Raw genomic sequence first — 43916 nt, forward strand, 5'->3', positions numbered from 1 at the left:
CGCTCGACGGAAAATTTGTTTCGACCTCCGGCACGTACGAGCGCGGCTTCACAGAAAACGGCGTTTACTATGACCACGTGCTCGACCCGTCCACTGGTTATCCCGTCAACAACGGTCTCGTGGCGGCGACAGTGCTTTGCGACAGCGGAATCCTTTCGGATATTTACTCCACCGCGCTGCTTGTAATGGGCGCGGAAAAGGGCGTTGCCTTCGCGGATGAGCACGGGGTGGATGTGCTTTTCCTGACCGGGGATAAGCAGATCATTACCACGGACGGCTTTGCGGAAAAATACGGGCTGGAAATCAAGAACCGGGAATACGCCATGGGATAAAAATCCAGGTTGTATGTCCGCGTTTAACACGCATTCCCGGCAAACGGATAAACGTTATGCAGAAAAAATTAATTACCAAAAGCGATATTGTTTTCACGGTCGTAATTGCGGCGGCCATCCTTTTGGTATGGTTTTTTACCCTGCCGCATGCGGAGGGCAAAACGGTGGTCATTCGGCAAAACGGCGAAATCGTAGCCACGCTTCCGCTTGCGGAGGACGCCATCTATGAGGTAGATGGAACTTACCGTAACGTTTTTGAAATCCGGGGCGGTTCCGTACACATTGCGGAAACGGATTGTCCCAACCGCCAGTGCGAAAAAACGGGGAGCATTTCCCGTGCGGGCGAGGCCATCGTGTGCGCGCCCAACGGTGTAACCGCGACCATCGCGGGAGGGGAGGCGGATGTCGATGGCATTACAGGATAACAGGACCTCCCGCTTTGTACTCTCGGCCGTGCTGTGTGGTATTGCGCTGTCGCTGTCGCTTCTCGACGGCGCGGTGTCGTCGCTCCTGCCCCTGCCCGGCTTCAAGCTCGGCCTCGCAAACGTGGTTTCCCTGTTTGCACTTTGCTGCCTCGGCCTGCCGTGGGCGCTGCTCATCTGCGTGGTGCGCAGCCTGCTTACCGCAATGCTTTCGGGCAATATGACCATGCTGTTTTTCTCCCTCGCGGGGGGCGTCGTTTCCATCCTGGTTATGTATCTCGCTTTAAAATATTTGTCCGTCATCAAGACAAGCGTCCTCGGCGGGATTTCCCATAACCTGATGCAGCTTGCGGCGGCGGCAGTCGTCACCGCCACTCCGCAGGTATCTTACTATTTTCCGGTGCTCGTCCTTACGGGCACGGTATGCGGCTTTTTCGTGGGAGCGCTGTGTACGCTCGTCTTTCGGCGAATACGGCTCCCGTTTCCGGGCAATGCTATTAAAACTGACTAAATTTTCCGAAATATAACCCCAAACTGTACCTTTGTGTTGTATAATAAGGTCATCAAATTAAATTCTTTGGTGTGGGTGGGCCTGTCATGAAAAAAATTTTTTGTACGCTTCTTGCCGTCATTTTACTGCTGGTGTCTTCCGTTGCCCTCGCGGCGTCAATCCCCCAGCCTGCGCTCGACGCGCGGGGATCGACCGTGTATATCGAGGTGGATATCAGCGATGACTATTATTCCAGCGGATCGGGCTTTGCAATCGGTGCGGGCGCGCCCGTCGAATATGTGGTAACGAATCACCATGTGGTAGCTGAAATGGCCGGGGCGTGCACCGTATTTTTCGGGGATTATACGCCGGTGACCGCGACGGTCGTTGTCTCGCTGCCGGATAAGGATTTGTCTGTTTTAAAGCTCGACGACCCCATTCCCGCGATGAACCCCCTTCCGCTCTATTCCGGTAATCCTTCCGATTTGGCGGGAGAGCAGGTCTACGCCCTCGGGTTTCCGGCAGTTGCGGATAACCTGTTTGAGCGCGGCGGTTCTGTACGCGACGACATGACGATGACAGACGGAATCATCAGTGCGGTCAAATCTTCTTATTCCTTCGGCACGGGGGAACGCGCCGTTACCGGGCTGCAAATGAACGTCGCCCTCAACCACGGGAATTCCGGCGGGCCGCTGGTAAACGGGGAAGGTATCGTAGTTGGGGTAAACACAATCGGCTCTGCCGAGGATACGAACCTCAACGGGGCAATCTGTATTTCCGAGTTGCTTCCCGTTCTTGATCGCGAGGGCATTCCCTACAGGGCGAGTTCAAATATTCTGTACTCGAGCGTGCTCTGGGTCATCGTTGCAGCCGGGGCAGCGGCAATCGTTTTTCTTCTATGGTTCTTGATATGGCGGAAAAAATTCAAGCGGAACAAAACCATATTGCTTGCCGACTATCTCGATAAAAACAGTGCCAAACTTGATTACGACCGGGCGATGGCCCTGCTGGCCCCCATTGTCATGCAACTCGATGCCCTGCATAGGGAGAATAAAAGCCATCTTGCCGTTTATCCGCAGAATATACGCGTACAACTTTCAACAGGGCGCGCGTTTCTCTCATCATCCCGCGAACACGGTGTGCTGAACGGCTACTCCGCGCCTGAGCAATATAGGGAAGTGGAACCGGTCGGGTCATGGACGGATATCTATCAGCTAGGCGCGATCCTATACAGGCTGCTCTGCGGTGAACGTCTGCCCGATATGATGGCACGCCTTGAAAGCGACGAGACAACAAAGAGGGAAATTGAATCGCTGCAGATTCTTTCGGGCACAAAGCAGGCGCTCAAGCTTGCGGTTGCAATGAAACCGGATATACGCATTGGAAACGCCGCGCAATTTATGACCGCTTTCCACATTGCTCCAGGGGCGGTGCCGCTTCCCGCGCATATGTCCGCAAAAAAAGAACGCAGGGGGCCTTCTCCGAAAAAGAAAAAGCGTATCATCACCCTGTGTATCGTGGGCGGAATCGTCGCTGCTGTTTGCACCGGCGCGGGGATGTTTGTGAGTACAAATAACCAAGCGTATAAATACCTTGCGGACGGCGACTATACACGCGCTTATCAAACAATTTCGAAGCTACCCAATATCAGCGGGGGAATCTCCGACTTGAAACGCATTTCCGAGGCCGGTATGCTTATGGAAAGCGGAAACTATGATGAAGCCCGCACACTGTTGACCGGAATTGAGTCTCTTGATGAATCCAGGCTCATCCTTGGCGAACTCAATTTCCGTCAGGGCATTGATCTTATTATAAACGGACAGTTTGAAGAAGGCGAAGCATACATCGATACATCCTATGAATTCCCATCGGAGTCAGATTCCGACTATATTGATTACGCGCGCGCAAACGCTTATGCTTTAGCCGAAGACTATACTACAGCCGAAAAAATTTTCAGCTCCCTCGGTAATTATCGGGATTCCTACGAACTTGCTTCCAAATGTGCGATTTGTATCGCGGCGGATTATCTGGATAAAGACTTTTATATGATGGCGCTTGATATCCTCATGAAATATTCCGATCTGCCTGAAATACAGGATATTCTGGATGAACTGGTGGATCAGAATAATTCCTACTATAATTATTTAAAAAATAACTACTTTTAATCAGGAAAAGAGGGACGCCATCCTTTGAACTGCGTCCCTCTTTTCGTTACAACCTTCTCAATAGTTCATTCTTTTTATACTCATATTCTTCCGGGCTAAGTACACCCTGTCGCTTTAGTTCCGCGAGGGTTTCCAAAAGCTTCACCACATCCGCTTCGCCCGGTGTCGTTGTCCGCTCCTGAGGCGGCGCGGGCTTTCCGTACACAGGCGGCGTTACCTGCTCCTGCGGCGACGCGGGTCTTTCGTACACAGACGGCGCTGCCTGCTCCTGCGGCGGCGCAGGCCTTTCGTACGTGGGCGGCGGTGCCTGCTCCTGCGGCGGCGTTGGCCTTTCGTACATGGGCGGCGGTGCCTGCTCCTGCGGCGGCGTTGGCCTTTCGTACATGGGCGGCGGTGCCTGCTCCTGCGGCGGCGTTGGCCTTTCGTACATGGGCGGCGGTGCCTGCTCCTGCGGCGGCGTTGGCCTTTCATACACGGGCGGCGGTGCCTGCTCCTGCGGCGGCGTTGGCCTTTCGTACACGTGCGGCGCTGCCTGCTCCTGCGGCGGTGCGGACTTTTCGTACGTGGACAATGAGGGCGGATACTGCGGCAGGGGCGAATACGGTCCTCCCTGCGGCTCGTACGCGGTACCTTTTATTTTCGGATGCTTCTTCCGCCTGATCCGAAGCAATACAATCAGCACAACTATCGCGGCAATCACACAGACTCCCAGTATAATCCATGGAAGAAGCGCCGCGCCGTTTGTCCCCAATATATATTGTGACAAAAAGCCGTTCGCCCCGCGCGTATAGCCGATAGTCTCCATAATACCTCGAAACGCATTAATCTGATCCTCATGCGGCTCCCCGGTGGTGTACATTTCCAGCCGGATTGCTTTCCCATTTTTTACGGTATCATATTCAAGTACATATCTCTCTTCAAACTCGTTCTCGAATACACCGACCGCATATCCGTATTTTTCACCATTGATGGTCACAACCTCCATCGACTTAGAGGTGTAATTCTCAACAACGCTTTCAGGCCCCCTTAAATAGGTTGCCTCCTCCAGTTTGGAAAGCAATTCCTTATCATCCATTTCGCTGTGATTTTCGTAAAATTTCGTAAAGTCCTGCATGCTTCGGGTTGCCGCAAAAGAAGCGCTGTCTACGTAAATCTCATCGTATTCGTCGATCTGGGTCGCGTACAGCAAAATCCGGTTTTCCTTCATATAATCGAGTAGACTATCGACCTCTTCCTTGTCCCAGTCCATTACTCCCCCGTTGCCGCTTAGGGCTCCGTCCTGTCCATATATGACATAGTCGTCCGGGAACCGCAAAACCATATTCGTGCCTGTGACGCTGTAACTTGCCTGCGGCGCGGCAGCACCACATAAAAAAAACACAAAAAATAATACCAAAATAATGGAACACAATTTTTTCATACCCACACCTCATAGCTGATGAAATGATTCTGTACTCATGATATCGGATTATTTCGTGTGTTTCAAGCTAAAATATCATTCTTTTTTTATGGCAGGCCTTTTTCACACAATCTTTCCCTTCAGCCTCCCGATCTCAGCGTCCGAAAGGCCGATGTCCATAAGGTAATCTTTTGCCGTGCCGTATTTTTGCGCGATGTGCTCCATCAACTTGCGCATATATTCCGGCTTTGAACGGAACACATATTCCGGCACCTTTACGCCCGCTTTTTCGACCATTCCGCGCTGTTTCTCAAACATTTCTTTCATGTAGGTTTCGGAAACCGCGTAATCCGCAAGGACCACGTCATCCGGCACGCCCGCAAGCTTTAAAACCAGCATGGTAATAATGCCCGTGCGGTCCTTGCCCGCCGTGCAGTGGTAAAGGGTTACGCCCTCTGCGTCCGCCATGCGCGTAAAAATTTCTTTCAGGCCGTCCTTGCTTTTCTCCACGAGTCCGATATACATATCGCCCATATCATCGGGCATTTTTCCAAGCATCGCTTCCGACTGGATATGGTCCAGAAGCGGAACATGAAGCCGCTCGATCTGTTTTTTATCGATATGGTCGGGATGCATAAACGCCTCGTTTTTTCCGCGCACGTCGATCACGAGCCGTACCCCGTAATCGTCAAGGTATTCCTCGTCCTCTTTTGTGAGCCCGTGCAGGCTGTCCCCGCGCAGGAACACCTTGTATTTGGTTTCCTTTCCGCCCTCCGCGGGATATCCCCCAAGGTCGCGTACATTGTGCGCCCCCGTAAGCGGAAGCGGTTTCGATACATTCATTTTGCGTTCCTTTCCATCCGTGCTATAATCTGCACATGAGTTATTTCATTGTTTACTTCCTTGCAATCAACCTGGCTGCCTTTGCCGTATGCTGTTATGATAAACACGCAGCCCGCAAAAGGAAACGCCGTGTTCCGGAAAAAACCTTGTTTTTGCTGTCCGCCGTCGGCGGAGCATACGGAATGCTCGTAGGCATGCTCGGCTGCCGCCACAAAACCCGGCATCCGTCCTTCATGATCCTGGTGCCGCTGTTTTGCATCATTTGGGCGGTGTTGATCGTTCTGCTGCTGAAACGCCTGTATTAAACGGAGCGCATTCCCCGCGTTTCCAGTTTCCACTGCCTTTTCCCGGCCTACCTCCTCCGTGAAAGCAGGAACAGCCGCAGGAAGGACAGGAACGACGCAAGCATCGCCGCCACATAGGTCATGGCCGCAGCGGAAAGCATGCGTTTTGCTTCCGTTTGCTCTTGTACGGTCAGCACGCCGGAAGCGGATATATTGGCCATCGCCCGCTTGCTTGCGTTAAACTCCACGGGCAGGGTAATAAGCTGGAAAATGACAACAGCGAAATAGACCCACGCGCCGATGCTTACCAGGATTTCCAGGCCGGGAACCCTTGCGGAAAACAAAATCCCAATCAGGATCAGCGGAAACGCGAGCCTCGTCGCAAAGTTCACAACGGGAACAATGGCATTGCGCACACGCATCGGTCCGTATTTTTTATATTTCTGGAGCACGTGCCCGCATTCGTGCGCGGCAATGGAGACCGCCGCAATGGAATGCTTCGCATACACGCCCTCCGAAAGGTTCACCGTATTGTTACGCGGATCAAAATGGTCGGTCATATCCCCCGCGACGGGCTGGACCGCCACACCGTCGACGCCGTTCTGGCGCAGCATGGATTGCGCGAATTCACGTCCCGTCACGCCGCTTTGCGCCGGAATCTGCGAATATTTCTTATATGCGGAGCTGACCTTTGCCTGCGCCCAGATTGTGACGATAAGCGCCGGAATCAGAAGCAGCCACGTCCAATCCAGATAAAATGGAAAAAACATCTCTTCTTCCCTTCATTTCTTTTTAAATTACGATAACATACCTTTATGAATTATTCATAAACTATACCGGATTTTATGAAACGCTCTTTACAGAGTCCAGGAATAATTGCAGCCCCGTTTCAATAAACTTATCTTCGTCCATGTCCGCCACTCCAAGATAGGCCTTGCCCGTAACGGACAGCATATGGAAAAAACCGGTCAGGCTGAACACCGCCGCATACATCAGGTAACCCGTCCCGATGTCTGCGCGCACGCTTCCGTCCTCCTGCCCCGCACGGAACAGCGCGCATATTCCGTCGAACATCCTGCGGTCAAATTCGTAAAAACGCCGGCGGTACGGAAGGTCGAGTGTTTCGCTTTTGCCCTTCACAAGCCCCGTCATTCCCATCAGCGCAAGCAGGCGCGGGTGTTCCCTGTAGAGCGTATAAAAAGCAAAATACGCCCGCCGGAGCTTTTCAAATCCCGTTCCGCATGCTCCCGTGCTTTCTTTCACCGCGGCCCACAGCCGTTCATATCCTTTCAGGATCACGGCAAAAAACAAGTCCTCCTTGCAGGTGAAATATTGGTATACCGTGCGCTTGGTATAGCCCGCGCGCTGCGCGATTTCGTTCATGGACGTATGCTCGAATCCGTTTATGCAAAACAACTCTTCCGCTTCCTTAATAATTGCGGCTTCCTTCCGAAGCTTTTCTTCCTCCCGTCTGGAAAGCATTGGGTTCCTCCATTGACAAATTAGTATACCAATGGTATACTAATTTTCGTACACCGGCGGTATACTTCTTAGTATAAAAGCCACGGTAAAAAAACGCAACCGGAGATTAAGCAATTGAAAATAACAGAACATGTCATTATGCTGGACGCATCCAGGGGGTCCCGCTGTTTCCTTTTATTCGACGACGAGCTTGCGCTCGTTGATACGGGTTTTCCCTTCATGCGGCGGGGAATCCTGCGGGAGCTTGAACAGCTTGGGGTCGCACTGCCGGACATCCGGCACATCCTGCTCACCCATCACGACACCGACCATGCAGGCTGTGTGCGCGCTTTGCGCGAGGCGACCGGCGCGGAGGTGTGGGCCCATGCGGAAGATATTCCCTACCTCACGGGCGAGCGTCCGCGGCCGGGCAAAAAAAAATACATCGCCAGGCTCCTCGGCAAAAAACCAATGGGTGAAATCCGCCCTTACGGCGGGGATTTGCGCGTGGGAAATATTCGCATCCTCCACACCCCGGGCCATACGCCCGGGCACGTCTGCATGCTGTTTGACGGCGTATTGTTTGCGGGCGATCTCCTGAAAGCAAACAAAAAAGGGGATATCATCCCCTATCCGGACGGCTGGAATGCCGATACCCCAAAACTGCTCGAATCCTTTGAAGCAATCCAAAAAATTGATTATGACTGGCTGTGCCCCTCGCACAGCAGGCCGCAGCGGCGGCTATAGGACCGCTGCAAAAAAAGAGGCGCCCGTGTCCTCCGCGGCGCTTCCTTTCGGCTTTTTACGGTTATCTAAAATTTTTCAAGCGGCACGAATTCCGGCGTCCGCGCCGTGAATTTGCACACATATTTCACGCCGCATTCCTTCATATACTCCACAGCGTCGCGGAACCTGTAGCCAACCTTGTCCGCCATGTGCGCGTCGCTGCCAAGCGTAACAATTTCGCCCCCAAGCTCACGGAAGCGTTTCAGCACGCTTCGTATGGGCGTCGGCCATTCGTATACGGAATAGTTGCTGGTGTTGACCTCGATTCCCTTCCCGCGCGAAATTGCGGATTTTAAAATCCCATCCAGCAGGTCCGGAAAATCCATATATTCAAACGGCGTTTTTTCTTTCAGGCTTTCGATATTGGGCAGGTACTTATCCAGGTATCCGATGTGCCCGACCACGTCAAAATCCTCGTAGTGCGCGAGGTCGAAAAGCATTTCCTCCAGATAGTCGCGCTGGGCCTGCCGCAGGGTTTTCCCTTCAAAGCTGTCGCCGAAATACGGGTCCTTTCCCTGAATTGTGTGCTGGGACGCAATTACGAAATCAAACGCCTGCCCGCGGACATCCCGTGCGATTTTTTCGAGGGAACCCGGCATCAGCGACACCTCGACGCCTCTTTTGATGCCGATTCCGGGCACCCGTTCCCGCGCTTTGTCCAACTCGCGGTCATAAAGCGTGTAATCGAGCCGCACCATCCCTTCCTCCGGGTATGGATAATCGATTTCCTGGTGATCGGTGAAACAAATTTCCGTAAGCCCCTTTTCCTTTGCCACCATGGCGATGCGCACGGGGCTGTCGTAGGCGTCATGGGATACATTGGAATGAAGGTGGTAATCAAACATGGTCGGTTCCCCGCTTTCTGTCGTCTTTGCAACGGTCCTATTCCCATTATACCGGGCGGCCCGTTGTTGTCAATCAAAGCCCGGTTGTGCTATACTGTACTGTAAATTAATTTTTGATTGAGGTATGGAAGGGTCATTATGGAAAATCCGTCAAAAACACGTTTCATTTGCGAAACGGCCGCCATTGCGGCAATCTATGCAGTGCTTACGCTCCTGTTCGCGCCGTTTGGGTTCCTGCAATTCCAGGTGCGTATTTCAGAGGCAATGTGCATCCTGCCTTTTTTTACGCCCGCGGCAGTGCCCGGCCTGTTTATCGGCTGCCTGATCGCCAATATTTTCGGTTCGGGAACACTGGGGCTGATGGATATCATCGTGGGAAGCCTCGCCAGCCTGCTGGCCGCCTTTGTCACGTGGAAAATCCGCGGTAAGAGCAAATGGCTGCTTCCCCTCCCGAGCGTTATTGCAAACGCTTTCCTGGTGTCGTGGACGCTCAGCGTGATGCTCGGGCTCCCCTATTGGGTCAACGTCCTGACGGTAGGGATCGGGCAGGCGATCGCATGCTACGGCATCGGCATGCCGCTGTGGTTCCTCCTCAACCGTTATAAACGAAATGTTTTCCAGAGGGTATCCTAATGAAAAAAAACGTATGCGTATTTGGCTCCTCTTCCGCCGCCATCGACCAGAGTTATTTTGACGAGGCCTACCGGCTCGGCCAGCTGTTTGCGGAAAAGGAATGGGCGCTGGTGTTCGGCGCGGGAACCATGGGCATGATGGGCGCGGTCGCGCGCGGCGTGCACAGCAGGGACGGCCATGTAATCGGGGTAATTCCTGAATTTATGGATATTCCCGGCATTCCCTATGAAAAATGCAACGATTATATCGTGACGAAAACCATGCGCGAGCGCAAACAAAAAATGGAGGATATATCCAACGCCTTCATTGCCGTGGCGGGCGGCTTCGGTACCTTCGAAGAACTGTGCGAGGTCATTACCCTGAAGCAGCTGAAACAGCATAAAAAGTCCATCGTGATCCTGAATACCCACGGCTTTTACGACGAGCTGATCGCTATGTTTGAAAAGACGGTGGAACAGAAATTCGCCAAAGAGGAAGCTTTGAGCGTATTTACGGTCGTGGACACGCCGCGGCAGGCGGTGGAAGCGGTCGAAAAATATCATTACATGGAAACCGGCAGCAAATGGTTTACGCCGGAAGCGCCATAAAAGTATAAAGGGCCTGTATGCAAAATGGGGGTATGCAGGGAAAAGGGAAATACACCAAACAGGAACCGCCGCCCGGTCCGGCAGCCGGATTGTTTCCCGCGCACAGGGCAGGTTTCGCGGACGAAGAACCAGAGGTAAATTTTATGGAAAATATCCCCATGGGTTTCAAGACGATGTTCCGGAAATCCGGAATTGTCTATAAACGGAATTTTGGCAGGCTGTTCCTGCCGCTGCTGCTTTTCCAGCTTGTATTGCTCGTCCCGCTGATGTTTTTCACCATGCCGGGAACCGTTTCAGTGGCGCGTTCGTTGCTTTTAACGTTGTCGCAAACCGGGGGAAGCAGCCTTGCAAGCGTCATCACAGTGCTTGCAATTGTCGTATGCGTCGCCATTTTTGCATCGCCGCTGATGGTTTCAAACGTGGTGTATGTAATCGACAGCGATTACGCGGGCCGCGACGTAACCTTCGCGGGCGCAAGCGCGCATGCAAAAAAGCGGTATGGCGCTATGCTGCGTTCCTATTTTGCCGCCATTGCGTTGCTGGCTCTGCCCGTGGCCGGGATTGTTGCGGCAATCGTGGCGATCGCCCTGCCCGGCGGGGTTCCTGCGGCAGTGCTGCCCGCATGGCAGATTGCGGTAATTGTGGTCCTCGCGCTTGCGGCCCTGCTGCTGTTTTTCGGAATTGTATTTATCCCGTACACGGTCGCCGTAGAGGGGCAGGGCGGGTTCCGGGCGGTTTTTACCTCCTACCGTTACGCGTTCCTCGGCAATTTCTGGAGCAACTTTACGCGCGTGCTGACCGCGGCGGTCATCGTGGCGCTGGCCGGGCTGGTCATTAACTGGCTGTCCCAGCTGCCGTTCCGGGAGCTCTATGAATTATACCTCGTAGACCCGATGCTCGCGCTGCAAAATCCATTGATGATCTTTGTGATTTTGTTCGCCCTGCTTGCAATCGTCGTCGTCACATTTGTGTTCCCGTTCTGGTATGCGTTCACTTACCACACCTACCGGAATGCAAAGTTTGAATACGAAAAAAGGCATCCGGGGACCGGCAGCCAAGCATAGCATATATGGCGCCCAATAACCGTTATCCATTACTTTTACTTTAAGGAGTTATATCTATGAGAGCAATCGTAAGCGTACTCGGGCAGGATAAGCCCGGCATCATCGCCCACATTTCGCACGCGCTTTATGAGGCAAATGCGAACATCCTCGACATTACGCAAACCGTCCTGCGGGACGAGGTGTTTGCAATGACCATGCTTGTCGACCTCTCCGCCATGAAGGTATCGTTCGAGCAATTAAAGGAACAGCTTGACGCGGCAGGCGAGAAAATCGGCATCGAGGTGCGCCTGATGCGCGAAGAAATTTTCAAGAGCATGCACCGGGTATAAGGAACCATAAATGATGTGCCAGGGGTGCTCCTTGGGCGCCGTTTATTCGTTATTACCTATTAATTTGTTCAGAAGGGGTTTTCTATGATAGACCAGAGGGATATATTAAAGACAATCGACATGATCGCGCGGCAAAACCTCGATATCCGCACGATCACAATGGGCATTTCGCTTTTCGACTGCGTGTCCGACGATGCGGATGTGTGCGCCGGCCGCGTATACGATAAAATCACCGCCAGGGCGAAAAACCTTGTGAAAACGGGCGAGGCCATCGAAAACGAATTTGGAATTCCCATCGTCAACAAGCGGATTTCCGTAACTCCCATTTCCCTTATTTCGCAGGGATGCGAAAATTACGTAAAATTTGCCCGCGCAATGGACAGGGCCGCGCACGAAATGGGCGTGGATTTTATCGGCGGATATTCCGCATTCGTGCAGAAGGCGGCGACCGCCGCGGAAGTGCGCTTTATCGATTCCATTCCGCAGGCGCTCAGTGAAACGGGCATTGTCTGCTCTTCCGTCAACGTGGCGACCACGCGCGCGGGCATCAATATGGACGCGGTGAAACGCATGGGCGAGGTCATCAAGGAAAGCGCGGAGCTTACGGCCGCCGAGGGCGGCATGGGCGCCGCAAAGCTGGTGGTGTTCGCCAACGCGGTGGAGGATAATCCCTTCATGGCGGGCGCGTTCCACGGCACGGGCGAGGGAGACTGCGTCATCAACGTGGGCGTTTCCGGCCCGGGCGTTGTGAAGGTTGCGCTTGAAAGCAAAAAAGGGCAGCCGTTCGATGAGGTTGCGGAAACCATCAAAACAACCGCATTCCATATCACGCGTATGGGCCAGCTTGTCGCGCGCGAAGCGGCAAAGAGGCTGGGCGTGCCCTTTGGCATCGTCGACCTTTCGCTTGCGCCCACCCCGGCCATCGGCGACAGCGTCGCCTATATCCTCGAGGAAATGGGCCTCGAGACGTGCGGCGCGCACGGCACGACCGCCGCGCTTGCCCTCCTTAATGACGCGGTGAAAAAGGGCGGCATCATGGCCACCTCCCATGTGGGCGGGCTTTCCGGCGCATTCATTCCCGTCAGCGAAGACGCGGGCATGATCCATGCCGCGGAAACGGGCGCGCTGACGCTCGAAAAGCTCGAGGCAATGACGTGCGTGTGCTCGGTCGGCCTCGACATGATTGCGCTCCCGGGCGACACCCCTGCGGACGTGCTCTCCGCCATCATGGCGGACGAAGCCGCCATCGGCATGGTAAACACCAAGACGACGGCCGTGCGCCTGATTCCCGTGCCCGGCAAGCAGGTGGGCGATTATGTGGATTTCGGCGGGCTTCTCGGCCGTGCGCCGATCATGCCTTACAACCACAATTCCCCCAGGGAATTTATCGCCCGCGGTGGACGTATCCCGGCGCCGCTGCACGCGCAGCGGAATTGAGGAAAAGTTGCTTAAACGGTCTTTTTTCTGTTTATGATGAATTATAGCAGGCCCGCAAGAAAAAGTATTCGTTTGAAGGGATATGATTATACTTCATCGGGTGCATATTTCGTCACGATCTGTACAAAAGACAGGCGGCATTTGCTTGGGACTTTCGTAGGGGGCGACGCCCTCGTCGGCCCGCATATCGAACTTACCCACTACGGCCGGACCGTGGAGAAATACATAAACAGCATCGGCCATGTTTATCCCGATATTTTGGTGGATTCGTTTACCGTAATGCCAAACCATATTCATTTTATCGTGCTTCTATCAGGGTCGCCGAAGGCGGCGACCCCTACGAAAACAGGTCTGCCAGGCATCGTCAACTCACTGAAAGGCCTGACCTCCAAGCAATGCGGAATTTCCCTCTGGCAGCGTGGTTATTACGAACATGTGGTGCGCGGGGAAAACGATTTGCGGGAAATCCGGGAATATATCGCGCATAACCCGCAGAAGTGGGAAACGGATGAATATTTCTGAATATTTCGGAAAGGAAAACAGTCATGGAAGAAAAAACAAGAGACCAGATCGGCCAAACCTATAAATGGGTGCTGGAAGACATTTATGCGACGGATGAAGCATGGGAGGACGACTATAAGAAGCTCGAAAAACTGATGGAAGGCATCCCCCACATCCAAAAAACGCTGACAAAGGATGGAAAAAGCCTTGCCGAAGCGCTTCAGGCCATGGAGAAAATGGAACACATCGCGGGCAACCTTTTTGTGTATGCGCGTATGCGCCGGGATGAGGACAATGCGGTTGCCGCCTACCAGGCGATGACCGCACGGGCCATGGATATTAACGTGCGCCTCGGGAGCGCGCTTTCCTTCGTGAGCCCCACGCTGCTGGCCCTGAAGCCGGGCGTGCTCGAAGGCTATATCGAAGCGGCAGTCCCGCACTGCAAAAAGGACCGCGATCCCAAAACCTGCAAAAAGGGCGGTCATTGCCAGAAGTGCGGCAACCATACGCATGGGAACAACAAACAGCTTGCGCCATATGATTTTATGCTCAAAGAGCTTGTGCGCAGTAAAAAGCACGTGCTTTCCAAAAAGGAGGAACGTCTTCTTTCCATGACGGCGGATATCGCGGGCGCGCCCAAGGATATTTTCACCATGATCGACAATGCCGACATGAAATTCGGCACGGTAAAGGATGCGGACGGCAAGCGCGTCCAGCTTTCGCACGGGAAATATATCGTATTGATGCAAAGCCCCGACCGCGAGGTGCGTAAAAAAACCTACGAGACGTATTACAAATCCTATAAAGACATGATTAACACCATCAGCGCGGCCTATTCGGCGAGCGTCAAAAAAGACGTTTTCTATGCGCGCGCCAAAAAGTTCGGCAGTGCGCTCGAAAAATCGCTTTTTTCAGACAACGTGCCCGTCGCGCTATATGATAACCTGATCGAAACGATCCACAAAAACCTTCCTATCATGTACCATTATGTGGATGTGCGCAAAAAGGCGCTCGGGCTGGAAGACCTTGCGATGTATGATATCTATACCCCGCTCGCCAGGGAAACGCACGGGGAATATTCGTACGAACAGTCCATGGAGCTCGTGAAAAAGGGCCTCGCCGTTTTGGGCGAAGAATACGGCCAGCTTTTGCAGGAAGCGCAGGACACCGGCTGGATCGACGTATATGAAACGCCGGGCAAGACGAGCGGCGCGTATTCGTGGGGCGTTTACGGCGTGCACCCCTATGTGCTCCTTAACCACCGCGGCGACCTTGACAGCGTGTTTACCATCGCGCACGAGCTTGGCCATGCGATGCACACCTACCATTCCAATAAAAACCAGCCCGAAGCGAAGGCGGGTTATGAAATTTTTGTGGCCGAGGTCGCAAGTACGGTGAACGAGGTCCTGCTCACGCACTATTTGCTCGGGACAGAGCAGGATGCGGATGCGCGCCGGTATATCCTCAATCATTATCTCGACCAGTTCCGTACCACGGTGGTGCGGCAGACCATGTTCGCGGAGTTTGAGAAAATGACGCATGCGGCCGTGGAGGCGGGCGAAGCGCTGACCCATGAATCTTTGTGCGGGATGTACGGCGACCTCAACGCGCTTTACTATGGCCCGGAAATCGCGCGGGACGACACGATCTCCTTTGAATGGTCGCGTATTCCGCATTTCTATAACGCATTTTATGTCTATAAATATGCGACGGGCTTCTCGTGCGCGGTAAAAATCGCTTCAGATATCCTCGGCGGCAAGAAGAATGCGGTCAGGGATTATATCCGTTTCCTGTCCTCGGGCGGGAGCGACTATCCGCTCGAGCTCTTAAAAATCGCGCACGTGGACCTTGCGGGCGGCGAGCCTGTGGATGTATGCATGCAGGAATTCGCACGGGCTTTGGATGAATTTGAACAAATGCTGTAACGGGTTTGCGATAAAACGGCTCTTTCGGGCGCAGGAAACTTTTCGGGGACGGCATACAGGAGGCCCATATCATGGAACCCATTCATTACAGAGGCATTACGCAGCAGGATTATCCGCAGGTCAGTAGCATGCTCTGCGAGATTTGGCAATTTGACAAATACCTCCGCGACGCGGACGTTATCCGCCGCGCGGGGCTTGCATTTTGGTACAACTACCTTGCCCGCCAGAATTACGCCGAAATTGCGGAGCGCGAAGGCGCGGTCCTCGGCGTGCTGCTCGGGCATTGCGCTTCCCTTCCCTTTCCGCCGGAGCATAAAGGGTTTGAAAAGGAAGCGCGGCGTTTCCTCCGGGAGTTTTCAAAATCGGGGGAAGGCCGGAAGTTTTACAAGGCGCAGACGCGCACCGCAAAATATGAGCGGCGGCTCCTTGCGCCGTACGAAGGCAAATTCGACGCGGAGCTCGTGCTGTTCGCCACTGCGCCGAACGCGCGCGGCCTGGGGGCCGGAAAAGGCCTGCTTTCCCGGTTCAACGCGTTCCTGGAAGAGCGCGAGGCGCGGCGCGTGTTCCTGCTCACAGACAGCTTTTGCAATTTCGGCTTTTACGACCATCTCGGCTATAAGCGCCTTGGGGAGACGGAAGGGCTCCTCGGCATCGAAGAAGATGGAAAGCCGCTGCATTTTTACCTGTATGGATACGAGGTGTAGGCAATTGCAAACAAATATCGGTTATGTTAAAATAGCAGTATCAACAGACGGAGGTTTTTATTATGAAGCTTTGTTTTTCCACATTGGGCTGCCCCGAATGGAGTTTTTCAGATATTATTTCAACAGCATGCGACATGGGCTACGACGGAATTGAAATCCGCGGCGTGGGAAATGTGATCGACGGGACGCGTATTCCGCAGTTCTCGCCCGAAAACGCGCCAAAGACCAAGGCGCTCCTTAAAGACAAAGGACTTACCATCGCATGCCTGACCTCCGCATGCTATATGAACGATTCAAACCACATCGACGATGTGCTGTACCTCGCCAAAGCGTATGCGGATACGGCGCACGACATGGACATTAAAAACATCCGCGTGCTGGGCGATTTCGGCCCCGAACAAAGCGGAGAGCTTAATATCGCTGAAATTGCCGCGCGGATAAAAGAGGTTGCGCAGTATGCAAAGCCGCTCGGCGTAAACGTGCTGGTGGAAACAAACGGATTTTTTGCCGACTCCCGCAATATGGCGGAGCTTATGAACTGCGCCGACGAGGAAAACATCGGCGTGCTGTGGGATATCCACCATCCCTACCGTTATTTCGACGAAACCCCGGAATATACGGTCGATACGATCGGCGACCTCGTGCGCCACGTGCACATCAAGGATTCGCTTTACGCGGGCGATAAGCTAAAATATACGATGGTCGGCTATGGCGACCTGCCGGTGCGCGAATGCATCGAACGCCTGGACGGAATCGGTTACGACGGCTTCTATTCCCTGGAATGGCTCAAACGCTGGGACCTCTCGCTCGAGGAACCGGGCATCGCCTTCGCGGGATATGCGAACTACATGAAGTCGCTGGTGAAATAAATACGGATAAAAAATTGAACGGCACGGCGGAACCCGCTGTGCCGTTTTTTCGTTTATGTCAGCAATTGATATTCGCCTTTCGCGCCTGTTTGCACAGGTCGCGGACGGCAAGGGTATATGCTTTTCCGTCCTTTATAAAATGAGTGCCGCACTGCCTGAACTCAAAGCGTACATCCTGCCGGATGCACTGTTCCCGGAGGCCAAGCACCCATTCATAATCCAGGGGCCGCGCCTGCCTGTCCGATTCGCCGCCCACAACCACAAGCTCCACGCCGGATAAATAGGGTTCGATGTCAATTCTTTCAATCAGCGGCTGGCAGATGATGTTTTTATGCCGGATCGGCAGTTCCCGCAGCAGGGACAGCCGTTCGTCCGCCCTCTTTTGGTTTTCCACCGTGCATCCGACCGTAACGTTCTCATAGCCTTCCCCCCAGTCGGCGGGAACACATTGCATAAACCGCTCGATGCGCTTGGTCAGGAAGAGGAAGCTGAGGTCCGGGCGGCGGCGCATCATTTCCCAGCATTCGCCGCGCCACGGGTCGGCGTCCTCAATCAGGAAATCAGTTGAAAAACACAGATACGCCGTTTGCCCCGGTTTCATTTTATAATTTCCGGCCTTGTCCCGCCGGACCGGCGCGTCAAACTGCGCCGTGCGTACAATATTCCCCGTGTCCACGCCGCGTTTTCCGTCGCCCTTATGAATATAGCAAAATTTACAGCCTTCGCTGTGCCTGCGGCAGCCACGCCACGGATTCCACATTGCCATTCGTTTTTTTTCTCCAAACTCCGGCCGCCTGCATCACCGTGCGCAGCGGCATCGGGATTCCGCTCCGTCGCCTTCCTTCCCGCCTTTTCGGCGGGGACAGGTTCCTTGCGGAAAGTGGTTCCATTATACCACAGAAAAGAAAATCAGCGCGCTTTTTTTTCCCCAACAGGGCAGGACACGTCCTCGCCGAAAAGGGTGCGTTCGATTCGTTTATCGGGGGCAAACCACAATACAAGGGAGGCCGCGGTGGAAATGACCACGGCAAGCGGAAAGAAAAATCCAATGACAAGACCCGCGCCCACAATCGCAAAGGTGATTTTTGATTTGCGGAACCCGCATAACGCCCGGGCAACCCCGGAATTTTCGCCATTCACTTTCACCAGTGCGCGGGCGAGGGCCGCATAGCTGATATCCGCCAGCAGGACGACTGCGCCGTACGTAATTTCAGGCGCCATATCGAGCAGGTGTTCGTCCACCCAGCCTGTTACGAACGGAAAAAATGTCAGGCACAGGATAAACGCCATGTTATGCCACAGCACACGCCCGTTTATCTTTTTTGAAACCTGCAGGAGATGGTGGTGGTTATTCCAATAGATGGCGAGGGACACGAAGCTCAGGATATAAATCAGGAATTTATAGCGCATTCCCCACAGCGCCTCAAACGTCGGTTCCGCGGGCGCCACAAAATCCAGGACCAATATGGTCATAATAATGGCAATCACCGCATCCGTAAACGCTTCGAGCCTTGTTTTGGACATCGCATATTCCTCCCCTTCTTTTCCCTGCAATTAAACTTTACACCAATCCGTATTCCCGCAAACAAAAATCCCGGGGCGGCTGCCCCGGGACGTTCCTGCAAGGGATATACGGTCATTTTCCGCACAGGCCCGCGGCCTCCGCGATCAGCTTTTCCATCCCGATACAACTTTCTTTTGCAGACCCGCCGAGCAATGAAAAAACACGGTTCACCCTCTTTTCGTATCCTTCCGGCCTGACCGGAAGCGCCGCAACCCGCAAAACGGCTTTCTTTTCATTCAGGCAATATTCCCGGTTGTACGCGAAAAGCACCTGGTTCAGCGCCGAAACCGCCCGGAAAAGGTGCCCCGCCACATAATACAGGTCGTTTCCCTGCAAATGGTCCTTCGCCAGCGCGCACGAAAACCGCGCCTCAGCCAGGAATGAATCCATCAGGGCGTCCCGCAGCCTGTCGGGATAGGTTCCCGCCCATTTTTTCAGCTCCATAAAATCATTGTCCCGGCTGTATAAGACCCTGCATGTGGCCAACTCTCCCCGGTACATCACATTGAGGTAAGCGTGCGGATGCCCCGCCTGGTAATGCGGCGATACCTTTCCCTGCTCGCATTCCCCGATGCATTTCCGCACCCGCATGATGTCGCGCAGGATCAGGTCCGTAGGGGTTCCCCCGACCACGAGCCATCCCCCGCAGTTTACCCAGTTCCCCCATGCCCCTTCCCGGCAAATGAGGCCCGCCCGGTGTTCGTCGTCCAGCCTTTGGGCGGCCCGGTTCAGGGCCTCCAGGTCGGGGCCGTTTTCATCGTAATAAATTCCGATATCGATATCCGATTCGGGTCCGGCTATTCCGGTCGCGCGCGACCCGCCAAGTACAATTCCCTTCACAGACGGCAAAACTGCCAATTCCTCCGCAATCCGTTCGATCAAATGTTCCGTCATCTGGTTTCCCCCTTTTGTCCCGCTGCGTTATTTCTGGAAAAAGCGGGCGAATAGTTCGTCCTGCTCCGGCAGGTGGATTACAAAGCCAATTGCAATTTTCCCGCCTGTCATCTCAATCATTTTCCGGGTCATTTCCTCGCCGAATGCGCCGCATAGTTCGATTGCGCCCACGCCCTCGTCCTGAAGCTCCATAACCTTCTCATAAGCCGCTTCCGGATTTTTTACGGTATAAATATAAGTGGTCTGCTTTTCCGTCTCAAACTGCGCATGGTGGCGTGCGGGGTCATAGTGCTCCCCCATCAGTAAAAATGCAAATTTCTTTTTCATGCTTCCTTCCTTTCCACAGGCAGGCGCAGCACGGTCCTGAGGCGTTCCGGCGCCGTACGCCGGGGGTCGCCAAGGTATATTTCGTGATGCTTGCGCTCATTTCCCGTCATGTTCTCCAGTCCGTTTTCCCCGATATATCGATGCAGTTTTTTAATGGTTTCGGCCTCCCCGGAATAGGGGCCGATATGCATCATCTGCACGCACAGCCCTTCCCGGAAGGTTTCAAGGCGGGCTTTTGAAACATCCACATCCGGTTTTTTCCTGCGGCATTCCTCCACCGCCCATCCGAAAACATCCGGCGTTACAAATTCAGGCTGGCGGATCATCGAAATCCACCGCCATTCGTCGCGCCGTTCAAGGTCAAACCCTTCTTCGCTCCCATACCAGAGGCCCTCGAGCGGCGGCACCACATATTCAAAATATCCCTCCGGCTGCATCCCGCCCATCTTGCTCATCTTGATCGTAAAGGTAAGCGCATACAGCGCCCCCACCGCGCCCTGGTATTCCGCGCCCCCGGGCGCGCCTTTGCCATCCACCATAATAAAATTAATCGGCGGCACATCGACCAGCATGGGCTTTGCTTTCGGCAGGTACAAATCCTTATATTCTTTTTTATAATCCAGTTTATCCGGCATCGCATATCCTCTCTTCCTATAATAGTTGTATCTGAAAACGCGCTGAAATGCAATAGGTTTTTCGGAAGCGCGCCGTGGTTTTTACCTTGTCACGAAAAAAAGGAATTCGGGAGATTTTTCATTCATTTATTGCACCGTGGCCCCGTTTGCTGTAAGATAAAGATGCACCTGTGATAAAACAGACAAACGGCGGGGGTTCCTTCCGGCGGGAAGCATAAAAACCGGCGCCGTGCCGTTTTCCACAGCGCGGTAAAAAAAGACAGGGTTTGTAAAGCGGCGCGGGCGGCACAGACGCGCAGGGCGCACGCTTTCCCCTCTTGCATAAATTAAAAAACTTGAACGAACGGAGGATCGATATGTATTGCACAAGAAAAGTAACGGATGATTTAACATGGGTCGGCGCGGACGACCGCAGGCTGGCTATGTTCGAGGGCGTCTATTCCGTACCGGACGGCGTTTCCTATAATTCCTACCTGCTGGCAGACGAGAAAACCGTCCTTTTTGATACGGTGGACAAGGCCGTCGCCAAAACGTTTTTTGAGAACCTGGAGCATGCCCTCGGCGGCCGGAAGCTTGACTATTTGGTGGTCCAGCACATGGAGCCCGACCATTCGGCGACAATCGACGAGCTGCTGCTGCGCCATCCGGAAACGACGATTATCTGCAACGACAAAATCAAAAAAATGATCGGCCAGTTTTTCAGCGCGGACCTCGAAAGCAAGGTGCAGGTTATCAAGGAGGGGGATACGCTTTCCGCCGGCCGTCATAACCTGACGTTTGTGATGGCGCCGATGGTTCATTGGCCGGAGGTTATGGTTACCTATGATTCGACGGATAAAATCCTTTTCTCGGCCGACGCGTTCGGCACATTCGGCGCGCTCAATGGCGCGCTCTTTGCGGACGAGGTGGATTTTGCCCGTGATTTCATGGACGAAGCCCGCCGCTATTACACGAATATCGTCGGCAAATACGGCGTACAGGTGCAGGCCCTGCTGAAAAAAGCGTCGGCGCTCGACATCGAAATGATCTGCCCCCTCCACGGCTTCGTATGGCGGAGCAACCTCGGGGACTATATCGATAAATACGCAAAATGGAGCGCTTACGAGCCGGAGGACACCGGCGTAATGATCGCCTATGCGTCCGTTTACGGAAATACGGAAAACGCGGCGAATATCCTTGCATGCCTCCTGCGCGACCGGGGCGTCAAAACGGTAATGTTCGACGTTTCCGTCGTGCCCGCTTCGGAAATTGTCGCCGCCTCCTTCCGCTGGAGCCACCTTGTGTTTGCTTCCACCACCTATAACGCGGGCATCTTCGTCACCATGGACGAGCTCCTGCGCGACCTTGCTTCGCATAATTTGCAGAACAGGACGGTCGCGTTCATCCAGAACGGGTCCTGGGCGCCGACCAGCGGAAAGCTGATGCGGGAAATCATCGCGCCGCTCAAGAATATGACGATTTTGGACGAGACGGTCAACATTTCCTCGTCGCTCAAGCCGGAGCAGGGCGCCGACATGGCAAGGCTGGCGGATGCAATTGCCGCCACGATCCCGCACTTCGAGGCTTCCGAAAGCCCGAAGGACGCCGCCATCGACGCAAACGCGCTCTTTAAGCTGAGCTATGGGCTGTTTGTGGTGAGCGCACAGGATGAAAAGGGGCATGATAACGGCTGTATCACCAACACGGTCATGCAGGTTACCGACACGCCGAACCGTATCGTCATCAGCGTGAACAAGGCCAACTGCACACACGATATGATCCTTAAAACAGGCAAATTCAACGTATCCGTGCTGACGGAGGATACGCCGTTCAAGCTGTTCCAGCATTTTGGCTTCAAGAGCGGCAGGGATGTGGATAAGTTCCAGGAGTTCAAGGATATGGACCGCTGCGCAAACGGACTGTATTACCTTTCCAAATATTCAAACGCACTGATTTCCGGCAGCGTAATCGCCACGCAGGACTGCGGCACGCATACGCTGTTTGTGGCCGATGTGACGGAGGCATGCGTCCTTTCCGACGCGCCGTCCGTAACGTATGAATATTACTTCGAGCATATTCGTCCGAAGCCGCCGGTAACGACGGGCATCCAAAAAGGCTTCGTGTGCAAAATGTGCGGCTATGTATATGAAGGGGACACGCTTCCGGCAGACTTTATCTGCCCGCTGTGCAAGCACGGCGTGGATGCGTTTGAACCCTTGAAATAAAAAAAGAGGTTTTGGGCAGTCTGAGGCGGGCCTTGGGGCCCGCTTTTTTGTTACAGAAAAGGCCGGGGCCCGCCTGCCCCGGCCTGTGCCGTATTTCCCGCGTCCTTACCTGCGGCCCGTGGAGCCGAAGCCGCCGCCGCCGCGTTCCGTTTCCCCGAGCTCCTCCACCTCATGGAAGGAAACCGCGAGGACGGGCGTGACCACCATCTGCGCAATCCGTTCGCCCGGGGCCACCGCCTGCGGCTCGCCCGAATGGTTGTGCAGGGCCACCATGAATTCGCCGCGGTAGTCGCTGTCCACCACGCCCACCTTGTTGGCGGGCGCAAGGCCGCGCTTCGACGCAAGGCCGCTGCGCGCATAAATGAGGCCCGCATAGCCGACCGGGATTTCCATTGCGATTCCCGTATGGATCAGCTTCGTCTCGCCCGGCGCGATCACCGTCTCTTCCTCAAGGCACGCATATAAATCCGCTCCTGCGGAATATTCCGAGCCGTAGGTTGGGATAATTGCCTTTTCATCCAGCTTCTTGATGTTGATTTCCTGTTTCTGCATCGATTCCTGCTCCTTTATTCCTGTTTGTCGTCCCACAAAACCGTTTTTCCCTGCCGGAGGGATTCCCCCACCAATATCGTGCGCTGGTTTTCGGACCCCTTAAAGCGGAGGTTCACGTTTTTCAGCGCGGCCACGAATTCCCCGTCCACCAGTACGTCCAGGCAGGAAAGAAGTTCTTTTACATCCTCTTCCCCGGCCCATGCGCCCAGCACGTCCTTTTCAAAATCATAGCCCGTGAAGCACCAGATATCCTTTCCGGGATATGCCTCCCGGACCTGCCGGAGCAGCGGAACCAGCGCTTTCCTGTTCTCCGGCTCCAGCGGATCGCCGCCGAGAAGCGTCAGGCCCTTCACATAGGCGGGCGCAAGATAGGAAAGAACCAGCGCGATGGTTTCATCCGTGAATTCTTCCCCGTACCGGAAATCCCACGTTTCCGGGTTGAAACAATCCTTGCAGCGGTGCCGGCACCCGCTTACGAACAGGGACACCCGCACGCCGGGGCCGTTTGCAATATCATATTGTTTAATGTCCGCGTAATGCATGGCTTACAGGTGCAGCACGCGGGCCTTGATCTCTTTTGTCTTGCCCACATTCCAGAAATTTTCACCGAGGTACCCGCAGGTGCGCCGCGTGACGTTCATTTTGGAATGATCCTTGTTGCCGCAGTTCGGGCACTCCCATTCGTTATCGTCGTTGATGATGATTTCACCGTCGAACCCGCACTCGTGGCAGTAATCGGATTTTGTATTGAATTCCGCATACTGGATATTGTCGTAAATATATTTGACAACCTCCGCCAGCGCCTCCAGGTTGTGGCGCATGTTGGGAATCTCCACGTAAGAGATCGCACCGCCGGACGAGATGGCCTGGAACCTGCTCTCAAAATTAAACTTGCTGAACGCGTCGATCTTTTCCCGTACATCCACATGATAGGAATTGGTGTAATAACCCTTATCCGTCACGTCCTCGATGGTGCCGAAGCGTTCCTTGTCAATGCGCGCAAAGCGATAGCAGAGCGATTCCGCCGGGCTGCCGTACAGCCCGAAGCCGATTCCGGATTCCGCTTTCCAGCGGTCACAGGCCGCGCGCATGCGGTTCATCACCTGCATGGCGAATTCCTGGCCGCGCGGGGTGGTGTGGCTTTCGCCCTTCATCAGCTTGGTTACCTCGTAAAGGCCGATATAGCCAAGGGAAATCGTGGAATAGCCGCCCTTCAGGAAGGGGTCGATTTTTTCACCGGGGGCAAGCCGCGCAATCGCGCCGTACTGCCAATGCACGGGGCTCACGTCCGACGTGGTTCCAAGCAGCGCGCGGTGGCGGCACATGAGGGCCTCGTGGCAGAGCTCCAGCCGTTCGTCCATCAGCTTCCAGAACTTTTTTTCGTCGCCCTTGGCGAGGATGCCGATTTGCGGCAGGTTCAGGCTCACAACGCCCTGGTTAAAGCGCCCTTCAAACTTATAATTCCCGTCCGCGTCCTTCCACGGGGTCAGGAAGCTGCGGCAGCCCATGGGGCTGAACACGTTGCCCTCATAGTGCTCGCGCATCTTCTTCGCGGAAATATAGTCCGGGTACAGCCGCTTGGCGGAGCATTTCACCGCCAGCTGCGTGATGTAATCGTATTTCCCGCCCTTGAGGCAGTTGTGCTCGTCAAGGACGTAGACAAGCTTCGGGAACGCGGGGGTCACGTAAACGCCCTTGACGTTCTTGATTCCCTCCAGCCGCTGGCGCAGGATTTCCTCGACGATCATCGCGTTTTCCACGAGGTATTCGTCGTCCTTGTCAAGGTTCAGGAACAGCGTGACAAACGGCGACTGCCCGTTGGTAGTCATCAGCGTGTTGATCTGGTACTGGATGGTTTGGACCCCGCCGCGGAGCTCCGCGCGCAGCCGCTCGTCCGTCAGCTTTTCAATCGTCTTTTCCGGCGTATCCGGCCCCATGATCTCCCGGAAACGCGCGCGGAATTTATCGCGGCTGCGGCGCAGGTATTTTCCCAAATGCCGCACGTCGACGGACTGGCCGCCATATTGGCTGCTGGCGACGGAGGCGATGATCTGCGTCATTACCGTGCACGCGACCTGGAAGCTTTTGGGGCTTTCAATAAGCTTCCCGTTCATCACCGTCCCGTTATCGAGCATGTCTCCTATGTTAATCAGGCAGCAGTTAAAAATGGGCTGCAAAAAATAGTCCGCGTCGTGGAAATGCAGGACTCCCTCGTCGTGCGCCTTGGAAATTTTTTCGGGAAGCAGAACCCTGCGGGTAAGGTCCTTGGAGACCTCCCCGGCGATCAGGTCGCGCTGCGTCGCCGCGACAACCGCGTTTTTGTTGGAATTTTCTTCCATAACATCCTTGTTGCTGTTTTGAATCAGGCTCAGGATGGAATCGTCCGTCGTGTTGGCCTTACGCACCAATGCGCGCGAATAGCGGTAAATGATATAGGTCTTGGCGAGAACGAATTTTTTCTCGTCCATCAGCTTCTGCTCGATGATATCCTGGATATCCTCCACCAGCATCCGCTTGCGGTTCTTTTTTTCGATGCAGTCGATGATCGCGTTGATTTTCCCGTCCGATATTTTTTCGCTGTCTTCCACTTCGGCGTTTGCCTTGCGGATTGCAGTCGCTATTTTGCTCCTGTCATACTCCGCGCAACTGCCGTCCCTTTTGATTACCTGCATACCGATTTTCTCCTTCTCTTGTTCATGCCAGAAAATATAATATCATAGATAAACCAATATGTCCACCATATATCGTGTTTATTAAAATAAATGAGCACTATATTTAGTTGAAGTCTCGAAAACAAGAAAAAGGCTTTCCCATCCGCTTTGCGCGCGTTTACACAAAAAACGGGAAGCCGGATTGCACGGCTTCCCGTCTGGTTTTAAACAGCTTTGCTTATTCCGCGAACGGATTTTCCGTCGGGTACAGCATGCCTTTCGGCTGGTTGAACGCAATATCCTTCACGCCCAGGTAATCAAATATGCTGAAGAGCGCCTTGCCGACATGGCCGAACGCGACCGCGCCGTGGTGGGGATAGTGCTTCTCGATCAGCACATGGCGGTAGAAGCGGCCCATTTCCGGGATGGCGAATACGCCGATGCCGCCGAACGAACGCGTCGCAACCGGCAGGATTTCGCCCTGCGCGATATAGCTGTGGAGCGTGCCGTCCGCCGCGCCGTGCAGGCGGTAGAAGGTAATCTGCCCGGCGGCGATATCGCCTTCGAGCGTGCCGCGCGTGAAGTCCGGCGTACCGCCGTTTTCAAGCAGGCGGTTCTGGATCAGCTGGTATTTCACAGCCGCGCCCTTGGCGAGCTTGCAGAACGGCGTATTCCCGCAATGGAAGCCCATGAACGTATCTTTCAGCGTATAGTCAAACTTGCCCTTGATATCCTCTTCATAGATATCGCGCGGAACGGAGTTGTTGATGTCAAGCAGCGTGACCGCGTCGCCCGTGATGCACGCGCCGATGTATTCGGACAGCGCGCCGTAAATATCCACTTCGCACGCCACCGGGATGCCCCTTGAAGCAAGGCGGCTGTTTACATAGCAGGGCTCGAAACCGAATTCCTTCGGGAACGCCGGCCAGCATTTATCCGCAAACGCAACATATTTGCGCGCGCCCTTGTTTTCCTCCGCCCAGTCGAGCAGCGTGAGTTCAAACTGCGCCATGCGGGGCAGCAGGTCGGGATACTGGTTGCCTTCCATGCCAAGCTCGTCCGCCATGTCTTTCACAACGTCGCCGATGCGCGGATCGTTTTCATGCGCACGGTAGGCGACCAGAAGGTCGAGCTCGGAATTCTCCTGGATTTCCACGCCGAGGTCGTACAGCGGCTTGATCGGCGCGTTGCAGGCAAAGAAATCCTGCGGGCGCGGCCCGAACGTAATGATCTTGAGGTTGGCAAGGCCGATCAGCACGCGCGCCACGGGGACGAAGTCCGCGATCATATCCGCGATTTCTTCCGCCGTGCCCACCGGATATTCCGGGATATAGGCCTTGAGGTTACGGAGGCCGAGGTTGTATGAACAATTCAGCATTCCGCAATATGCGTCGCCGCGGCCGTTAATCAGGTCTTTGCCCGTTTCCTCGGCTGCCGCCGCATACATCACCGGGCCGTCGAAATATTTCGCGATCAGCGTTTCCGGCGTTTCCGGGCCGAAGTTGCCAAGGAATACGAGCAGCGCGTTGCAGCCTGCCGCCGTTACCTCCGCGACCGCTTTTTGCATGTCGGTTTCGTTTTCAACGGTGGTTTTTGCTTCAAAAAGGTCGATGCCTTTCTGCGTGCAGGCGTCCTTTACCGCCGCGCGGCGGCGTTCGGACAGCGAGATGACAAAGCAATCGCGGCTGACCGCGATTACGCCAAGTTTTACTTCAGGAATGTTGTTACCCATTACTTTGACCTCCAAAATAGTTTTTTCTTATATCTTATATATAATTTATAGTGTAATATTTTCGCCGGTAAGGCCAATGAACGCGCCGTCCTTGTCAAGGCCGCTTTCCGGATGGGCGATCAGCCACTTATTCCGTGCGAAAAGCAGCGCGTCCTCCCCTTCCTTCCCGGGCGTGAACGTAAGCGGTTCGTTTGTTTCCTTCGGCAGCACGACCACCACGCGGAATTTTCCGCCGGAGCTGATGGGCGCGTAATGCAGCGTAGTCGCGTAGACCTCCACCGCCGTGCCCGCGGGCACGAGGAACGCTTCCATTTTTGACGTATCATACGCAAAGGTATCCGGGTCGATATCCTGCTGCATGCCGATCAGAAGAATCATATCCGTACACGCGACATTGATTTCACTCGAACGGTGATACTCGAGGGCGTTGAGCGTGTGGTTGTCCCCGTTGCAATAGCCGACCTGAATCGGCAGTCCGCCATAAACCGAATCGCGCAATTCGGCGAATACCCCGACCGCCTCAAGCTGCGGGACGCTCGGCTCGTAAACCACCCCGTCCGGCGCAGGCGTGCTTTCCATTGCCTTCATAAGTTCATCAAAATCAATCCCTTTGACGATCCTTCCGTATTTGCGGAAAGCCGGTGAGGCGACCTCTTGAATCTTCATTGTGATTCCCCCCTTGAAATTCATTTTTAAGTTGAATACCTGTTTTGTTGTGCACGAGCACACGCCCGTTACTTTTAGAATACCATTGCATTTTGCTCCCGTCAATGCTTTTTTCTTTGTTTCCAATGCCTGTTGACAGGAAAGGTGCAAAGCATTATCATAAAATTATAGAATATGTGCTCGTGCACATAAAATTTGTATCTGGATTCGGTGTAATCATGGCGACAATTAAACAAATTTCCGAACTGAGCGGCGTTTCACGCGGCACGGTGGACCGCGTCCTGAACGGCCGGGGGCACGTGTCCCCGGAAAAGGAACGGCTGGTGCGCAGCATCGCGCAGCAGGTGGGCTATACGCCCAACCGTGCGGGCAAGGCGCTTGCCGCACGCAAAAAATCATACAGCATCGGCGTGCTTTTGGCGAGCGAGGGCAACCCGTTTTTCAGCGAGGTTATCCGCGGCGTGCACGAAGCGGAACGCGAGCTTCACGATTATGGCGTGAAGGTGGGTTTGCGCACCCAAAAAGGCTATGACGTCGCCGCCCAGCTCGCGGCCATGGATGCAATGGGCGAAGACGTAAACGCCCTGATCCTGAACCCCATCAACGACCCGGCTGTCGCGGAAAAAATCAACGCGCTTTCCGACCGCGGCGTGCAGATGTATACGCTCAATACGGATATTGAAGGCTGCCGCCGCCTGTGCTATGTGGGCAGCGACTATTTCGAGGGCGGGCGCATTGCCTGCGGCATGCTCGGGCTGCTTACCGGCGGCGTGGCAAACGTGGGTATCCTTACGGGTTCGGTGCACATTTTGGGGCACAAGCAGCGCATCAACGGATTTTTGGACGTCATGTATAAAAAATATCCCCAGTTTCGTTTTTTATCCATCATGGAAACGGAGGACGACGATATGGTGGGATTCGAGAGCACGCGCAAGATGCTCACGGATTATCCCGAGCTCGACACAATTTTCCTCGCCGCGGCCGGCGTATACGGCGTGTGCCGCGCCGTGCAGTCTTTCCTGCCGGAACGCAGGCTGCACATCGTTTCCTTCGACCATATCCCGCAGACCGAAGAACTGATGCGCGCGGGGCTGATCCAGGCGACGATCTGCCAGCAGCCGTTCGCCCAGGGCTATGAAGCGGTGAAGCTTGCGTTTAATTCGCTGATGACCGGCGTGCCTCCCGAGGAGGACCAGTTTATCGTCAAAAACGATATCCGTATCCTGGAAAACCTGTGACCATCCAGCTGGCGGCAACAAAGGAGACAAAAATGAGAATTCATTCGGTAACAAAGAACAGCATAGCGTGTGCTGTCATTGAGAGTGATGCTGTGGTAATCACCGACGCACAGTCCGCACTTGATATATTGATGACGGCGAACTATGAAGCAGGCACCAAAAACCTTGTAATAAACAAGGAACTCATTACAGAAGATTTCTTTATTCTCAGCCGCGGCCTTGCGGGGGAAGTTTTGCAGAAATACATAAACTATGGCGGGCGAATTGCAATCTATGGCGATTATTCGCACTACACAAGTAAACCCCTCAGAGACTTTATCTATGAAAGCAATAAAGGTAAAGATGTTTTCTTTGTTGCCACGAAAGATGAAGCCGTTGACATGCTGACGAAGTAAATCAAAGGTAATTAAGGGCGTAGGATTCTCCCAACAGGCAAAATGCGAAGCATTTTTGCGGAAAGGGTGCTTTTTTCCTATGCCTGCTATAAGAAGCTATAAAAAGTTTCCCGGCTATAGAATCAATAAAAAAAGAATATATTTAATGGGGTGGAGTTCTAAGCAGGATACCTGTACTGCTTTGTGCAGTGCCGCTCCCACCCAAAGGCCGGACATTTTCCCTGTTGAAAAGATTATCTATAATGTGGTTTTTACTGATTGAAATCATATTCAAACAAATCATTCGGTTCACACTTAAAAATTACACAAAGTGTTTCTATCATTTCATAACGAATTGACTTTGTCTGGTTATTAATCATATTGCTGAAATTTTGATAACTCATACCGAGTTGTTTATAAAGAGCGTATTTTGTCATTTCGTTTTCTTTTAACAAATCCAGCACCTTTAATTTCAACACGGATTTTTCCTCCAAGAATATTATTTCTTCCTATTGATCCGCCACGCCTTGCGCATAAGAAATCACTTTTTCTTTATTTGTTTTATTCAGTTTGCGATAAAGATAAACCAGATTTACTTCTTCTGTTGATAAATCACGGGAAGTCAATGGCTTGCGTGCATCAGATAAGTCCAACAAATAGTCAGTCGATACATCAAAAAATTTCGAGATTCTAATTATCATCTCACTGTCAGGCTGGCGTTCGCCAGTTTCAAATGCGCTGATAGTCGTTTGGGAGACATTCAACTCCATCGCCATCCGTTCCTGATTATAGCCTTTTTCAATTCGTAATTTCCTTAATCTCTTCATTAGTTTACCCTCTTTGCAAATATTATCATTGCAAAACCGGGTTATTTTTATTTATAATCAGGGTAAATGTACCCGTATATAGAATAATAAGTGATTTAGGAGATAATTAACATGAAAAAATATACCTGCTGTTTCGCGGGCCCCGGCCCGGAAAGGCTCCCGTTTTCCATGACGTGCCGCAGCCTGCGGCGCGACTTCCTGTTTGAACGCATCCTTTCCGCCATCGTCGAAAAAAGGAAGCACGACCATTGCCGCACCTTCCTGTGCGGCATGGACCAGGGCGCGGATTTGCTCTGCGCGCAGGCCGTCCTTGAATTGAAGGAGGAGTTCTGCGCCTCTATACGGCTTGCCTGCGTCCTTACTTATCCCGGCCAGGCGGAGGACTGGCCCAAAAAGGCGCGGGAGCAATATCAAAGCATCCTTGAACGCGCCGACAAGCGCATTGTCCTCCAGGACGAGGAAACAAACGGCTGTTTGCTCGCGCAAAAGCGTTTCATGATAAAGCGTTCCTCCCACCTGATCGCCGTGTCGAACGGCATATACGGCGGCCTGCCCGCCTACGCCATGGACTATGCCCGCAAACGCGGCCTTTCCATCACGGTCATCGAGCCATAGAACCGCAAAAACAACCGAACACCTATCGCGCAATTCCATTTTTAAATGCCAATTATTCCAGCATTTACGCAAGCATAGTCTTGGGCCTGCTGTGCAATATCTTCCGCAACGGGGATGTGGTGCGCGACCATAGGGTGAAGGCCGTCGCCTGACCGGCGGGCTGTTTACAGGCCGAATACGCCGAAGAGCAGGAGCCCGATGCCGCCCGAGACAAGCATGACGAGCATCGGGCTCCATTTGAATTTACGGAGCAGCACCAGCATCCCCGCAAAAACGCACGCGGTGGCAAGGCTCACCTGCGTGCCCTCGCCAAGCCCGGAGGAACCGGTGAGCGCGATCAGCAAAATCGTGCACGCGGAAGCGGCAATCAGCCCGACTGATGCGGCGCGAAGCCCGGCGAGCACATCCGTCACCCCCTGGATTCCGCTGTATTTGCGGAACAGGTGATAGAGGATCGTCGCCATCAGCACCCCCGAAATCACGCATCCGAAGGTGGCGGCCACCGCCCCGGGCAGGCCCGCGATGCGCGTGCCCACAAAGGTTGACGTATTGACCGCGATGGGGCCGGGCGTCATCTGCGAAATGGTCAGGATGTCCGTAAGCTCGTTATAGCTGAGCCAATGCTGTGTTTCCACAATATATTCCTGGATCAGCGGAATGGTGGCATAGCCCCCGCCAAAGCTGAACAATCCCACCTGGAGGAAATTCCAGAGCAGGCTAAGTAGCAGCTCCATCGCGTTTCCTCCTCCTTGAGACAAAGCCCGCAATAAGCGACACTGCCGCGCTTCCTGCAATCACAAACACCACGTTGATTTGCAGGAAAAACACGAGCACGAACGACGCGGGCAGCAAAACATTCAGCAGGCGGTTTTTCTCGCGGAACACCGCCCGCCCCATATCGAGCACCACATCCACAACCAGCGCGCACACGCCCGCCTCCATCCCCCGGAGAACCGCGCGGACAACCTGGTTTTCACTGAACGCCGCATAAAAAAACGAAATCACCGTCAGGATGATGAGCGGCGGGATGACCGCGCCGATGCAGCCGATGACCACGCCCTTTTTCCCCGCCACACGATAGCCCGTGACCGCCGCGAGGTTTACCGCGATGGCCCCGGGGGACGACTGCGCGCACGCCGCAAGGTCCATCAGCTCTTTTTCGCCGAACAGGTTCTTTTTTTCCACATAATACTTGCGGATCATGGGCACGACGACATAGCCGCCCCCGAACGTGAAGGCGCTGATAAACAAATTGATTCCAAACAGCCATAACAGCGATATTTTTTTCTCTTCCATACTTTTATTATATAAATTGCATCATCATAAATAAAATGCTATTATTTTATTGAATCCATAAATATATAGTAATGTATTGGGGGAGCCATGAACCTGCGCCAGCTTTCCATTTTCTGCGCCGTGTGCGAGGAAATGAGTTTTACCCGTGCCGCAAAGCGGCTGTATATGACCCAGCCTGCCGTATCGCATGTCGTCGCCGAGCTCGAACGGGAAACGGGATGCGTGCTGTTTGACCGCATCTCCCGCAAAATCCACCTTACGGGTGCCGGACGGGCGTTTTATGACAAGGCCGCGCGCATCGTGGAGCTGATGGGCGACCTCGAGCGGAGCCCCGGGGCGCTCGATTTTGCGTCGCCGCTGCGGATCGGGTCGAGCATTACCATTGCCAACGTGTTTTTGCCGGATATCCTGCATGCCTTCTCCGCGGCCTTTACTACGCCCGTGACCGTAAGCGTGGATACCGCGCGCTATAACACGGAACGGCTGCTCGCCAACGAGATCGACGCGGCCCTGATCGAAGGCGCGGTGACGGACAGCCGCCTTGTCGCGCGTCCGTTTTCCTCGTTTACCATTGTCGCCGTATGCGCGCCCTCTTACCCCGGCCCACGTTCCGTTTCCCCGTCCGCGCTTGCGCGCGAAACCCTGCTTTTGCGGGAAAAGGGCAGCTCTGTACGCGAGCTGTTCGACAGCGCGATGATGCTGCACGGCCTTGCCGCAAGGCCTGCGTGGACGAGCGTGGATTCACAGGCGCTCGCGGCGGCGGCGAAAAGCGGCCTTGGCGTCAGCATCCTTCCCGAGGTGCTGATCGGGCGGGAGCTTGCGGCGGGCGAACTCGAACGCATCCATATCCGCGGCATGCAGCTGAAAAATACCAATTACACCGTTTACCATAAGGATAAATACCTTTCCCCGCCCCTTGCCGGATTCCTTGAAACCGCAGGAAAATCCGGGGGTGATTTTCACCGGAGGGGCAGGTAAGCCCGCCCGGCGGTGCATCATATCCCCTCTTTTTTGCCGCTTACCCGGTGGAAAAAAGCGTCTTGCCGAAAACGCATAGACAGCGCTTTTTTTGCGCCCTATACTGGGGGCGAAAGGAAGTGAAACGCCATGCTGGCAATCGACAGGCTCCGGGTGCAATACGGGAAACAAACGGCCCTGCTTGTGGAGCAGCCCATTGAAATCGGCGCGGGCGACCGGGTCGGCGTTATCGGCTCCAACGGCGCGGGAAAGACCACGCTTTTAAAAGCGGTGCTCGGCCTTGTCCCCTACCAGGGCCGCATCCGCACAAGGCTTTGCCCGCAGGATATTGCCGTACATATGCAGCAGAACAATTACGTGAACACAATGCCGGTGAAGCACATTATTTCCGCCGTCCTCAACACTGATGTGAGGACGGACGAAACGCTGCGCGGGCTGGTTGACTTTTTTGATTTCGGCGGCTGCATGGGCAAAAAATTTTCCGCGCTGTCCGGCGGGCAGAAACAGCGCCTGACCATCATTCTCGTGCTGTACCAGGACGCGCCCCTGACTTTTTTCGACGAGGTAACGTCCGGCCTCGATTTTGAAACGCGGCAGAAGCTGATGGAAAAAATACGCGAATGGTATCGCGGGAAGGAAAGCGCCCTTGTGGTCGTCTCGCATTATTATGACGAGCTGGAGCGCCTCGCGGACCGGCTGCTGATTTTGGACAAAGGGCGGGTTGCGGCGTTCGGCAGGACGGAGGAGCTGTTCCGCCGTTATTGCGGGCGGGCCGTCGTCACCATTCCGGCCAATGACAAAAACCGTGCGCTGACCGCGCACCTGAAAACAATTTCCGCGCCCGCGCACCTCATTGCCTTTCCCTGCGCGGACGAGGCGGAGGAAGCGCGGCTTACGGCGCTCCTCACCGGGAAAAACATCGACTACCGCCGGAGCGGCACGGATATTGAAATCCTTTACAGCAACGTGCTTTCGGGAGGTGAACCCCTATGAAAAAGCTGACCCTGCGCCTTGTGGGCTATGAACTGCGCAACGCGGCGGGAAACTGGTTTTCCGTTTTTTTCGGCGTCGCCTTTCCCATCCTGATGTCGCTTCTCATTTCAAAGGCGTTTGCGGGCGATATGCCCGTGGAGGCGGTTCCCGCGTTTGAAACGGGCGTCTTTATTTCGATGAGCCTGATTGTGCCGATGGCGACCCTCCTTGTCGGCTACGCCGCAAATTATTCACAGGAGCTCGAAAAAGAAATTCCCCTGTGGCTGCGGCTGTTTGGTTGTTCGGAGGGCGCCTTGCTGGGGGCGAAAATGATTGCGAACCTTATATTTATGACGGCGGCGCTTGCCGTCTACACCATTGCGGATATGCTGATTCTCGATATCGAAACGCCTGCGGCGGGAAGCGCCCTTTTGCTGGCCGCTTCCATATACCTGCTGGCAGTTATTTTGTTCATGCTGGCGCACGGCGCCGCCGCGCTGTTCGGCAAATTCGGGCCGACCTATGCCGTCACCATGACCCTGTATTTCGGGTTAATGATTATCTGCGGCCTGATGGGCGTGCCGGTAAACCGCCTGCCCGGCGGGGTGCAGGCCCTTGCGGGCGTCCTTCCCATGACGTATATCGGCAACGACTTTGCCGGTTTCTGGCAGGGCGGGGCATACGATCCCGGGCCGCTCATCCTGTCGTTTGCGGTCCTTGGCGCGGTTTCGTTTGCGGTGCTCCTCCTCGGGATATGGAAACGGCGCAGGAAGGGCTTTGCTTAAAAAATCCCGGCTTCCGCCAAGACAAAAAAACGGGGAGCACAGGGCTCCCCGTTCCAGACTGTCAAAAAACCTTTCAGAAGGATTGTCAAAGGGCAAGGCTCCTTCATTTATAACCGCGGACAAGGTGAATTCCCGCGTGGTAACGCCGGAAGAGAGGGTACCCTGGGGTACAAAGGCGACATGTGCGCCCGCAAGTCCGCTCATATGGCGGTTTTGCGGCCGTCATGCACAGCCTGACAGCAAAACCGCCGTAATCTCGAAAAAGTGTCCAGCCGCGTAGCGGCGAGACTTTTTCGACAAGCTCAAACGGGGAGCACAGGGCTCCCCGTTTTGCTTTGAACCTTTTTATGCAAGCTCTTCCTTCTTGTTTTTCACAAGGAATACCCACACAAGCGCCGCGATTGCCGCCCCGAGAAGCGGGGCCACAATGAACAGCCATACCTGCTCGAGCGCCTGCCCACCCATGAAGATCGCGGGGGCAAGGCTCCGGGCCGGGTTGACGGACGTGCCTGTGAGCGGGATGCCCATGATGTGCACGAACGCCAGCGTAAGGCCGATCACGACGCCCGCGACCGAGCCCATCTTTTCCGAGGCCGTCACGCCCATTGCCGTCAGCACAAACACGAACGTGAGGACCACCTCGACCAGGAACGCGCCGCCCATCGAAAGGCCGACCGCCGACGCTTCGCCGAAGCCGTTCTGGCCAAGGCCCGTCGCGGCGATGCCACCAAGGTCCGCGCTGTTTACGATGGCCATCAGCACCGCGCTTGCCGCGATCGCGCCAAGCACCTGGCCGATCACATAGCCTACGAAATCCTTGCCGCTCATGCGCTTTGAAAGCAGCATCGCAAAGGACACCGCCGGGTTGATGTGGCAGCCCGAGACGTTCCCGATGCAATACGCCATCGCAACGATGGAAAGGCCGAACGCAAGCGCGATCCCCACGATTCCGGTTACGCCGCCGATGCCGCCCGAAAGCGCCGCCGTGCCACAGCCGAACAGTACCAGCACAAACGTGCCGATAAATTCCGCAACATACTTTTTCATGAATGATACCTCCGATAAATTAATATATAAATGTGATTAAAGCACCCCGTTACCTGACCGCATCCTTCAGTAGCTTTCCCGCTTTGAAGGCGGGAAGCTTTACTTCGGGCATACGGATTGCCTCCCCGGTCCTCGGGTTTTTCCCGTTACGCGCGGCGCGGCTCCTTACCTCAAACGCGCCAAACCCCATCAGCTGCACTTTCCCGTTTGCGGCAAGCGTTTCCCTGATCTCCTCGAGAATCGTCTCCGTCACGGCTTCGACATCCTTTTTCATAATCCCCGTCTTTTCCGCCACTCTGCCAATCAGTTCTTTTTTGTTCATCTGTTCTTCCCCTTTCAATAGACAACAGGAATCATGCCTTTGCCCATTACAAAGGCTTCCCGTTTGTATACATTGGTTACTGCTATATGAGTATTATTTTAGGTTCATGAAAAGCAAAAGTCAATATACAGTGGTAGCTTTCATGAAAATCTTTTCTGTTTTTGCCCCAGGACCAACAGGGCGGCTATGCCCCCCGCAAGCAGGACCGCCGCCGGGATATACGGCGATATATCCCGCGTGTCGCCTGTTTTAGGGCTGGCCGTACCCGGATCGGCGGTATCTTCCGGCTTCAGGCCGGTTGGCTTCGGGGCGGTTACATCCGGGGGGTCGCCGGTTCCTGTCTCCGGCTTTGTGAAGCCCCCCTCCGGCGGGGTCCCGGCGTCGGCGGCCAGTTTTATATTTTTTACCGTAACGGTCTGGAGCCCGCCGTCCATGCCCACGGTAAAAGAAACCGGCTGCGCGGCGGCATACCCGTCCGGCGCGGAAAGCTCGCGCACCGTGTAAGACGCCCCCGCCGCGAGCCTTCCCGAAAACATTTTCGCCTCCCGGGACGACAGCCATGTTTCCACCGTTTTTCCCCGCGCGTCTTCAAGGGCAAGCCTTGCCCCCGCAAGCGGCACGCCCTTTTCGTCTGTCTTGAGTATTTCCACCCTTGTAGGATCGTTCAGCACTGTCCCCACCGCCGATATTCCCGAGGCGCTGTCAAAAGCAACCGTCCCGTCCGGGTTCACAGTGAAGCGATACCTTTTTTCCGCATCCAAAAGGTATCCGTCCGCCGCGCATTTTTCATACAGGTAATAATCATCCCACGGCAATCCATCGAGGACCAGCCTGCCGTCCCCTCCGGTGGCCAGCCCGGTTCCGTCCATATCCGCGCCCGCCCCCGTATAGGTATATGCGCCGGGAGAACCGGAAAACCCAACCGGCACGCCTTCCGGCGCAGTTCCGTCCATGGTGCGGCAAAGCGTGAATACCGTGCCGGCAATCCCCGCCGACGGATCGAGCGCGTCAGCCTTGCGGATGCGCACCGTCACCGCGGAACGCTGTTCGGAAACGGCCTGGGGGACCACCTTCGCCGGATCGTAAGCGTCCGCCGATGTGGTGAATGTGTAAATTGCCGGGTCGAGCGCGTAGCCCTCCGGTGGCGCAAGCTCTTTCAGGTCGTATACCGTATCCCGTTCGAGCGCCCAGAACATGATCTTCCCGTCCGAATCGGTCATGCCCGTTTTCAGGGGAGCGCCGCCCGCGCCGCCGTGCGGGAAAATGCCGTAGACCGCGCCCGGGACGGGCACCGCCTCGCCCGCGTCCGCATCGTATTTATAGATTTGGTGCGCGGCTTTCCATGTGAGGTTCGCCCACGCGTTTCCGCCCACCGCCTGCACAGCGTAATCCTCCGCAAGCAGAACCCCGCCGCTCGTGAGCCTGGCATTGTTTTTCACATTCGTATCCGCGACCGGCCCCGTGATGTTCGTCTGGTAACGCAGCGTATACGCCCGGCCGTCCTGGGGCGGGACGACCTTCATAGCCGAAGAGCCGTCCGCGTTCTTCACGATTTCTACTTTATAACCTGTTTCCGGGACCTTCGCGCCCACGCCGCTCACCGCCGCGCCCGTATGCGCGCTCACGTAAAGCTCCACCGAGCCGTAATCGAATTCCATCCCCTTGGGGACGGTATCCTCCAGCACGCATTCCCCGAGCGCCGCGCCGTTCGGATTCAGGCGCACCTCCCATAATATGCCGGCCGGGACGCCGTCCTTATCGTACCGGATGCTCTTTTTATCCACGAGGTCGTTTATAAACGCATCCTGTGGGGCCGGGCCGGGCGCCGTCACGGAAAAGGTCTTTTCGGGGCAGGTGAATTCGTCCGCCGTCGCCGTGGCGCTGTTTTCCGTCACGATCTCCACATTCCGTTTCAAGAACGCGTCCCTGTTTTGCAGCTCCATATAGATATGGATGATATGCTTTTTTTGCAAGTCGCCGAGCGGGACGCGGAGCACACCGCCGGAAAAGGTCGTTTTCCCTTCGCCGATCCCGAGGCCGGGCATGCTCTCGACGCCGTCCATTATGTTTTCCACGCGGAATTTGTCCTCTGCAAGCCGCCACTGCGGCACCGGAAACTCGCTTGTGATATCGTTCCCGTCAAGGTCCAGGATGCGCGTGGCCGCGTCATATCCGCTGAGGTCGTCGCTCACAAGCACGCTGCCAAGGTTCGTTCCGTCGCCGTTCACCATGATTTCATAGTGCATATATCCCTTGTTTCCCGCGTCGTCGAACACATAGGCCGCCGTTTTTTGCAGCAGGTGGTTCGTGACCCACTTGTCCGCGGTGTCCTCCGCCGTATAATCGCTCCCGCCGCTTTTTACGGTAAGCTTCGCGGTATTTTCATATTTGTGGGAAACGCCGTTTTCCTTGAAATAATTAAGGGCGCGCGTGCGGTATTCGATGGTAATATCGTCGAGGTAGCGGTTCGGCGCAACCGCCGGATCGCCAAAGGTGAACGTAAGCTCTTTGCCGTTTACGGCAAGTATCCCCGCCACCTCGTCCGGTGTAAGCTCCTGCGCGCCCGCAGGCCTGCCCGCGTCAAGGATGCGCACGCTCCCTTCCACATACTGCTGGTCGTCCCGGACCGTATCCGTAATCACCGCCAGGTCGTAGCCCGCCATGCGCACGGAAGGCTTCACCGTCCACAAAAGCTCACCCGCCGCGTAGTCGAACGCGCCCGCGGTTTTGACGATATGCGCAGTCGAAAAAGTGCTGCTAACGGGGCCAATGCTGCCCGCAACCGGATATCCGGCGCCGCCGTCGCCAAAGGGCAGGCGGCCCGTGAGGGACGCGCTGTTTTCTACCGTGGGTGCAGCGCCCGTGCCTATTCCGTTTTCCATCGAGGTTTCAAAATACAGCGTACATTTTCCGCTGATATCGCCCAGGTAGACGGTGAGCCGGTTGCTCCCGTCAAGGGTGGCGTAGGGCGCGGCGGGCACGGCAGGGTTCACGGGCACCTTTTGCGCCGTACCGTTCCCGGCTTTCAGCGTAAGCGAGGCTTCGTCGAGCGTAAGCTCGGCGGACAGCGTATCCTCCACAGCCGCGTCCAGGATCGTGTTGGAAGCGTCCTTTCCGTCTATTTTGTTCTCGTTTGCCGTGACCGTCCAGCCTATTTTATTGGCGCTTACCTGCTGTCCCGTTTTATCGACGCGCCCGATGGGCACCGTTACCTCGCCCGTGCCCTTCCACTGCGCGTCCGCGGGGGCGGGCGTTCCGTCCTTTGAAAGCTCCGCCGTATTGGCGGCAACCGGAAGCCCCGCCGGGTAACTCGCGGTAAAAACGCTTTTATTTATTTCGGTCACGATGCGCAGCGTCTGCGGAGCCTTGCTGCCAGCGGGAAACGCATAGGAATATCCGTCTGCCGCAAAGGCCGGGATGTCTTCAAAAGCGCCGCCTTTTTTGACCTCCGCCGAGAAGAAGGCCTGGTCTGCACCCGGGGTGTCCGTAACCTTGTATCCGTCCATGGACGCGCCCGGCGTTTTTGTTCCCACGGCCACCGTCCACGTGACGCGCCCCGTTTGTGGGTCGTATTCGCCGGATTTTTCCACGCCGTCCGGCACGGAAATTTTTGGGAAAATCACCTCCACGCCCGTATTTCCCGTGGGCGTGCTTTGCAGGGGAAGGGTAACCGCCGTCGTGCTTCCCTGGCTGAGCGCGCCGTCTTTGAGCGAAAAATCGAGGTCGCAGCCGCCTGTGATGTCCTCCGCCGCCGGGTTGTCGACAATCGCCGCAAACGTCGCGGTAAGCACGCCGCCCTGTATTTCGTAGGCCGCGACCGTGACGCCGCCCGGGCCGGTCATTTCCTGCGGCGCGGGAGTGTCGGCGATGGTAAACAGATTCGGAATTTCAAAACGGAAGGTATCGCCCTCGTTGATGCCGCGCTGTTCCCCGTTTTTGAGCACGTTGAAATCAAGGCGCAGCCGCAGGCCCCCGATGTCTTCCGCCCGCACGCCCGAAAGGTCGAAGCTTCCGCCTGTCTTTGGAACGGGGACGGCCTGTCCCGCTCCATTGATATACCATAGCTCCGGTATCAGCAGCTCGAGCTGTTCCACATCGTTTGTCTCGTCCTTGGGCATGGCAAAGACTGCCGCCTTTGGCGCGGCTTCCTCCGTTTCCGTGCTTTGCGCGCCGGTGTTTTGCGGCGGGCCGCCGTTTCCTTCCGCCGGGATATCGTCTGCCGGGCTGGCCGCAAACGCGGCGCCCGCGGCCAGTAAAAAGGCGCATATGAGAATGAGACAAAGGATTTTCTTCAGGCCGTTTTTTGCCGGTTGCATGGTTTTCCTCCGCTTAGGATTTTCTTTTGGATAAACTCAAAAGGCAATCGGCTGCCATGCTGAATCCAGTTTAGGCCCCTGATTTTGCGTCGCCGTATTTCTGCGGTTTTGCCGTTATAATACTTTCCTAATTAGGTATTATATAGAAACAGCTTATTATTTTCAATATACAGTGGTAACTTTTTTATTGGTTGTAAACACTTTTCCCATCCGCCGGGCGTACGGCCCTTTCCCCTTTCCAGGCAGAAAAAAACAAGCCCCACAGCCATTTTCATTTATAATTCGGATTGTAACTTGCACACGAATATTGTATAATATGGAATTAATCGGTCAGAGTTACCTGAATTAACGGGAGGCTTGCTTTGAGAGGCCATGACACGAAAAAAGGATCATTACGCGACAAGCTGATCCAGGCCGGGCTCGAGTTTTTGAAAGAGCACACCATGGATGAACTTACTATGCGCAAAATGGCCGAGCTGTGTCATGTGACCCCGCATGCGATCTATAACCATTTCCGGGATAAGGAAGAACTCCTGAGCGCAATCGGCGACCAGATTGAAAGCCAGATTACCGAATACTGCATGGATGCCCTGTCGAAGGACTCGGCGGATTTTGCCGTGAAAATGAACCGGTTTGCGCAGGCATACCTGGTGCTCTTTGAAAAATATCCGCATCACCTGCAAATTTTGCTGAACCAGACCAGGGAGCCTTACTACTTAATTGAATCGGACGGGGAGACGCTTTCCTACCTGGCAAAATATTCGGGAATGCCGAACCTGAAGGTCCTGAGTAAAATCAGCACCCTTCCCGCGCCTCTTTTGAAGGGCATGCTTAAGATTGGCCATGTGATGGAGCATATCCGGAAGACCCCGTCCGGGCCGCCCGGGAAAAAACAGGACCCCTCCGTCACGGAAGGACAAATTTTATTGCTTAGTTTTATCAACGGCCTGCAGTACAGCCTGCACAGCGGCCTTTTAACGGAAGAAAACCGCGACGAAACGGTGCTTTCCATGCTCCGCCTGCTGTTTGGCAGAATTTTATAAAAGGAGCGTCCTGATGGTTGTAAAACGAACAAAAAGCCTGAAAGACCGTCTGGTTGACGCATCAATCCGTGAAATTGAAAAGGTTGGTGTGGAAAGTCTTTCCTTGCGTAAAATAGCGATGGACTGCGGTGTGACGCACGCCACGGCCTATAAATATTTTGAGAATAAACAGGATTTGATTTCCGTATGCTGCGACCGTGTCGCCTCGCGGGTCCAGACCTATCTTTCCCGTTCCCTGCACAATGCGGCGGAGCCTTACGTTGCGATGTGCAAAGCCTATTTCCGTTATATGGTCAGGCATCCGCAGTTCCACACCCTGCTTCAAATGTCGCCGCTGACAAAGCAAAAAGAAGACCCGCTCATCAAGGCAGCCCCGACGAGTCGTTATGCCGCCCAATGGGAGATAACCCGGGATTTTTTCAGCCGCTGCGGGATTCCCGAAGAAGAGCGGCTTCCCCTCGTGCGGCTTGTCTCCACCCTGCTGAACGGAATGATTGCCGTCCTTACCAGCCGGACGGCCGTCTATCAGGGCGGCGACGTTACCGAGCTTGTCGACGTGTTCATCTTCGACGCTTTGAAGCTCCATCCGGAAAAACCGCCGGGCGTGTGATGCCGCACGCTCTTTTTTTTTTGCGCCGCCGATGGTATGATGGAGGAAACATCAATCCCCGAAAGGAACGGCCTGCTGCCATGAAACCAGCGCTCGGCGGACTTGCAACCGCATTTTCCATGTATTCCATACTGCCCATGCCCCAGCTCGGCTGGACTTCGTCCACCATGAAGTATGCCATGTGCTTTTTTCCGCTGGTGGGCGTGCTTTGCGGCGCGGCGGCATGGCTGTGGACATGGCTTTGCGGCGTGGCCTCGCTCGGTGTCGTGCTGCAAAGCGCCGTGCTGGCGCTGCTGCCCGTTATCCTTTCCGGCGGCATCCACCTCGACGGGCTGATCGATACGGGGGACGCCCTCGGCTCGCACCAGTCCCCGGAGCGCAGGCTTGAAATCCTCAAGGATTCGCATACGGGCGCGTTCGGCGTGATCTTTTGCGCGGCCTACCTCCTGCTCTCCTTCGGGTTTGCCGCACAGCTTTCCAGCGGCGGGGCGGCCTTTCCGGTACTGTGCTTTTCTTATGTCCTTTCGCGGGGGTATGCCTCGTTTGCCATCGTCTCGCTGCGCCTTGCGCGCAGCACCGGGCTTGCGCATGCGTTCGCAGACGGCGCTTCAAAAAAAGCCGTCCGGGCGGCGAGCCTCCTGTGGATCATTGCGGCTATGGCGGGAATGATCCTGCTGTCCCCCCTTGCGGGAACCGTCGCCTCTGCCGCGGCTTTCCTTTGGTTCCTGATTTTCCGCCGCATCTGTTACGGCAAATTCGGCGGACTGACCGGCGACCTCGCGGGATTCCTGCTCTGCATAACGGAACTCATTGTGCTCGCATGTGCGGCGGTGGTGTGATGGAAAATGAAAAGAAGGCCTGCGTCTATATGCTTTTATGCGCGGACGGCACGCTCTATACCGGCTGGACAAACGATATTGAAAAGCGCCTTGCGGCCCATCAATCCGGCGCGGGCGCAAAATATACCAAGCCCCGGCGGCCTGTGCGGCTCGCCTATCTCGAATTTACCGGAACAAAGCAGGCGGCTTTGAAGCGCGAATATGCAATCAAACAACTGCCCCGCGTGGAAAAGCTGGCGCTGGCGAAAGCCTGGCAGGAACACGCCCCGGACCGGCTAACCCCCGGGGGTTAGGCTTTTCAATCATAACTGCGCGTTCAACGCGCAGTTTGCACTAACCCTGTAAGGGTATTT

48 protein-coding genes and 1 riboswitch (1 of these 49 cut by a window edge) are annotated in these 43916 nt (G+C 54.9%); of the genes, 26 read left to right on the forward strand and 22 right to left on the reverse strand.

The features are described from left to right. The 4 genes from BBD38_RS04865 to BBD38_RS04880 all read left to right on the forward strand — a co-directional run. A protein-coding gene (locus BBD38_RS04865; RefSeq protein ID WP_066685249.1) for an FAD:protein FMN transferase crosses the window boundary here: on the forward strand, positions 1-332 show its end. The gene continues 667 nt to the left of window position 1, outside the view; 332 of the gene's 999 nt are visible here — the last part of the coding sequence; the start codon falls outside the window, past its left edge; its stop codon occupies positions 330-332. Between the two features lie 56 nt (positions 333-388). After that, the gene (locus BBD38_RS04870; RefSeq protein WP_066685251.1) at positions 389-757 is read left to right on the forward strand and encodes a NusG domain II-containing protein; all 369 of its coding nucleotides are present in this window, start codon (positions 389-391) and stop codon (positions 755-757) included. Beyond that, a complete protein-coding gene (locus BBD38_RS04875; protein ID WP_066685253.1) occupies positions 741-1265 on the forward strand; it encodes a Gx transporter family protein in 525 nt (174 codons plus the stop codon). The genes BBD38_RS04870 and BBD38_RS04875 overlap by 17 nt, the downstream gene beginning before the upstream one ends. 86 nt (positions 1266-1351) lie before the next feature. After that, the gene (locus BBD38_RS04880; RefSeq protein ID WP_066685255.1) at positions 1352-3409 is read left to right on the forward strand and encodes a trypsin-like peptidase domain-containing protein; all 2058 of its coding nucleotides are present in this window, start codon (positions 1352-1354) and stop codon (positions 3407-3409) included. 46 nt (positions 3410-3455) lie between these two features. Here the strand turns inward: BBD38_RS04880 and BBD38_RS04885 are convergent, their stop codons facing one another. After that, on the reverse strand, positions 3456-4829 hold the full coding sequence (locus tag BBD38_RS04885; protein ID WP_066685258.1) for a hypothetical protein: 1374 nt from the start codon (positions 4827-4829) through the stop codon (positions 3456-3458). A 102-nt stretch (positions 4830-4931) separates the two neighbouring features. Further along, positions 4932-5651: a tyrosine-protein phosphatase gene (locus tag BBD38_RS04890; RefSeq protein WP_066685261.1), complete on the reverse strand. Its 720-nt coding sequence runs from the start codon at positions 5649-5651 to the stop codon at positions 4932-4934. Between the two features lie 35 nt (positions 5652-5686). On the opposite strand from BBD38_RS04890, the gene BBD38_RS14245 reads away from it, so the two are divergent. Further along, a complete protein-coding gene (locus tag BBD38_RS14245; protein WP_082989493.1) occupies positions 5687-5956 on the forward strand; it encodes a DUF1294 domain-containing protein in 270 nt (89 codons plus the stop codon). A gap of 47 nt (positions 5957-6003) precedes the next feature. Here the strand turns inward: BBD38_RS14245 and BBD38_RS04900 are convergent, their stop codons facing one another. Then, entirely contained in the window at positions 6004-6705 is a 702-nt protein-coding gene (locus BBD38_RS04900) for a zinc metallopeptidase (protein ID WP_066685267.1), read from the reverse strand. 73 nt (positions 6706-6778) lie between these two features. Then, the gene (locus BBD38_RS04905; RefSeq protein ID WP_066685276.1) at positions 6779-7417 is read right to left on the reverse strand and encodes a TetR/AcrR family transcriptional regulator; all 639 of its coding nucleotides are present in this window, start codon (positions 7415-7417) and stop codon (positions 6779-6781) included. 114 nt (positions 7418-7531) lie between these two features. On the opposite strand from BBD38_RS04905, the gene BBD38_RS04910 reads away from it, so the two are divergent. Then, positions 7532-8143 carry an MBL fold metallo-hydrolase gene (locus tag BBD38_RS04910; RefSeq protein WP_066685279.1) on the forward strand — a complete coding sequence of 204 codons (612 nt, stop codon included), beginning with the start codon at positions 7532-7534 and terminating at the stop codon, positions 8141-8143. Positions 8144-8208: 65 nt separating this feature from the next. Here BBD38_RS04910 and BBD38_RS04915 read toward each other — a convergent pair whose 3' ends face one another. Then, the gene (locus tag BBD38_RS04915; RefSeq protein WP_066685282.1) at positions 8209-9027 is read right to left on the reverse strand and encodes a histidinol-phosphatase HisJ family protein; all 819 of its coding nucleotides are present in this window, start codon (positions 9025-9027) and stop codon (positions 8209-8211) included. A gap of 138 nt (positions 9028-9165) precedes the next feature. On the opposite strand from BBD38_RS04915, the gene BBD38_RS04920 reads away from it, so the two are divergent. From BBD38_RS04920 to BBD38_RS04960, 9 genes are all read left to right on the forward strand, one after another. Next, positions 9166-9660, forward strand: a complete 495-nt coding sequence (locus BBD38_RS04920) for a QueT transporter family protein (RefSeq protein WP_066685285.1) — start codon at positions 9166-9168, stop codon at positions 9658-9660. After that, positions 9660-10247: an LOG family protein gene (locus tag BBD38_RS04925; protein ID WP_066685287.1), complete on the forward strand. Its 588-nt coding sequence runs from the start codon at positions 9660-9662 to the stop codon at positions 10245-10247. The genes BBD38_RS04920 and BBD38_RS04925 overlap by 1 nt, the downstream gene beginning before the upstream one ends. A 17-nt stretch (positions 10248-10264) precedes the next feature. Then, the gene (locus BBD38_RS04930) at positions 10265-11311 is read left to right on the forward strand and encodes a hypothetical protein (RefSeq protein ID WP_066685290.1); all 1047 of its coding nucleotides are present in this window, start codon (positions 10265-10267) and stop codon (positions 11309-11311) included. Positions 11312-11367: 56 nt separating this feature from the next. Continuing rightward, positions 11368-11640 carry an ACT domain-containing protein gene (locus BBD38_RS04935; protein WP_066685293.1) on the forward strand — a complete coding sequence of 91 codons (273 nt, stop codon included), beginning with the start codon at positions 11368-11370 and terminating at the stop codon, positions 11638-11640. 84 nt (positions 11641-11724) lie between these two features. Continuing rightward, positions 11725-13077 (forward strand): PFL family protein, encoded by a 1353-nt coding sequence (locus BBD38_RS04940; RefSeq protein ID WP_066685295.1) that lies wholly within the window; start codon positions 11725-11727, stop codon positions 13075-13077. 33 nt (positions 13078-13110) lie between these two features. Beyond that, on the forward strand, positions 13111-13599 hold the full coding sequence (locus tag BBD38_RS04945; protein WP_082989494.1) for a transposase: 489 nt from the start codon (positions 13111-13113) through the stop codon (positions 13597-13599). 23 nt (positions 13600-13622) lie between these two features. Continuing rightward, positions 13623-15503, forward strand: a complete 1881-nt coding sequence (gene pepF / locus BBD38_RS04950) for an oligoendopeptidase F (protein ID WP_066685297.1) — start codon at positions 13623-13625, stop codon at positions 15501-15503. A 71-nt stretch (positions 15504-15574) separates the two neighbouring features. Then, positions 15575-16207 (forward strand): GNAT family N-acetyltransferase, encoded by a 633-nt coding sequence (locus BBD38_RS04955; RefSeq protein ID WP_066685299.1) that lies wholly within the window; start codon positions 15575-15577, stop codon positions 16205-16207. Positions 16208-16269: 62 nt separating this feature from the next. Beyond that, positions 16270-17076, forward strand: a complete 807-nt coding sequence (locus BBD38_RS04960; RefSeq protein ID WP_066685302.1) for a sugar phosphate isomerase/epimerase family protein — start codon at positions 16270-16272, stop codon at positions 17074-17076. A gap of 58 nt (positions 17077-17134) precedes the next feature. Here BBD38_RS04960 and BBD38_RS04965 read toward each other — a convergent pair whose 3' ends face one another. The 5 genes from BBD38_RS04965 to BBD38_RS04985 all read right to left on the reverse strand — a co-directional run bounded on the left by BBD38_RS04965 (position 17135) and on the right by BBD38_RS04985 (position 20496). Then, positions 17135-17842, reverse strand: coding sequence for a DUF5131 family protein (locus BBD38_RS04965; RefSeq protein ID WP_066685305.1), 708 nt, complete (start codon positions 17840-17842; stop codon positions 17135-17137). Positions 17843-17985: 143 nt separating this feature from the next. Further along, a complete protein-coding gene (locus BBD38_RS04970; RefSeq protein WP_066685308.1) occupies positions 17986-18600 on the reverse strand; it encodes a TMEM175 family protein in 615 nt (204 codons plus the stop codon). A gap of 112 nt (positions 18601-18712) precedes the next feature. After that, complete coding sequence (locus BBD38_RS04975; protein WP_066685311.1) at positions 18713-19534, reverse strand: nucleotidyltransferase domain-containing protein; 822 nt, start codon at positions 19532-19534, stop codon at positions 18713-18715. A 27-nt stretch (positions 19535-19561) separates the two neighbouring features. After that, positions 19562-19861 (reverse strand): DUF6506 family protein, encoded by a 300-nt coding sequence (locus BBD38_RS04980; protein WP_066685317.1) that lies wholly within the window; start codon positions 19859-19861, stop codon positions 19562-19564. Further along, complete coding sequence (locus tag BBD38_RS04985) at positions 19858-20496, reverse strand: GyrI-like domain-containing protein (RefSeq protein ID WP_066685324.1); 639 nt, start codon at positions 20494-20496, stop codon at positions 19858-19860. Before BBD38_RS04985 ends, BBD38_RS04980 begins: the two co-directional genes overlap by 4 nt. 356 nt (positions 20497-20852) lie before the next feature. Here BBD38_RS04985 and BBD38_RS04995 point away from each other — a divergent pair, with 356 nt between their 5' ends. After that, on the forward strand, positions 20853-22700 hold the full coding sequence (locus tag BBD38_RS04995; protein ID WP_066685329.1) for a flavin reductase: 1848 nt from the start codon (positions 20853-20855) through the stop codon (positions 22698-22700). A gap of 105 nt (positions 22701-22805) precedes the next feature. On the opposite strand, the gene dut is transcribed toward BBD38_RS04995, so the two are convergent. From dut to BBD38_RS05020, 5 genes are all read right to left on the reverse strand, one after another. Further along, positions 22806-23252 carry a dUTP diphosphatase gene (dut, locus tag BBD38_RS05000; protein WP_066685331.1) on the reverse strand — a complete coding sequence of 149 codons (447 nt, stop codon included), beginning with the start codon at positions 23250-23252 and terminating at the stop codon, positions 22806-22808. Between the two features lie 14 nt (positions 23253-23266). Continuing rightward, positions 23267-23794 (reverse strand): anaerobic ribonucleoside-triphosphate reductase activating protein, encoded by a 528-nt coding sequence (gene nrdG, locus BBD38_RS05005; RefSeq protein WP_066685333.1) that lies wholly within the window; start codon positions 23792-23794, stop codon positions 23267-23269. A 3-nt stretch (positions 23795-23797) separates the two neighbouring features. Beyond that, positions 23798-25924, reverse strand: coding sequence for an anaerobic ribonucleoside-triphosphate reductase (nrdD, locus tag BBD38_RS05010; RefSeq protein ID WP_066685335.1), 2127 nt, complete (start codon positions 25922-25924; stop codon positions 23798-23800). A 217-nt stretch (positions 25925-26141) separates the two neighbouring features. Further along, the gene (locus tag BBD38_RS05015; RefSeq protein WP_066685336.1) at positions 26142-27635 is read right to left on the reverse strand and encodes an L-fucose/L-arabinose isomerase family protein; all 1494 of its coding nucleotides are present in this window, start codon (positions 27633-27635) and stop codon (positions 26142-26144) included. Positions 27636-27680: 45 nt separating this feature from the next. Beyond that, positions 27681-28301: a DUF4867 family protein gene (locus BBD38_RS05020; protein WP_066685431.1), complete on the reverse strand. Its 621-nt coding sequence runs from the start codon at positions 28299-28301 to the stop codon at positions 27681-27683. Positions 28302-28426: 125 nt separating this feature from the next. Between BBD38_RS05020 and BBD38_RS05025 the strand changes: the two genes are divergently transcribed. Beyond that, positions 28427-29539, forward strand: a complete 1113-nt coding sequence (locus tag BBD38_RS05025) for a LacI family DNA-binding transcriptional regulator (protein WP_207644632.1) — start codon at positions 28427-28429, stop codon at positions 29537-29539. 32 nt (positions 29540-29571) lie between these two features. Then, on the forward strand, positions 29572-29934 hold the full coding sequence (locus BBD38_RS05030) for a DUF4180 domain-containing protein (RefSeq protein WP_066685437.1): 363 nt from the start codon (positions 29572-29574) through the stop codon (positions 29932-29934). Between the two features lie 251 nt (positions 29935-30185). Here the strand turns inward: BBD38_RS05030 and BBD38_RS15175 are convergent, their stop codons facing one another. Both BBD38_RS15175 and BBD38_RS05040 read right to left on the reverse strand, forming a co-directional pair. Continuing rightward, positions 30186-30392 carry a helix-turn-helix domain-containing protein gene (locus BBD38_RS15175; protein WP_066685438.1) on the reverse strand — a complete coding sequence of 69 codons (207 nt, stop codon included), beginning with the start codon at positions 30390-30392 and terminating at the stop codon, positions 30186-30188. Positions 30393-30422: 30 nt separating this feature from the next. Further along, positions 30423-30740: a helix-turn-helix domain-containing protein gene (locus BBD38_RS05040; RefSeq protein ID WP_066685337.1), complete on the reverse strand. Its 318-nt coding sequence runs from the start codon at positions 30738-30740 to the stop codon at positions 30423-30425. Between the two features lie 111 nt (positions 30741-30851). Between BBD38_RS05040 and BBD38_RS05045 the strand changes: the two genes are divergently transcribed. Continuing rightward, the gene (locus tag BBD38_RS05045; protein ID WP_066685338.1) at positions 30852-31355 is read left to right on the forward strand and encodes an SLOG family protein; all 504 of its coding nucleotides are present in this window, start codon (positions 30852-30854) and stop codon (positions 31353-31355) included. 164 nt (positions 31356-31519) lie between these two features. Here BBD38_RS05045 and BBD38_RS05050 read toward each other — a convergent pair whose 3' ends face one another. Both BBD38_RS05050 and BBD38_RS05055 read right to left on the reverse strand, forming a co-directional pair. Next, positions 31520-32089, reverse strand: a complete 570-nt coding sequence (locus tag BBD38_RS05050; RefSeq protein WP_066685339.1) for a chromate transporter — start codon at positions 32087-32089, stop codon at positions 31520-31522. Beyond that, a complete protein-coding gene (locus BBD38_RS05055; protein WP_066685341.1) occupies positions 32073-32651 on the reverse strand; it encodes a chromate transporter in 579 nt (192 codons plus the stop codon). Before BBD38_RS05055 ends, BBD38_RS05050 begins: the two co-directional genes overlap by 17 nt. Positions 32652-32738: 87 nt before the next feature. Between BBD38_RS05055 and BBD38_RS05060 the strand changes: the two genes are divergently transcribed. The 3 genes from BBD38_RS05060 to BBD38_RS05070 all read left to right on the forward strand — a co-directional run bounded on the left by BBD38_RS05060 (position 32739) and on the right by BBD38_RS05070 (position 35386). Continuing rightward, positions 32739-33629: a LysR family transcriptional regulator gene (locus BBD38_RS05060; RefSeq protein WP_066685343.1), complete on the forward strand. Its 891-nt coding sequence runs from the start codon at positions 32739-32741 to the stop codon at positions 33627-33629. A 129-nt stretch (positions 33630-33758) separates the two neighbouring features. Beyond that, on the forward strand, positions 33759-34622 hold the full coding sequence (locus BBD38_RS05065; protein ID WP_066685344.1) for an ATP-binding cassette domain-containing protein: 864 nt from the start codon (positions 33759-33761) through the stop codon (positions 34620-34622). Further along, on the forward strand, positions 34619-35386 hold the full coding sequence (locus BBD38_RS05070; protein ID WP_066685346.1) for an ABC transporter permease: 768 nt from the start codon (positions 34619-34621) through the stop codon (positions 35384-35386). The genes BBD38_RS05065 and BBD38_RS05070 overlap by 4 nt, the downstream gene beginning before the upstream one ends. Before the next feature lie 345 nt (positions 35387-35731). On the opposite strand, the gene BBD38_RS05075 is transcribed toward BBD38_RS05070, so the two are convergent. From BBD38_RS05075 to BBD38_RS05085, 3 genes are all read right to left on the reverse strand, one after another. After that, complete coding sequence (locus BBD38_RS05075) at positions 35732-36457, reverse strand: MIP family channel protein (RefSeq protein WP_268873178.1); 726 nt, start codon at positions 36455-36457, stop codon at positions 35732-35734. 25 nt (positions 36458-36482) lie between these two features. Beyond that, positions 36483-36755, reverse strand: coding sequence for an HU family DNA-binding protein (locus BBD38_RS05080; protein ID WP_066685348.1), 273 nt, complete (start codon positions 36753-36755; stop codon positions 36483-36485). A gap of 140 nt (positions 36756-36895) precedes the next feature. Beyond that, a complete protein-coding gene (locus tag BBD38_RS05085) occupies positions 36896-41071 on the reverse strand; it encodes an MSCRAMM family protein (RefSeq protein ID WP_066685350.1) in 4176 nt (1391 codons plus the stop codon). A 39-nt stretch (positions 41072-41110) separates the two neighbouring features. Beyond that, a riboswitch (cyclic di-GMP riboswitch) is annotated at positions 41111-41194 on the reverse strand. Between the two features lie 239 nt (positions 41195-41433). Between BBD38_RS05085 and BBD38_RS05090 the strand changes: the two genes are divergently transcribed. From BBD38_RS05090 to BBD38_RS05105, 4 genes are all read left to right on the forward strand, one after another. Next, a complete protein-coding gene (locus tag BBD38_RS05090; RefSeq protein WP_066685352.1) occupies positions 41434-42114 on the forward strand; it encodes a TetR/AcrR family transcriptional regulator in 681 nt (226 codons plus the stop codon). Positions 42115-42127: 13 nt separating this feature from the next. Next, the gene (locus BBD38_RS05095) at positions 42128-42724 is read left to right on the forward strand and encodes a TetR/AcrR family transcriptional regulator (RefSeq protein WP_066685354.1); all 597 of its coding nucleotides are present in this window, start codon (positions 42128-42130) and stop codon (positions 42722-42724) included. Positions 42725-42804: 80 nt separating this feature from the next. Beyond that, positions 42805-43563: an adenosylcobinamide-GDP ribazoletransferase gene (locus BBD38_RS14660; protein WP_066685356.1), complete on the forward strand. Its 759-nt coding sequence runs from the start codon at positions 42805-42807 to the stop codon at positions 43561-43563. Then, positions 43563-43856: a GIY-YIG nuclease family protein gene (locus BBD38_RS05105; protein WP_066685358.1), complete on the forward strand. Its 294-nt coding sequence runs from the start codon at positions 43563-43565 to the stop codon at positions 43854-43856. The genes BBD38_RS14660 and BBD38_RS05105 overlap by 1 nt, the downstream gene beginning before the upstream one ends. The last annotated feature ends 60 nt before the right edge of the window (positions 43857-43916 follow it).

It is taken from the genome of Christensenella intestinihominis (assembly GCF_001678845.1).
Lineage (GTDB): Bacteria > Bacillota > Clostridia > Christensenellales > Christensenellaceae > Christensenella > Christensenella intestinihominis.

Bases quoted from the DNA above. Each gene is read 5' to 3' on its own strand.
- BBD38_RS05025 (WP_207644632.1), top strand. From the start codon at position 28,427: ATGCCTGTTGACAGGAAAGGTGCAAAGCATTATCATAAAATTATAGAA.
- BBD38_RS04870 (WP_066685251.1), top strand. From the start codon at position 389: ATGCAGAAAAAATTAATTACCAAAAGCGATATTGTTTTCACGGTCGTA.
- BBD38_RS05105 (WP_066685358.1), top strand. From the start codon at position 43,563: ATGGAAAATGAAAAGAAGGCCTGCGTCTATATGCTTTTATGCGCGGAC.
- BBD38_RS05095 (WP_066685354.1), top strand. From the start codon at position 42,128: ATGGTTGTAAAACGAACAAAAAGCCTGAAAGACCGTCTGGTTGACGCA.
- BBD38_RS14245 (WP_082989493.1), top strand. From the start codon at position 5,687: ATGAGTTATTTCATTGTTTACTTCCTTGCAATCAACCTGGCTGCCTTT.
- pepF (WP_066685297.1), top strand. From the start codon at position 13,623: ATGGAAGAAAAAACAAGAGACCAGATCGGCCAAACCTATAAATGGGTG.
- BBD38_RS04875 (WP_066685253.1), top strand. From the start codon at position 741: ATGGCATTACAGGATAACAGGACCTCCCGCTTTGTACTCTCGGCCGTG.
- BBD38_RS05020 (WP_066685431.1), bottom strand. From the start codon at position 28,301: ATGAAGATTCAAGAGGTCGCCTCACCGGCTTTCCGCAAATACGGAAGG.
- BBD38_RS04960 (WP_066685302.1), top strand. From the start codon at position 16,270: ATGAAGCTTTGTTTTTCCACATTGGGCTGCCCCGAATGGAGTTTTTCA.
- BBD38_RS05070 (WP_066685346.1), top strand. From the start codon at position 34,619: ATGAAAAAGCTGACCCTGCGCCTTGTGGGCTATGAACTGCGCAACGCG.
- BBD38_RS04955 (WP_066685299.1), top strand. From the start codon at position 15,575: ATGGAACCCATTCATTACAGAGGCATTACGCAGCAGGATTATCCGCAG.
- BBD38_RS05065 (WP_066685344.1), top strand. From the start codon at position 33,759: ATGCTGGCAATCGACAGGCTCCGGGTGCAATACGGGAAACAAACGGCC.
- BBD38_RS04935 (WP_066685293.1), top strand. From the start codon at position 11,368: ATGAGAGCAATCGTAAGCGTACTCGGGCAGGATAAGCCCGGCATCATC.
- BBD38_RS05030 (WP_066685437.1), top strand. From the start codon at position 29,572: ATGAGAATTCATTCGGTAACAAAGAACAGCATAGCGTGTGCTGTCATT.
- BBD38_RS04965 (WP_066685305.1), bottom strand. From the start codon at position 17,842: ATGGCAATGTGGAATCCGTGGCGTGGCTGCCGCAGGCACAGCGAAGGC.
- nrdD (WP_066685335.1), bottom strand. From the start codon at position 25,924: ATGCAGGTAATCAAAAGGGACGGCAGTTGCGCGGAGTATGACAGGAGC.
- BBD38_RS04880 (WP_066685255.1), top strand. From the start codon at position 1,352: ATGAAAAAAATTTTTTGTACGCTTCTTGCCGTCATTTTACTGCTGGTG.
- BBD38_RS04995 (WP_066685329.1), top strand. From the start codon at position 20,853: ATGTATTGCACAAGAAAAGTAACGGATGATTTAACATGGGTCGGCGCG.
- BBD38_RS04905 (WP_066685276.1), bottom strand. From the start codon at position 7,417: ATGCTTTCCAGACGGGAGGAAGAAAAGCTTCGGAAGGAAGCCGCAATT.
- BBD38_RS04985 (WP_066685324.1), bottom strand. From the start codon at position 20,496: ATGCCGGATAAACTGGATTATAAAAAAGAATATAAGGATTTGTACCTG.
- BBD38_RS04980 (WP_066685317.1), bottom strand. From the start codon at position 19,861: ATGAAAAAGAAATTTGCATTTTTACTGATGGGGGAGCACTATGACCCC.
- BBD38_RS04970 (WP_066685308.1), bottom strand. From the start codon at position 18,600: ATGTCCAAAACAAGGCTCGAAGCGTTTACGGATGCGGTGATTGCCATT.
- BBD38_RS04890 (WP_066685261.1), bottom strand. From the start codon at position 5,651: ATGAATGTATCGAAACCGCTTCCGCTTACGGGGGCGCACAATGTACGC.
- BBD38_RS05085 (WP_066685350.1), bottom strand. From the start codon at position 41,071: ATGCAACCGGCAAAAAACGGCCTGAAGAAAATCCTTTGTCTCATTCTC.
- BBD38_RS05060 (WP_066685343.1), top strand. From the start codon at position 32,739: ATGAACCTGCGCCAGCTTTCCATTTTCTGCGCCGTGTGCGAGGAAATG.
- nrdG (WP_066685333.1), bottom strand. From the start codon at position 23,794: ATGCATTACGCGGACATTAAACAATATGATATTGCAAACGGCCCCGGC.
- BBD38_RS04930 (WP_066685290.1), top strand. From the start codon at position 10,265: ATGCAAAATGGGGGTATGCAGGGAAAAGGGAAATACACCAAACAGGAA.
- BBD38_RS04885 (WP_066685258.1), bottom strand. From the start codon at position 4,829: ATGAAAAAATTGTGTTCCATTATTTTGGTATTATTTTTTGTGTTTTTT.
- BBD38_RS04975 (WP_066685311.1), bottom strand. From the start codon at position 19,534: ATGACGGAACATTTGATCGAACGGATTGCGGAGGAATTGGCAGTTTTG.
- BBD38_RS04940 (WP_066685295.1), top strand. From the start codon at position 11,725: ATGATAGACCAGAGGGATATATTAAAGACAATCGACATGATCGCGCGG.
- dut (WP_066685331.1), bottom strand. From the start codon at position 23,252: ATGCAGAAACAGGAAATCAACATCAAGAAGCTGGATGAAAAGGCAATT.
- BBD38_RS05050 (WP_066685339.1), bottom strand. From the start codon at position 32,089: ATGGAGCTGCTACTTAGCCTGCTCTGGAATTTCCTCCAGGTGGGATTG.
- BBD38_RS05045 (WP_066685338.1), top strand. From the start codon at position 30,852: ATGAAAAAATATACCTGCTGTTTCGCGGGCCCCGGCCCGGAAAGGCTC.
- BBD38_RS04920 (WP_066685285.1), top strand. From the start codon at position 9,166: ATGGAAAATCCGTCAAAAACACGTTTCATTTGCGAAACGGCCGCCATT.
- BBD38_RS05015 (WP_066685336.1), bottom strand. From the start codon at position 27,635: ATGGGTAACAACATTCCTGAAGTAAAACTTGGCGTAATCGCGGTCAGC.
- BBD38_RS04900 (WP_066685267.1), bottom strand. From the start codon at position 6,705: ATGTTTTTTCCATTTTATCTGGATTGGACGTGGCTGCTTCTGATTCCG.
- BBD38_RS05055 (WP_066685341.1), bottom strand. From the start codon at position 32,651: ATGGAAGAGAAAAAAATATCGCTGTTATGGCTGTTTGGAATCAATTTG.
- BBD38_RS05040 (WP_066685337.1), bottom strand. From the start codon at position 30,740: ATGAAGAGATTAAGGAAATTACGAATTGAAAAAGGCTATAATCAGGAA.
- BBD38_RS04945 (WP_082989494.1), top strand. From the start codon at position 13,111: ATGATGAATTATAGCAGGCCCGCAAGAAAAAGTATTCGTTTGAAGGGA.
- BBD38_RS04915 (WP_066685282.1), bottom strand. From the start codon at position 9,027: ATGTTTGATTACCACCTTCATTCCAATGTATCCCATGACGCCTACGAC.
- BBD38_RS04925 (WP_066685287.1), top strand. From the start codon at position 9,660: ATGAAAAAAAACGTATGCGTATTTGGCTCCTCTTCCGCCGCCATCGAC.
- BBD38_RS05080 (WP_066685348.1), bottom strand. From the start codon at position 36,755: ATGAACAAAAAAGAACTGATTGGCAGAGTGGCGGAAAAGACGGGGATT.
- BBD38_RS14660 (WP_066685356.1), top strand. From the start codon at position 42,805: ATGAAACCAGCGCTCGGCGGACTTGCAACCGCATTTTCCATGTATTCC.